Genomic DNA, 44,557 nt, shown 5'->3' on the forward strand with positions numbered 1-44,557 from the left:
CCTACTTGTACAAATTAAAAAATTTTAATTGATCATAAAATGAACATAATGAGTGCGAAGCGATAATTATTGTGAAAAATAACATTATTGTCAGCATGGGATTCGTATTGATCACCGATGAAACTCTGCATGCGATTGAGAAAATTACGAATCTTGAAAATTATGGCGGCCAAGCATTATTGCAACCTTTCAAAGACACGGATAAACTTCTTAAATGGCTAATCATACTTTATCGCAATAGTAGATTATCCGATAAAATAAAGAAAATATTCTTTGACAACTCGTTGGAAATAAGCCATCATTATCGCTTTGGAATCAAACTACATAAAGATTTGAATGCGGCCCTTGAATGGGCAAAAATAGGGCTTGAACTCGGGAGAGGAGGATCTTGCAATTCAATATTTGATGTCTGCTGGGACATCGGTACGAGCGGATCATACAACATGATGATTGATGCAATATCGAAGACAGCTGTCAGAGGTGATAGCACATCTATCGCTCAACTTGGTATTGCATATTTTAAAGGAAAAGGAGTTAGAAAAGATTTGGGAATTGCCGCGTCCCTCCTTAGACAGGCAAGAAAACAAGGGCTTGAATGGGCAAATTGGAATCTTTTCGACGTTCTATGGGAGATTGGAACACAGGAGTCATATACAGAGATGATCAATATTGCACTACCATTGGCTGAAAAAGGCAACGCTCAGCTTCAGGTTCGTATCGGTCGTGCATACAAAGAAGGGCGCGGAGTAGAGAAGGATTTAACTAAAGCTGCTGAATGGTTGGAGAAAGCGGCTGATCAAGGATTGGAGTGGGCCAATAATGAATTGGCCCAGGTAGAGGGAATGATCAACAGAGCAGATTGAACTGAGATATACGATCATTCTTTCAGAAACTTCCTATATAATAGCCTCTCGAAGTTATAGAATTTCTTAGCAATGCGCCCAGGAGCAGATTTTTCATCAAACTCAGGTTCTCCACTAATGTAAACAGTCTGCGCAGTTTCACTGGAAGACAATTGCCAATTGCGCTGTTTAGCCACGCGGGAAATATCATTGTTCCAGAAATCTACTGCGTTGAATACCTTACCTTCGCCAAGATTGTCTTCGAAAGTCAGATTGCCGAATATCTGACGGTCATCTTGGGCTGATGAATGAAGATAGTGCTCAAATGGTACGGATAGGTCATCAGAACGGCTGTACAAAAGATCGAGATCGCTGCCAAACAGATCCTTTATATCTTTGGCAAATTGGACTGCAGCATCCTGAGCGATCTTCGTCATGATATATGATGGATAATCTATCTCATAATCATCGAAAATCGGTTTCTCTGCATCAAAATCATAACCAATCGTCGATGGCGCCATATCCATCATCAAATGTTCCCTCATGACACCCGTGATTGCTGGTTTATGATTGTAGAATAGATTGATAGAGAATCCATATTTGGATTCCCTTTGATCCGCAACATCCGAATTAGTATGAATATAATAAGAATTTACCGGGAATCCCAGGAAATGAGACAAAGATGCCTCTGTACGTCCTCCATACCCCACATCGAATATCGCATCCCCCTTGTAAACACGCTTGGAAAACAACTTTCTGTATCTGGAATCCTTGAAGTCGAAGTCCATCTGACTGGAATAGTTGTCGATAAGGAACTTTATGAACTCTTCATAGGAACGTTTATCGGAGAATTTATTATCAGGATTTTCATAGATTTCCATTATCTCCGATTTTATTTTTTCAGAATAGAATCATCGAAAATCGGAGACAGCGCATCGACCAAAGAATTTGGAGATACATTGAGAATATTCATTTTGTAATAAATTGAATATAGATCGGAAGGCGACCCCATATCCGCTGTGAGAAGGGCTTTTCTGGATACATGTAGATAGTCGATACCTGTGTCAGGATTGGAGTTGTAGACTTCGAAAAATCTTTTCGGCAGATATCCATCTCTCGCCACAAAGTGAATTGTACGTTTCACCCCGGAGCGTTTCTCTGATTCGCAGATCCATTTCGAAATGGCAAGCATATGCATTCCGAGGGCACAATAACCCAGATAGAACGGGTTCTGATTGAAATCTGTACCTTTTTTCACGCTCACATAGGGATTATCGAATATCTTGTTCGCCACTACTGCCCAGAAACATCTAGTCCCGAAATACGATTTGAAACCTTGGATGGAATCATAAAAGGCAGTTTTCGGATACATACAATTCCTATACAGATCTCCAGAATAGATTCCAGGATTGGAATTCGTAAGCATATCGGTCGTTTTACAAAGCTGGAACGCTTTTATTCCCAGTTTAGATGGCGATGTGACATCAGACTGCCAATTGTCACCGATATGACATATGGTAGAAGGAATGTTTATGCCCATATCCTCAATGAATGAGGAGAAGAGGTGCCCAGTGAACTTAGTAACACCTTTCGAACTTGAAAGATACAGGTTATATCCATAATATCCGCATTTTTCGAGAATAGCATTGACGGTATCTTCATCCAGATACATATCGGAGATGAAGACCACTTCTTTTCCTAGTTCCTTGGCCAGACTGAACAATTCCTTTCCAGTTTTCCGAGGGTAGCAATATCTGATCTCAAGCTTTTTTCCAATGCCTTGATCTCATTCAGAACTTCACTGGGTATTGAGAAATATTCTCCCAATTTTGCATAAATATCGTCGATAGTGATGTCTTCATTCTGACTGCCAGAATTGATAAGATCCTCCCTCGCCATAACTTCGGCGTCCACCCTCATCTTCGAGAACAACACTTGAGATGAGCAGGATGTCATAGTGCGATACGGCCCATCCAACAAAACAAAGAGATCTGTCGGATAAAAGAACGGGCGCATGACCAATGTATCGAAAATATCAAAACTGACTACTTTACACCAGTCTAACGCGATGTATCTTTTGATATCATCGTACCACGTGCTGCTAGGAGCCAAATCAGTCAGTTGAGTATAGAGGAAGTAATCAGATGGCTCTTGCACAGACACCTCATCCATATGAAAATCCGAGAGAATCTCTTTGCGAATTTTGGCTCTGTCGACAAGGGGCGCACTGATCTTATCGAATTTCTCCCACCATATCCGACCATATAAACTGAGCCATTCATTGTAATAATTCTCGTATTTTGAAAACAATCCTTTTTTCTCAAGTTGTTTTCTGAAGAAGGAAAAAACCTCCTTCACATTAGCCAGATCACGACTCAATTTACTCCATTTCAAAGTGCTAGCAGTGCTACTGTCGTTACCTTTATAGTAACAATAGTAAGAATTATGCACGTTCACAACTCTTGTCGCATTGGTATATACAGCAGAAGAGAACGCGATGTCTTCGGTCATGACGACCTTTCCAACCCTGTTAGAGAACTCTGTCAAATCAGGAAGTATCTTCTTCCATAATTCTGCAGAATAAAGTTTGTTCCAGCAGGTATGCCACCCATAGAAATGGCCACTCTGGCACATGAAAGCATCAAGAATTTCATCTCCAACGAGATGAATATCCTGGCATCTGATTGGATCCAAGGAATGATATTTCTTGGAACCATCTGGATATAACAGAACAAAGTCGCCGAGAACTACGTCGGCCGATTCCAATTCGGCTTTATCGACCAGTAACCTAACCCAGTCTACCGAGATACAATCGTCAGAGTCGACAAACAACAAATATTTTCCAGATGCATTTTGCACACCTGTTATGCGCGCTTGGAATAAGCCGCTATTCTTTTTGTGATGTACGATTTTTATCCTATTGTCTGACTTTTTGAGTTCTTCGATTATCTCGCATGATCTATCGGAAGAGCCATCGTCGACGAATATTATCTCGAGGTTCTTATACGTCTGAGACATGATGCTATTAGCGCAGCGTTCAACATACTTCTCTACTTGATACACAGGCACAATTACGCTAACAAGCACATCAGCCACGATAACCAACCTGGGTATGCAATATTGGACAGCCCAATAAATATTTGCTTCGAGAGAGAATCCAGCTGTTGATGGAACCCAAGATCCATTGAAAATTTCTCGGCAAAATTAGCTTTTTTCGACGTCTGGAACAGCTGTTCATTATTGTTCCGCGTTACCGGAAAGCCTTTGATTCCGCCAAAGCGGCTGCCATAATTTACTGGCTGAATTTAGAACCCGGCCAGGATAGATTACCTGGAGAGTTTAAGAACACTGGGGCTCCATAAAAATACTACATGGGGGAATCTGACTCAAACGTTAAACCACATGAGTGCATAATCTCAGATATGGCAATCCTGGTAACTGGCGGAGACGGTTACATCGGATCTCAATGTGTTCTGGCTCTGATTGATTCCGGATACGATGTTGTAATAATGGATAATCGTTCTACTGGCCATTCTGAAATCTCTGAACGTCTGATGAAATTCCAAAGCAGAGGAAGAATCATCGAGGACGTGGACGGCAGCCTGCTGAACCCAAAAGAAATTGAACAGTGTTTTAGGAAAAATAATATTGATGCTGTTATTCATTTTGCTGCCTCATCGCAGGTCGAAGAGTCAGTGAGAAATCCTGAAAAATATTATGTTAACAATGTCATAGGAACGATTAATCTTCTCAACACGATGATCAGGAACGGAATAAAGAAGATTGTTTATTCGTCATCGGCAGCAACATTCGGAAACCCCCAATACATTCCTATCGATGAGAAACATCCGCAGCACCCAATCAATCCGTACGGTCGCACAAAACTATTTGTTGAGAATATTCTCTCCGATTATGATACAGCCTACGGGCTCAAATCTGTTGTTCTGAGATACTTTAACGTTGCGGGCGCAGATTCCAGAGGACGCAGCGGCGAATGGCATGACCCAGAGACTCATCTGATTCCAAACATCATCAGATCTTCATTCGAAGACGGAAAGGAATTCCGTCTGTTCGGAACTGATTATGATACCCGCGACGGTACTTGCATTCGCGATTATGTAAACGTAGAAGATCTCGCAGACGCCCACGTTCTGGCACTTAGATATCTTGCAAAGAATGGAAGAACGGATTGCTTCAATCTAGGCACCGCAAATGGAAGCACAGTAAGGGAAATCTTCTCGGAATGCGAGAGAATAATCGGAAAGAAGATACCCTTGAAAGAAACGGCACGGCGCCCAGGAGATCCCGACATCCTTATTGCAGACAGTACGAAGGCGAGAAGCATCCTCGGATGGAAACCGAAACGCACACTGACAGACAGCATCTGTACCGCTTATGAGTGGGAGAAGAAAAGGCGCAACCTCTGATTATCTGGCACATATATGCCCGAATTATCATAAGCAAGCGTCCGCATATCACTCCTTCATGGAATCTAACCTGCTACGTGCCCACCAGTCTCCCATCTTGGAGGATTTCCCATACCATTCCGCCGCCTTTATACGATCCCTTCTGACACCTGTCCCATTGAAATAGAGATTTCCCATCCGATTGCATGCGTCGATGCTTCCTGCATCTCCTACAGAGATCATCTTTGCAAGAGCATCTTCGAACATCTTGCGGTCGTCCGAGAGACCGGAAGCGTAGAGGTCGATGATGTTCCCCAATGCTGCGATGTTACCGTAATTGGACGCCTTGACGAACATTTCCCTGGCTTTCACTATGTCTGCATCGGTCCCTTTCCCGTCCCGATACATCTCCCCGAGACGGTTGATACTCCAGGAATCCAGAACGGCAGCGGCCGACAAATACCATTTGAGAGCCTCAGGATAATTTTTCTCGACTCCGACACCGGAATAATAGAAGTTTCCCATCTCCGCATAGCGTCGGTATTCCCATTCTCTGCCAGGAACCTCATCCTCTCGATCAGCGGCTTCCAATCGTCTGTTCCTGCAGCAAGGGATAAGTTAATCTCGTTCCCTGCACCCGGAGCGATACCCTGAGCGGCTGCTGATTCATAGCATTTCCCGATGAGATTAAGATCGGCCTTACTGCATAACCTCATCCTGTCTGCAATCTGTATGCAGTTCCATCCGAGAGATGAGAGGGAGAAGAGCGAGAACCATTTCTTAGATCCCTCCAAGTTTACCTCCGTTCCCACACCGTCCCTCATCATCACAGCGGTCTGGTACATGCAGTTCCCGTTTCCCAGTTCCGCCCCTTTCAGGTAAAGCGCGAAAGCTTTGGCATCGTTTTTCGGAATGACCCTCCCACGGAAATACAGGTCGGAAAGAAGCGTTATCGAAGGCATGAACCCTCTGTTACAGGCTTCGGTCAGATACATCTCCATCTTCTTGAGATCTTTTGAAGTTCCCGCACCGTCACGGTACATGAATGCGACCTGCTGCATAGCCGGCAGATAGCCTTGATCAGCAGACTTGGAGAACCAAGAGAATGCTTCCCTGCGGTCATCGTTGGAAAGTGCCAGTTTAAGGATTATATCTCCGCATCTGAATTGATCTAAGGGATCCCCCTGCTCTCCTATCGTGATAGCGGCCCTCTTGAGTTCGATGCGGAAACTGTCCTGCGGACCGGCAGAGGAAATCCTCAGTTTGGCGTCGTTATTCCCCATGTCGGCCGCCGACTGATAGAACGGCACAGCTTCGTTTCTTTTCCCTTCGTGCTCGAGTATGTCGCCATACTCGACCTGAGCCTGTGAATGACCCTGTTCGGCAGCTTTCCTGATCCATTCGCGGTAGAGCTCCTCGCTTTTGCCGAACGTGCCGTTGCCGTCCCTGTACATCATGGCCAGTCTGTACTGGGATTCCGCATCTCCGGATTGCGCAGAATCGAAGATAATGTCTGGAGACTCGGACATCATGAACTCGTACTGGGCGCAGACATCTCTGGCCTTCCCATCCTTGAAGATCTTCCCGCCTTCGATCCAGACAACGCGGGTGCACATCTCTGCCATATCTCTGATCGAATGTGACACGAATAGAACAGTCTTCCCGCTCTTTGCAAGCTTCTTGAAATGCTGCTGTGTTTTGATACGGAAAACTGCGTCACCGACACTGAGTATTTCGTCCACCAGCATGATGTCTGAATCCACATTGACCATTATCGCGAATGCCAGCCTGCTGTACATGCCTGAAGAATATGTTCTCACTGGATTGTCGATGTATTTCCTTATCCCGGAATAATCGATTATGCTGTCGACTTTGGAATCCATCTCCTTCCGGGTGAATCCGTACAGTTCGCCTTTCAGGTAGATGTTCTCTCTCCCTGACATATCCTGATTGAATCCCATACCGAGCTCCAGTATGGAAGCGACTTTCCCTGCCCTTTTGATGGTCCCGGAATCGGGCTCCATTATCTTGGCGATCATCGAAAGCAAGGTGCTCTTCCCAGCTCCGTTCCTGCCGATGATCCCCAGGACCTCCCCTTTGCCTACATCGAGGGAAATGTCATCGATGACCTTGTTCTCTACAGTCTTAGTCGGAGTTTTATTCAGCAGTCCGGGTTTCTTATCGGCATCGGCAACCTCGATCTTGAAACTCTTGCATACATTCCTCAGTTCGATAGCGTTCTTGGGATCCATTTCAAAGCCTCTCGGCGAATCCGCGCTTGAGCCGGCGGAATACGGCATATCCGACAGCCAGAGCGGTGAAGGCTATCAGGAAGCAGGCCAGCAACACCCCTGCATCAGGCGATTCCCCGAAATACACAGCGCTGTGCAATGCCTCGATATAATAAGTGAAGGGATTGATCCAGATGATGGTGCTCAGGATGCCTGTGGCCTGGTCTGCCGAGAAATACATGGGCGTCAGGAAGAAGAACACCATGCTGATGGAATTCAGAATGTACTGCACATCGCGGCAGTATACATTAGCGGCAGAGAACAGCATCGTGTATCCTGTGGTGAAGATCAGTTCCAGCAGAAGGATCAGCGGCATGAATAGGAGCGATACGGGATCCAGGCTGTACCCGGTCGCTATTATCAAGATGAAACTCGTGATATATCCTATCAGCATGATGATGAATGAGCTGATGATCTGAGCAAGGATCAATATCTCCCTCGGGAAGTACATTTTCTTCACCATCCCCGAGTTCCCTGTGACGGCAGCAGCCCCCGCGGTAAGATTCTGGGTCATAAATGTGAAGGGGAACATGGCCGATAAGACATAAACTATGAAATCCGGAATCTCTGACCTGCGGATTTCCGTGAAAACCACGTAGTAGACGCAGATCATCATGAGCGGGACGACGAAATTCCATGCAAATCCCAAAGCAGAATTCCTATAACGCCCGAAAAGGTTGTTATAAATCAGCGAATGGAGGACCGTACGCGATCCGTACAGTTCATGCAGGTGTATCATTGCACCGTGCACGAGTTTGTTTCTTCCTTCAGTCATTTATCTCATCGCGTGAGCGCACGGAAATCAAGAGCGCGGATTTCAATGAAAATGCGGACCGGATTATCCAATCTCGGCCCTTGGCACATCATTGAAACATGCGCTTGGAGAATACTCCTTTGATTCTTGATTTGATATCGGTGATAGGGTCGACATTGCAGGGGTCTACGCCTCTGATGGCCGCCAAATACAGAGAGATGTGATCTCCGACCATAATGCCGAAGATCATCCTCTCCAGCAGACATTCCCCGCAGGTCTCGATATATACTGGCCTGAGCCCTCTGCTCGACAGTACATCGGTGGTTGCGTGAACCATCTTGTCGATCTCCTCGAGGGAGTTATCGTTGATCACGATAGGAATGAAGTTCCTCCGCTGACGGTCATCATACCAGCCGACAATCTCGTTGTGGTTGAACTCCGGAAGGACTCCGGAGAACGCTACCATCTTGGAATTCTCGTTGAGCTGGTTCTTCATGCGGACGGCAACGGCCTCCATATCAGGAGTTCCGTAGATCACCGGCACTTTCCCATCCACGGCGTTGGCAACATTCCATGCCTCGGAATTCTCATCTTCGATCCCTGATTGATATTCCCGAAGGCGGGGGATCATGTCCCTTATCTGCTGCCTGAGGGCAGGTCCGCCGCATCCTCGATGACTGCGGCCAAGGTGCCGATGAACCATCCTATGGCACTGCGAGGCTGCATATCATCGCCTCCGATCATGACGAGGGGATTGCCGTTTTTCTTGGTACAGGCAAGAAGTTTGCCTCCTTGGGTGACAGAGACAACATCCAACCCTGCTTCGAAAGCCTGATCATACATGTAGAGGGTCTCGACCGTGTTCCCGGAATAACTGCAGGCCACGAAGAGCGTATCTTTATCCACCCACTTCGGGAGAGCCATGGTCTTAGCGATGTAGACGGTGATGCCGGATTCATAGTACATGGAATCAGCAAAGATCCTCCCTCCGATGGCTGAGGCCCCCATACCGCAGATTAGGATATGCTTGTACTTCTTCGCGATACCCGTCTTTGATTCTACCGCCTGGGACAGGTCGTCGACGAAACCCGATACCTCGGACGACATCTTGTTGAGGGAATCGGTGCGGAACTGCATTTTGCGCGTCATACACTCTCCCGCTGTTTTGAGAAGATTAACATCTGCATGTTAATAACCATATCTAACACTCTAACACATAATGATTATCTAACACCCATAAGTTATATTCGTACTGGCACACCGTCAATTCCGACGTTTAGAAAAGGATAGCCTCTCGATTGCTTTATAAAGTGCCAGCACAGGGATGTCGGTCCGTCTGATGATGAGCGGGCGGGTTTTCGTATGCTGAGTGTTGACGGCCCATCTCATGCCTGAAAGCTTATCTGGGTCATTCCCATGCTCTTCGGCCATTAGAACATCCAGCCACCCGTCGATGGCTTCAGGATCCAGTTTGGGGATGCGGCATCCGAACACGCTCTTCCAGAATCTGACACATTCCATTGCGCCGGATTCGATCTGAGGATATACATCACGCCTCTTTCTCTCGTTATCCGGTGCTTTCTTGCAGAAAACAGGCTTCCCCTCTTCCGAAATGTCGGCCAGCGGCAGTTCTCCGCTTCCCATGAAGAACTCTGTGAGATTCACGTATGAGGAGGACAGCCGCTGTTCCGCACGGTCGCAGAATGTGACATGCTCGGGCCCTCCTTTCCCAGTCACAGCATAGTAGCATCCCTTCACGGCCTTGTGTGCCAAATATGCCTGTATATCCCTCTGGGATGTGTATTTCATCGTGGTGGCATCTATCACCATGATCTTGTCCGCGCCCTCGGCCATATCCTCGATCTAACAGCCGAACCTCTTGTGTCCGGCATCGGCGACCCTCTCGATTTCATCTCTGTTTTCCGAAACGAATGCCTTCCACTGCCGAGGGCCAGGAATCTGCATCCCCTCAGGTATCCCGGTCTCATTCAGATAATGCATCATGGATACTGCCGTATCTCTGTTTGAAAAGTCCCGGAACCCGAAGATTTTGGCAATCATCCTCGATGTATGAAGATATCCGTGGTCCCTGCTCCCGTACAGTTCTTCCCAGGCCTTCATCGCGAGATAAGAATCACGGGACAGGAAGAACATTTTCTGCGAATCGCCGGCATTATCCTCTATGAACCGCGCGAAGGCTGTACATATGATTCCCCCGAACCGGCGTGAGACACAGTGCCAGTACGATTCGTTCTTCTCTCCTTGGAACAGCATGTCCATCGCTGCGATCGCGGAAGCGGAGTATCCGGGGTATTTCCTGAAGTATTTCGCCTCCTTCGGATGTGACAGAAAATATCTCTCCGACATAGGAGACCAGCGGTATGCTTCCATTCCCAGCGATATAGGCACTGAGAAATCATCGTCTTTGGAATCCCCTATGACCGTGACCTTTTCGGGATCAATATCCAGATATCCCAGTACCTCTGCATACAGCCCGTTGCGTTTGGACTTCTTCTCCTTGCAGGAGACGAACATCCTCTCCCATCCGGCATAGCCGCAATGATCCAATATCTTCCCGATCGCTTCCGGAGGAAGATACATGTTGGAGACAAGGACTATCCTCTTCCCTAGATTCCTCATCCTCTCGTACAATTCTTTCGCAGCCGGGTCGGAGAAAGATAATGCTATCTCCTCCTCAATCTCTGTGTCCTTCATCGGCCTGTATCTTTCGTCGATACAGTCATAGATTCCGTCCAAGTCTGTCTCGCGGTCGATTTTCCTTGCCTCATGCTCGGCATCGATTCTTGCTTCGGCAAACCCCGATATCGAAAATTCGTTCTCAAGGTACAGGAAGAGATCCCTCGGCCTCATGAAAGGCCTAGTTATCAGCGTATCGAAAATATCGAAGGCTATAGCCTCCGCGTCTTCGATGGCCCCGAGGGCGGGCTCCGCGTCCATTTCAGAATCGCTCCGACTGAGCGAGATCCCTGAGGAAACTGTAATAAGGAGTCTCCTTGAACTTAGAAACCCACTGAAGAAGTTGCTTCTTAGTGATGTATCCGCGGTTCAGCGCCACCTGCTCAGGACATCCTACGAGCGCACGGCCGGTCCTCTCAGTGTCATGCACATAATTGCCGGCTTCCAACATGGTATCGCAGGTCCCGGTATCGGCCCAGGCAACACTGTCCGGCAGGACGATCGTTTTGAGCTTCCCGGCTTTCATGTACATCCGGTTGATGTCGGTGATCTCAAGCTCTCCTCTGGCCGATGGACTGACCATTTTAGCGTATTTTACGACGTCTTTATCATAGAAATAGAGGCCGGTCACAGCCATATTGGACTTAGGCTCAGCCGGCTTTTCTTCGAGGGACAGGACTTTCCCGTCTTTATCAAATTCCGCTACCCCGAACCTCTCAGGGTCCTCCACTTTCTTGCAGAATATCGTAGCGCCGTCGTTGGACATCGCCTCGGCCAGGAGCTCGTCCATCTCGTCCCCGCAGAAGATGTTGTCGCCGAGGGCGAGGGCAACATTCCCTCCTCCTATGAACTTCTCACCCAGGATGAAAGCGTCAGCGATGCCGCGCCTCGTCTTCTGGACCGCGAACTTTATCTCGATCCCAAACTGGGACCCATCGCCGAGGAGCCGTTTGAAATATGCCCTGTCGTCCTTACTGACGATCATCAGAATCTCGGTGATCCCCGCGCTCATCAGCGCGGACAGCGGATAGTAGACCATCGGTTTATCGTAGATCGGCAGGAGAATCTTCGAGATGTGCTGGCTGGCCGGATAGAGACGGGTGCCCCTGCCGGCCGCCATTATTATTCCCTTCATAACCGACGAATCCCCACGTTCATTTGTTATAAAAAGGTGCCAGTCTGAAAAATACTGTTCCCGCCAGAAATACGTCAATCAACGTACATAGTGCACGCAGACATGCGGATTCTCCCTCGACCGAAGCAAATGCTTTTATCAGACGAGCGAATCCGAGTGTTCAACCCGTGGCTATGGGGCTGTGGGGTAGCTTGGTATCCTTGTAGGTTCGGGACCTATTGACCCCGGTTCAAATCCGGGCAGCCCCACTCGATCGCAGTTTTCATCCGTCACGGCGGTGTTTTCCGGGCACGCACGCCCCGTCCGCTCTGGATCATGGTGGCTGGCTCATATGTCGGACGGGCCTATCGGACCGTCTATGACGCCTGCGCTGCCTATCGAGCGCATCAGCACCGTCCTGGCCGCATCCTCGCTGGCCGGGCCGCCGTTGGAGGCCGTGTAATGCATGAGGACCCTGCAGGGGATCCCCCTCTCGAACAGGTCCTCGGCATTCTTCAGGATGCAGCAGTCGGTGTCGAACCCGGCTATGTAAACCGTTCCCGCCCCGCGCTCCTGCAGGAGTGCCAGCAGCCTGCCCCCGACCGCTGTGTAAAGGTGCTTCTCGATGACCGCATCTGCCCTCTCCTCCACGAAATCCAGGAGGTCGGTGTCGGGCGGGGAGGACATGCCGGTCCAGCCCATGAGCTCCCGGTACGGGGACCCAGGAACGTTGACGAACCTTGTGGCCACGACCGTCCCGAACGGACAGTCCAGCAGGTCCCTGATGCGCTGAACGGCGTGCTCCGTCCTCGCTGAGACGAATCCCCGCTGGACATCGATCAGCAGCAGCACCGGGCCGCTCAATCGGCGGCCTCCGGGGGATGGGCGTCGCACCAGAGGCGCGCCCTCCTGCAGATGTACCCGACGATCATCAGGAACACTATGCCGATCATGACAGGCCTCACGATGTACCAGAGGGAGTCATAGTTGCTGAAGACCATGGTCAGGGCGGTAGCTCCCCCGGGCGGATGGATGGTGTCGGTGCATACCATCGCGATGATGGCGATGGAGACGGCCGCGGCGATGGAGTACCATTCGACGCCCAGGAGTATCACGCACACGGCGCCGATGAACGCGGAGAAGAGATGGCCGAAGAAGACGTTCTTGGGCTTGGACAGCGGGCCGTCGGGGACCGCGAAGACCAGGACGGCGGTGGCGCCGAACGACGTCACGAGATAGGGGTCGTTGTACTCGAGGTCGGCCCAGGCGGTGACCGCGATGCCGACGAACGCCCCGATGAAGGTGATCAGGAGCTTCCTCGGGTCCGATTCGGTCGGATGGAAGTATCCGGACAGTTTGCTCATGGGCCGGCTGACCTGCGCGCACCTATAAATACGGACGGTTTCCGCCGGGAAACGTTCCCCTCCCCGTATGTGCCTGCCACGCGCCTTCCGCCTGCCGCATGCGAACGTTTATGTATCCCGGAAAACGGAGGGGAGGACGATGACATATATCGTGATTCTCAACGGCAGCCCCCGTCCCCGGGGTAACACCGCTTCGATGATCGACGCCTTCGAGAAGGAGGCCGCGAAGCTCGGGATCGAGGTGCACAGGTACAACATGTTCAGCCTGAACATCCGCGACTGCAAGGAATGCAACGCCTGCTACCGCGCCGGCGGCAAGCCCTGCATCCAGAAGGACGACTTCAACCCCATCGCCGAGGATATCAGGCACGCCGACGGCGTGGTCTTCTCCTCCCCGGTCTTCTGGTTCTCCATGACCGCCAACCTCAAGCTCATCATGGACAGGATGTACTGCTACAGCGGGCTCGGCTTCGATGTCGGCGAGAAGAAGGTCGGCATCATCGCCGCGGCCGGAGATGACGAGGCCGATACCTTCGATTGCCTGGTGGACCCCATCGAGAAATCCTGCGATCTCCTGAACTGGAACGTCGTTGGGAAGGTCCTCGCCGGGAACGTGATGGAGGCGTCCGACGCGGACAAGGCCGGATGGCCCGCCAAGGCCGCCGAGCTGGCGCACGCGTTCGTATGAACGCGCCCGAAGACTAAAATAAAGAGAGGCCCGTTCGGCAGCAGGAAGGAGCAGGAGAACCATGAAGGTATTGCTGGTAAACGGCAGCCCCCATGAGCACGGGTGCACGTACACCGCGCTGAAGGAGGCCGCCGGCGCTTTGGAGGAGAACGGGATAGAGACGGAGATCATGTGGATCGGGAAGGGCGCCGTGCACGGATGCTCCGCCTGCGGGCACTGCAGGAGGAGCGGGGACGTATGCATCCGGGATGATTCCGTCAACGATGTCCTCGGGAGACTGGACACGATCGACGGTTTCGTGTTCGGGGCGCGGTCTACTATTCCGGGCCAGACGGGCAGCTCACGGCTTGGATGGACAGGCTGTTCTATGCCGGCGCGGGAGGATGGCCGGCAAGGCGGCGGCATCCGTCGTGTCCTGCCGCAGAGGAGGAGCCAGCGCCGCCTTCGAGCGTCTCAACCAGTATTACCTCATGAGCAGCATGATCGTCCCGGGGGCGAGCTATTGGAACCAGGTCCACGGGAACACCCCCGATGAGGTCCGTCAGGACCTCGAGGGGATGCAGAACATGCGCATCCTCGGCGGGAACATCGCCTGGATCCTCAAATGCATCGACGCCGGCAGGAAGGCGGGCGTGGCGATGCCGTCCTTCGGGCCCAAGGTGTTCACGAACTTCATCCGCTGAGCCGGACGTGCACGGCCGGGTAACAGGGGCCGGACGCATCACCGGTCATGTCCCAGCGATCTTATCCATTCGCGGCCGCGGACGTATTTGGACATCCGCTCCTCATCGAACAGATAGTCCTCGGTGAGCCTGTAGACCAGGCGCTTCATCATCCTGTCGTCCGCTATCGCCTCATCGAGCGATTCGAACTCCAGCTCGCAGACCGGGGCGGACCTGGCGCCGGTGCGCGGGTCCACATACACGACGCTGTCGAAGTCGGCGGTGTATCTCCTGACGTCCGACTCCGCCGTGAACTCGCACCTCGTTATCTCCGCGATCAGCCTCGGCACCGGATCGATGTCCTCGGTCCCGAGGTAGTTCCGGGCGTGGTCCTCCAGAGCCTTCATCCTGTCGAACCCCGGGGAATTGATCACCCTGGTCTCGACCTCGCGGCGGGAGAGCCCCATCCCGTTCCTGATGCTGGGTATCTTCACCGTGACATAGCCGGTCATGCCCTCGTCGCGGAAGCGCAGGACGATGCCCCTGTCCGCGAACGTGTCCCCTGGATCGGCATAATAGGTATCGGTGTGCTTCCTCACCGATGCGCCGCCGCATCTGAAACCTTCCTTGGCGATGACCGAGCGCAGCCTCTGCAGGGCCGGGCCCGGGTCGTCCGAGAACACGAACGGCCCCGAATCCGCATAGAGCTTTACCTCGTTCTCCGTCCTGACGTCCGTCATGGGATCGTCAGTATGAACGATCCGCAGGGCTATAAAAGCGTGCTGCAGGAGCCTGCGGTTCAGTTCTTCCCGCGGAACGACTTGTCGGTGCCCTCGATATAGGAGCAGATGATCTTACGCTCGGCGGTCCTGAGGGCCACGTTGAGAGTGGACTTGGAGCATCCCAGGATGCCGGAGAGCTCATCGAGGTCCATCTTCCTGGGCACGGCGTAGTAGCCGCGGGCATAGGCCTCGCTGAGGTACTTCTCCTCCTTGGGGGTGAGGGTCATCTCGTCACCGAACTTCCCTCCGGCGAGGAACTTGATCCTGTACCCGTAGTCGCGGAGAGCGGACATAAGGCCGTGGACGGTTGAGGAATCAGGGCCGACGATGGTCCACTCCACCAGGTTGTTCTCCAGCGGCACCGAGGACATGAGGAAGCACTTGTTCTTGCTGATCAGCGAGCAGATGAAGCAGCTGTGGTTGGTGATCATCGCCGTGTAATGGGTGGAGCTGATCCTCTCTATGCTGCACTCGCCCAGGTCAGTCTTGGTGACGCCCTCTTCCAAAGCGTCCTTGTCCTGGGTTATGACCCTCATCATGGAGATGCCTTCGCCGGCGCTCGTGGATGAGCATTTGATGACCTGTATCGATACATCCGCTCCTCCGGGATGGGGATCAGCCTGCGGCACGGGTGCTCCTCATAGGGCATGCTGCGGTCGATCATCAGTCTGCAGTAGTACATCGGATTACCACCCATCCAAGCGGAGTTGGATTATATTAAACATGCCTAGAATGTAACAAAACTATATTTGAAACCCATCCAACTGATCTGGCCTGTTCGGAAGATAGAAAAACTTAACCGCGAAAATGGAAGGGGGTTGGAGAAAAGGTTTAATATGAGGTCCCGAGGGGCCCCTCAGCTGCCGGGCCTCAGGCCGAGAGCTTGGAAGCGGCTGCGTCCACGTACGCCTTCCAGGCCTTCTCGAGATCGGGCCTCTGCACGGTCTCTATGACGTACTGGGCGAACTCCTCGCCGGTGGCGCCGGTGGACCTGCCGGTCATGACCAGCTTCTTCTCGAACTGCACGCAGACATCGAGCGCCATGTCGAGCTTCCTGGCCTTCTCGGTCTCGCCGATGTGCTCGAGCATCATCGCGACGGCCTTGATCATCGAGCAGGGGTCGGCGTACTTGGCGCGGCCCTCGGTGACCATCCTGGGCGCGGACCCGTGGATGGCCTCGAACATGGCGTACCTCTTGCCGACGTTGGCCGACCCGGCGGTGCCCACGCCGCCCTGGATCTGCGCCGCCTCGTCGGTGATGATGTCCCCGTACAGGTTGGGGAGCACGAACACACGGAAGTTGGACCTGCGGGCGGGATCGAGGAGCTTGGCAGTGGTGATGTCGATGAACCAGTCGTCCCACCTGACCTCGGGATAGTCCTTGGCGACCTTCTCGGCGATGGACAGGAATTTCCCGTCCGTGGTCTTGATGATGTTGGCCTTCGTGATGACGGAGACGTAGTTGGCGCCGGACTTCTTCGCATAGTCGAACCCGGCCCTGAGGATCCTCTCGGTCCCCTGGGTGGTGGCCACGCAGTAGTCGATGGCCAGGTCGTCGGTGACGTTGATACCGTTGGAGCCGACGGCGTAGGACCCTTCGGTGTTCTCCCTGAAGAACCTCCAGTCGATGCCGAGCTCCGGGACCTTGACAGGGCGGATGTTGGCGAACAGGTCGAGCTGCTTCCTCATGGCGACGTGGCGGATTCGATGTTGGGCCAAGGGTCGCCCTTCTTGGGGGTGGTGGTCGGGCCCTTGAGGATGACATGGCACTGCTTCAGCTGCTCCATGACGTCATCGGGGATCGCCTTCATGGTCTCCACACGGTGCTCGATGGTGAGGCCGTCGATGTCCCTGATCTCGACCTTCCCGGCCGCGATCCTGTCGGCCAGGAGGAACTCGAGGACCTTCTCCGCGTCCTTGCAGATATAGGGGCCGATGCCGTCCCCTCCGCATACTCCGATGATGAGCTTGTCCAGCTTGGAGTAGTCCGTCCAATCCGGTTCGTTCTTCAGCCTCTCGACCCTCTCAAGCTGCTGCCTGAGGAGGGCGCCGTACTGTTCCTGGGCCTTCCTGATTGCCTGCTCGTCGACCATTTCGATCGATAGGGCATCTGGCGCGCGCGTAAACTATGCGCGCACCGGGACAGGACCATCGGGGCGGATGCGGGCATCCGGCGCATGCCTGGCACATTGCAGAGGCCGGACTGTCCCGGGATAGGTTCCCGCTATTCACTCATTCGCCGCCCAGAGCCCGGATGAGCGTGCGCCATCCGAGCACGGCGCATTTCACGCGCGCCGGCATGCGCGAGACATCCTCCAGGCAGCCGGCCTCGCCCAGATCCCTTATCTCGTCCGGGCCGGCCTCTCCCTTGATCATGCGCATGAAGATGCCCGCGAGGCGGGCGGCATCCTCCCTGCTGCGCCCGATGACCAGATCGCACATCATGTCGGCGGACGCCTGGGACACCGCGCATCCGCTGCCTGAGAATGCGGCATCCTCTATCCTGCCGTCCTCTCCGACCTTCAGCTGCAGGACGATGTCGTCCCCGCAGCTGGGGTTCACCCCTTCCAGTTCCGCGGTGGGCCCCTCGATCCTCCGCTTGTTCCCCGGATGGAGGTTGTGGTCGGTCAGGACCTCGCCGTAGAAAGTATCGGTCGGCATAGCCCATCTCCCTCCTGATCTTCGAGAGCGAGGCGGCCAGCCTGTCGATCTCCTCCTTCGTGTTGTAGAAGGCGAAGCTCGCCCTCACGGTGGCCGAGACCGGCGTGCCGTCAGCGTTCTTGATGAAGGCCATGAGCGGCTGGGCGCAGTGATGGCCGGCGCGCACGGCGATGCCGTCCGCATCGAGGATGGACGCCACATCGTGCGGGTGCACGCCGTCCAGGGTGAAGGTGACGATCCCGATGTGCTCTGCCGGATCGTCCGAGCCTATGATGCGCACACCCCTGATGCCCTTCAGCTTCTCCATCGCGTAGGAGGTCAGCATCTCCTCCCTCTGCCGGATGTCCTCCATCCCGACGGACCTGATGTACTCTATGGCCGCCTCCAGCCCCACGGCCCCTCCCACGTTCACCGTCCCGGCCTCGAACTTGTGCGGGACCTCCGCGTACGTCGCGCTGTCGCGGCGGACATACTCGATCATCTCCCCTCCGGTCATGAACGGGGGCATCTTCTCCAGGTACCCGATCTTCCCATAGAGCACGCCGATGCCCATGGGGGCGTACATCTTGTGGCCGGAGAACGCCAGGAAGTCGACGTCCAGCTCCTGCACGTCCACCGGGATGTGCGGGACGCTCTGCGCCCCGTCGCAGACGAACACGCTGCCGTTCTCATGGGCGATGCGCGCGAACGTCTTGATGTCGTACAGCCTGCCGAGGACGTCGAGACCTGTGCCATGGAGACTATCCTCGTCCTCGGCGTGAGGGCGGAACGGAACGCCTCCTCTGTGACGCTCCCGTCCTGCCCGCACTCGATGTACCTGAGCACCGCGCCCGTGCGCTTGGCGGCCTGCTGCCAGGGCAGGATGTTGCTGTGATGCTCGAACACCGTCACCAGCACCTCGTCCCCCGGCCTGAGGAGGAGCTCGCTCAGGCTGTAGGCGGCGAGGTTCAGCGCCTCGGTCGCGTTCCTGGTGAAGATTATCTCCTCCGGCCTGGAGGCGTTGATAAACCCTGCGACGGTCCTCCTGGCGTGCTCGTGGGCCTCGGTGGCCTCCTCGCTCAGTTCATATACCCCTCTGTACGGGTTCGCGTTCGCGGTGCGGTAGAACCGGTCGACCGCGTCCATCACGCACTGCGCCCTCTGCGCCGTGGCGGCATTGTCCAGATAGGCCACGGTGCTGTCCCTGAGCAGCGGGAAGCCCTTCCTGAGCTCCGCCGCCCTCTCCTCATCGATCATTCATCTCCCTCCTCCGCGCCGGCATCGAAGAAACGCTCGGCCTCCAGGCGTATCCCGGCATCCGGAATCGCGCGGCACAGCTTCCTGAGGCGGGCGTCCGCGACCGCCCTGTAGGCGCTCTGCGCGTCTATCCCCCTCGACCCCATGTAGAAGAGGACCTCGTCGTCGAGCCTCCCGATGGTTGCCCCATGATCGCCCTCGACGTCCTCCTCGGCGCACAGTATCAGCGGGACGGTCCTGTTCTCCGCCCCATCGTCGAACATCAGTATATCCTCCTTCTCGCTCCCCTTGGAGCCGACGCATCCGCTGCGGAAATCGATGGTCCCGCGGAAGGTCTTCCTGGACCTATCGCACAGGGAACCGTCGGCGTCCATGCGGGACTCGGACCTCTTCCCGCGATGCACCGCCTCGTAGTTCATGTCCAGCACCGTGTCCCCGCCTATCATGTACCCGCGTCCGCCCCTAGGCGGCTGGAGTCGCCGGCAAGATCGATGCTGCAGCCGGCGTATATCTCCCTGCCTCCCAGGATCACAGCAGCGATGTCGGCGGAGGCGCTGTCCCCCAGCCTCCCGCCGATGTCGCTGATCAGGCGGAAACCGCTTCCCAGGAGGTCCACCAGCACCAGGCGCACCCTCGCTCCGGGGGCGGCGTCGATGAGGGTCTGCACCGCCGCCTGCCCTTCCGCGCCGGGAGCGGACGACAGGACCATAACAGCCGTCAGATCCGCATCCTCCTCCGCGCGCAGGACAGCGCGGAATGCCTGACTCCTGCCTCCGGCGAAATCCGCGCGGATGATGACCGGTTCCGCGTTCTTCCCGCCTGCGGCCGCCGAGACCCGGTAGGCAGGGTCCCCGGCGGCATCCACCAGCCGGAACATGTCCGGGCCGCACCCGGTCCTAATCTCCCTGCAGCCCTCCGCGTCCGTCCTGGAGACGGATACTGCAGACCCAGCCGGGACCGATATCTCCGGCGCGGCGGCCTCCGGCATATCTGCTGATACATCGGCATAGTTCACGCCGAGCCATTTCCATGTGGGGGACGGCAGCCTGTCGATCCTCATATCCATCTTCCCTTCTCCGATCATCAGATCCCTCCCTTCATCTCGAGGTTGATCAGATTGTTCATCTCCGCCGCGTATTCCAGCGGGAGCTCCTTGGACACGTCCCCGGCGAACCCGGTGACGATCATCGCGCGGGCGTCCTCCTCGGATATGCCCCTCGACATGAGGTAGAACACCGCATCGTCGCTGATCTTGCCTATGCGCGCCTCATGGCCCACATCGGCATCGTTGGTCCTGATGTCCATCGCCGGGATGGTGTCGGACCTCGAGATGCCGTCGACCATCAGGGACTGGCAGGAGACGGACGCCTTGCTGCCCTTGGCCTGCGGGTTTATGACGACCGCGCTCCTGAACACGCTGACGCCCCCGTCCTTGGAGATCGATTTGGTGCTGATGTGCGACGAGGTGCAGGGGGCGTTGTGGACGACCTTCGCTCCGGTGTCCAGCTCCTGCCCCTTCCCGGCGAAGGTTATGCCGGTGAACTCGCAGCTCGCCCCCCTGCCGTTCAGGATGCTCATCGGGTACAGGTACGAGGTGTGCGACCCGAACGACCCGGAGACCCACTCGATCTTGCCTCCCTCCTCCACCCTGGCTCTCTTGGTATTGAGGTTGTACATGTTCTTCGACCAGTTCTCTATCGTGGAGTAGCGCAGGGTCGCGTTCTTCCCGACGTAGAGCTCGACGCATCCGGCATGCAGGTTGGCGACGTTGTACTTCGGCGCCGAGCAGCCTTCGATGAAGTGCAGGTACGCCCCTTCGCCGACGATGATGAGCGTGTGCTCGAACTGCCCCGCGCCCTTCGCGTTCAGCCGGAAGTACGACTGCAGCGGGAAATCGAGGTGCACGCCGGGCGGAACGTAGACGAACGACCCGCCGGACCACACGGCCCCGTGGAGGGCGGCGAACTTGTGGTCCCCCGGCGGCACGAGCTTCATGAAGTGCTCGCGTATCATGTCAGCATACTCGCCGCGCATGGCGCTCTCGATGTCCGTGTAGACGACGCCCTGCCTGGCCGCCTCGTCCTTCACGTTGTGATAGACGAGTTCGGAGTCGTACTGCGCTCCCACTCCCGCGAGCGACCTGCGCTCGGCCTCCGGGATGCCGAGCTTCTCGAAGGTGTCCTTGATGTCCTTCGGGACGTCCTTCCAATCGCCCTGCATCTTCGTGTTGGGGCGGACATATGTGGCGATCCTGCCGATGTCCAGCCCTTCGATCGAGGGCCCCCAGTCCGGCACGGGGATCCGGTTGTAGATGTCCAGGCACTTCAGCCTGAACTCGCGCATCCACTGCGGGTCCTTTTTCTCGTCCGAGATCCTGCTGACGATCTCGGGCGTGAGGCCCTCTTCCATCCTGAAGGAGTCCTTCTCGTCGTTCCTGAAATCGTAGATGCTCTGCCCGCTGTCGGCATCGCGGAGCTTCTCCCTGATGCTGTCCCTGCCTTCGCTCATGCTCGTACTCCGCGAATCCGTTCCTGTTGATCTCGTCTATCATGGACGGCCCGCCGGCGGCCGCGAGCTTCCCGCGGACCATGACGTGGACCCTGTCGATGTCCAGGGACTCCAGAATCCTGGTGCTGTGGGTGATGATGAGCAGGGACCCGCCGACGGTCTCCCTGTACTGCCTGATCCCCGCCGATACCGTGCGGACGGCATCCACATCCAGCCCGGAATCGGTCTCGTCCAGGACCGCCAGGTCAGGCTTCAGCATCAGCAGCTGCAGCACCTCGGCCTTCTTCTTCTCCCCTCCGGAGAAGCCCACGTTGAGCTCCCTGTCGAGGTAGGAGATGTCCATGTTCAGAAGCTGCATGCTCTTCTTGGCCGCGTCCCTGAACTCGAAGTACTTCATCCTCTTCCCGGTCTTCTGCTGGAGGGACGTCCTCAGGAACTCCCCGAGCGTGATTCCTGGGACCTCCACCGGCGCCTGGAACGAGAGGAACATGCCCTCTTTCGCGCGCTTATCGGCGGTCTCGCCCGTGATGTCCCGGCCCTTGAAGAATATCTTTCCGCCGGTGACCCGGTAGCGCGGGTCCCCCATCAGGGTGCAACCGAGCGTGGACTTCCCGGCCCCGTTAGGGCCCATGAGGACATGGACCTCGCCTTTCCCGATATCCAGGTCGATCCCGTGCAGGATCTCCCTGCCGTCGGCCTCGGCCGTCAGCCCTTCCACCTGCAGGAGGCCGCCGGTCTCCTGCTCTCCGTCTCCGTCTTCTCTGCTCATGTTTTCCTTCGCCTTCACTTCATGGTCTTCTGCAGCGCCGTCATCAGCTTCTCGACGGCCTCGTCATTGCCCCGGAGCATCCCGCACGAGACGCAGGTGCGGATGTAGCCCGACAGCAGCTCCCTGTTGAACGAGTTCAGGGCGGCGTTGACCGCCGAGGTCTGGACTATTATGTCCGGGCAGGGGGCGTTCTTCTCCAGCATCCCGCGTATGCCGCGGATCTGCCCTTCTATACGATTCAAACGATGGATGAGTTTGTCATATTCTTCTTTGGAATGTTCCCTGGACTTCATGCAGTCCCCGCATTCCGAGAAGTTAACAATCGTTTCCACGACCTGCCCGATAATGATGTCCGATTTATACCCTTCGGGGGTATATCTGCCATGGTTTTCTGGACCGTTTGTTAACGTTTATGGAGAACATATGTTAATCATTGATTTAACACTCGTTAACATAATCGGGGATAACAATTGATTAATCAATATACAAAATCAGTTTTTGTAAAATATATATGTTAACTTTTCGGCCGTTTCTGCCTTTATCCCCTTTCCCTCACTTTTTAATCCCGTGCGTGCATTGAGCCGGCCGATCATGCTGTTCAGAGCCGAATCGGTCACCAAGTCTTTCGGGCCCAACAAGGTGCTCACCGACGCCAATATCCAGATAAACGAGCACGATGCGATAGGGCTCATCGGCATCAACGGCGCGGGGAAGTCCACCTTCATCAAGATCCTCCTCGGCATAGAGCAGCCGGACACGGGCGAGGTCATCCGCAGGACCCACCGCATCGGATACCTGGAACAGTTCGCAGAGTCGTCGCACGTCACCGTCCGCGAGGTCCTCGGCAGGCCCTACGGTCACATCGAGAACATCAAGAGCAGGATGGGCGAGATCGACCGGAAGATGGCCGAGGGAGGGGACATCGACTGGAATGCCCTCGCCACCGAGTACGCGGACCTGGAGCAGAAGCTGGCGAGCTGCGACGTGGCCGACGAGCACAAGCTCGAGGAGGCGCTCTCTAAGGTGGGCCTCGACCCCGGTGAGATGATGGGCCGCTACATGGACACGCTGTCCGGGGGAGAGCGCACCAAGGTCATGCTCGCCAGGATCGTGGTCCAGGCATCGGACTGCGACATCCTGGTCATGGACGAGCCCACCTCCCACCTGGACATCGACACCATCGAGTGGCTGGAGGACTACATGATCGCCAGCCAGCTGGCGTTCCTGGTGGTCTCCCACGACCGTTACTTCCTGGACAAGATGACCTCCCGCATGGTGGAGATCGAGAACGGCAAGACCCGGGAGTACAAGGGGAACTACTCCGACTTCATCATGAAGAAGATGATCGACATCAACCGCCAGGAGAAGGAGTACCTCCGCTATACCCAGAACAAGAAGCAGCAGGAGAAGATCGCCGCCCAGATGCACCACGACATGTGGTACTCCGCGACCTACAGACCCGCGAGAAGATGATCGACAAGATGGAGGTCAAGGAGAAGCCTGTGGAATCCCGGGAGATCACCGTCAGGATCGAGGCCGCCCACAAGTCCGGGAAGAACGTCTTCACCATGAAGGACTGCTCCATAAGCTACGGCGGGAAGGACGTTCTCAAGCATGTGAACCTGGAGGTCCACAAAGGGGACAGGATCGGAGTTTTCGGGGCCAACGGCCAGGGCAAATCGACGCTGGTTAAGGCGATGATCGGCGAGATCCCCTGCGAAGGAGACCTCTGGATCGCCCCAGGCGCCAAGATCGGGTACTATTCCCAGCACCATGATGACCTCGACCTCCGGCTGACCGCCGAGGAGCAGGTGCTGCAGATCATCGGGAAGGACCGCAGGGCGGACGCCCGCAACCTGCTGGCACGTTTCTTCCTGTACGGCGAGGAGGTCAGCCGCCCCATGTCCACCCTCTCCGGCGGGCAGAGGTGCAGGGTGGCGCTGACCATCCTGCTGCTCAAGGAGACCAACGTCCTGGTCCTCGACGAGCCCACTAACTACCTGGACATCCCGGCCAGGCACGCCATAGAGGAGGCCCTGAAGGAGTACGGCGGCACCATCATCGCAGTCACCCATGACCGTTACTTCCTGGACTCGGTATGCACCAAGGTCATAGAGGTCAAGGACGGGCACGCGGAGATGCACACCGGCACCTACTCGCAGCTCAAAGGCAGGCCGAACATCACCGAGATCGTCATGGACGCCGACGAGTACAGGGTGCTGGCACCTTTCACCAACTGGTCCACCGGCATGAAGTACAAGAAAGGGGACAGGGTGCTGGTGGCCCCCAACGAGATCGATAACTACCAGTGGGCGATCGACCAGGGCAAGATCAAAAAGACCGGCGGGCGCCAGAGGAAGAAGGTCGCCGTCAAGACCGACGCCGGGGATGGGAAGAAATGACCCGCATAGGCTACATGGGCATCCCGTTCTCGTTCACCGAGGGGATGACCCAGAGCATGGCAGCGGAGCTGGGCATCGACGCCGAGGAGGTCCCGCTGGAGACCGCCCGCGGGGTCGTCGGGGCCCTGCGCGAAGGAAGCATCGACCTGGGGGTCCTGGCCGTCCGCAACTCCACGTTCGGGCCGGTCATCGAGACGGAGAAGGCCCTGGAGGGCTTCCCGCACAAAGTGCTCATGAGGAGGAGCATGCCCGTCCGCCAATGCATCTTCGTCAGAAGCCCCGGTGCCAAGGTGAGCATGGTCGCGTCCCACGTGCAGGCGCTGGGTCAATGCAGGGGGACATTGGACAGGCTCTACCCCGGGGCCGCCCGGAAGGAGATCTCCGATACTGCGGTGGCCGCCGAGATGGTATCGGACGGAAGGCTCCCGGCCGACTGCGCCGTGGTCTGCCGCAAGGAGGCCGGCCTCCATTACGGCCTGCACCTGGTCATGGAGAACGCCGAGGACCGGAAGGACAACGCCACCGAGTTCATCCTCATCAGCGCAGAGTGAAAGCACCGTCCCGGAAAGAGGAATACCGGGATCGGCGGCGTTCGACCTTCATCCCTATCGACTGCATCATCTCCGGGAACCCGGGGTATGAGACGTTCCAGCAGGCATCGTCGTCCATGGAGACGGGCCCGTCGGCGACCAAGGACGCCACCGCGGCGGCCATGAGCATGCGGTGGTCGCCGCAGTGCTCGATCCTCGCGCCGTGCAGCCTCTCCACGCCGTTGATCACGCATCCGTCCGATGTCCCGGTGATGTCGGCGCCCAGGGACCTCAGCATCCTCTCGGTGAGGGCGATCCTGTCGCTCTCCTTGAACCTCAGCTGGGGAGCGCCGTAGAGCCTGCTCCTGCCTTTGGCGGTGCTCAGCAGCACCGCGACCACGGGGAAGAGGTCCGGCATATCGCCCATGTCGATCTCCGCTCCTTCGAGGTTCCCGGTGCTGGCACATGTTATGGAATCTCCCGATTCCTCCACCCTGCACCCGGCCTCCTTCAGCACATCGACTATCCTCTTGTCCCCCTGGGGGTCCTTCGGGTCCATCCCGCGGACAGTGACCTTCCCGGCGAGCCCTCCTGCGACGAGCGGGAAGGCCGCCGAGGAGAAATCGGCAGGCACGCGGTAATCCGCCGGCCTGTAATGCTGCGGCTCGGCATGGTAGACGCGGCACCCTTCTTCCGCGGACTCGCCGACCTCCACGCCGAACCTGCGCATCATCTCCGTCGTGATATCGATGTACGGCCTCGAGACGAGGTGCCCGGTGATGCGGACGTCGGTCGGGCGCCCCGTCAGGGGCGCTGACATGATCAGCGAGGTGACGAACTGGGAGGAGACCCCGCCGTCGATGGTCAATACGGGCGATGCGATCGGCCCCCTTACCCTGACGGGAGGCTTCCCGCCCTCCGAGGAGCATGACACCCCTGCGGCGGATAGGCAGTCCAGGAGGGGCCCCATCGGCCTCTTCCTGATGGAACTGTCGCCGTCCAGCACCGTCTCGGACCCGAAGACGGATGCGATCCCGGTCATGATCCTGAGGGTCGTACCGGAGTTCCCGACGTCGATGGGCCCGTCCGGCGCATGCAGCTCCTCGGTGAAGATGTCCAGGTATCCGTCCTCCTCCAGGACCTCGGCGCCCATGCGCCTGACCGCCCCGATGGTGGAGCGGGTGTCGAACGACAGGAGCGGGGAGGATACTCTGCACCTGCCCTCCGACAGCGCGGACATGATTATCGCCCTGTGGGTATGGCTCTTCGACGGCGGAGGTGATACTTCTCCCTCCGCGCGCCCTCCCGAGAACACTATGTCTCCCATGTTACCTCGTCTCCGCGAGCAGGGTACGGTAGGGGAGACGGGCGGAGATCCCCTTCCCCTCCCCTTTCCTGCACAATGCGGCCACGGCCGGCCCGGTACCGGATATCCCGGCCGCCAAGGCCCCGGCCTCCAGAAGATCATCGATTATTTCCTGGCTCTCGCCGGTTATCTCGGCGATCAGCCTCCCGTTCATGGTCATGGCCGCCAGGGGGTCGCGCAGGCAGACCTCCTTGATCATCTCCATGTCGGCCGCCCTCGCCTCGTATGATTCGCGGGGCACGCGGACCTTGACCCGCTCCGGGACGAACACGATTGCGTCCATGGGGTCGACCGGCTCCTTCCTGAGGATGGTATCAGTGCGGTTGTCGGTCACGATGAAACCTCCGAGCTCGCAGCCGACGGCGTCATCGAAAGATCCGGTGACGGTAACGCGGGCCTCTTTGGCGCATTGGACTCCCAGTTCGATGATGTCCATGATGTCCGCTTCGGCCCCGTGGGCACTGTACACCGCCTTGATGACGGCATTGCAGACGGAACTGGAGCTCTTCAGACCGCGGGACGGCGGGATGTCCGATGATACCGACAGATGATAGCCAACGGAAGGGTCCGCTCCGATAGACTCGAGGGCCCTGCGGACGCATATCCGCGCAAGGCCGGTATCGGTCTGCTCTCCGACGACCTCGACTTCCTGGGCCGTGCCCTCTTCGCGATAGACGGCATGCGTCGCAAGGTCGATGCCGATGACCGCTCCCGTCCCGCTGACGATCCCGTTCATCACCGAGATGCACCCGTGCGAGGTGCCTGTGCCTATCATTGGGCGGCGCGCTCCATGGCCTGTATGTCCGCATCCTTCCCGAACCATCTGCGGAAGGATGCCGCACCCTGCCCGACCAGCATGTCGATGCCGGAGACAACGGTGCATCCCTTCTTCTCGGCGGCCGAGACCAGTGCGGTCTTCCTGTTGTACACCATGTCCATGACGGCCGTGCCGGGCCCGATCTCGGACAGATCGAACATGTAGTCCCCGTCCTCCTTCATCCCTATCGGGGTGCATTGGATGATGGCGTCGAAGCCCCTGACGGAGCGATCCGAGGCGGGCTCCGCCCCAAGGTCCCGGCATATCGCAGATACGTGCTCCGGGTTCCTCCCGAGGACGGCCACCGAGCATCCCTGGCTCATGGCCGCATAGACTCCTGCCCGGGCGGCCCCGCCGGTTCCGAACACGAGCACCTTGGAGCACGATCTCAGTTCCCTTCCGGCCTTCCGGAAGGCATGCACCACGCCTTCCCAGTCGGTGTTGGCCCCCAGGATCCTGCCGTCCCTGTTGGCGAGGGTGTTCACGGCGCCGATCTCCTTCGCGGGCCCCTCCAGGGAATCCGCCTGGGACATGGCCGCGACCTTGTGCGGGACGGTGACGTTCATCCCCCTGATGCGGTACTCGCGCATGACGTCCGCCAGGTGCTCCGTGTCCGGGGAGTCGAACTTCAGATAGATCCCGCTGATGCCGGCGGCCCGCATGGCCGCCTCCTGCATCGCGGGCGAGCGCGAATGACCCAGAGGGTGCCCGGCGATGCCGAGCACCTCGCATCCGTCGCCGAGCTCCCTCATCCTGTCTGCAGACAACTGCCCCGGGGCAGTGGGGCTCCCGACGTAGCCGAAGGTGAAGAGGTTCCCGAGGACAGAGCTCCTGATGCGGGTCACCGTGCCGGTCTCGCCCATGCCCAGCAGGACATGCGGGCGGGATACCCTCTTTGACGCAAGGCAGATGGTGTGCAGATCTGAGAACGAATGCACGGCGCAGGCATACTTCGAGACCTCCTGGGTCCCTCCGTTCAGCGAATCGACCAGAACATCCTCTGAGGGAGTCCCTTCGAAATCGTGGACCGAGCGGATCCTCCTGAACGGGATCTCGGCATCGGAGTCCCCGGCGTCCACCAGCCCGCGGAAGCCTGCCGGCACCTCGGAGACACTGTGCCCCGCCAGGGTGACGACGCAGTCCTCCCCCAGCCATTGGGGCATCCCGCGGAAGACGTCCAGGCGGACCTCGTGCAGGTCCGCTTCAGCCTTCGCGGCCGGCACGGACCCGTAGGCCGCGCAGACGCGCATCGCTCACTTCTCCGTGATGGTCTCTTCGACCTTCATCCCGAAGTGGCGTCCCCCGGTCTCGACGTGCGCGAGGACCCTGTCGCCCTTCTTGAGCTCGGTGACCGGCACCGCTCCCTCGGGAGTGACCAGCTTGATGGTCTCGGCGTTCTGGAGTATGACGTTGTACGTCCTGCTCCCGTCCGAGGCGCTGACTATGAGCAGGGGCCTGACCTCCACCTTGCAGCGCCCGACCGAGCCGACCCTGGCGTTCCCGCTGCGGCCTACGATGAGGACCGGGTCCCCGGCGGATATCTCCGACAGGTACCTGGTGCCCTCTCCGGGGACCATGCAGTACTCGTGCACGGCCCCGGCGTTCACGCGGAACGGGCGGGTCGCGACGTACCCGTTGTCCTCGCTCTCGCTCTGCACCAGGAAGAGGCAGTTGGAGTATGACCCGATGAGCATCCCCTCCCCGGGGTGCATGAGGCTGCAGGTGTCGACGCATACCCTGTCGCCCATCTCGATGGGCTTCACGTCCTCGACGGTGACCTCGCTGAGCTCCACGGGGGCGGGAGTCCCGACCAGGTCCCTGAACCTGCCGATCTCCGCCGGATCGGAGGTGTCGATGACAATGCCGTCCGTCCCGTTCTCCATGGTCTTGAGGTAGAGCTCGGCATCCTCCTTGGTCTTCGCGACGGCATAGATCTTCGTCCCGGAGCCGCGGAACCTGGCGATCATGTTCTCCAGGGGGATGACCGACCAATCGCCGGTCTCCACGATGACCCCTTTCTTCGACCCTGCGAGGGCGAGCACCTTCTCCTGGTCCTCGGGGGAATCGATGCGCGCGATCTCCCAGGCCGGGTCGACGGACCTGCCGTCCTTGGTCATGACGGCGTCCTCCATCTTCCCGAGCTTCCGGAACTCCGGGTCCTCGTCCCGGAGGATGTATGAGACGATCCCGGCCTCGAGGCCGTTCGTCACGAGAGCCTTCCTGTCGTCCTTCACGGCCGGGAGGTCGGCCCTGACGAAGATCTTCTTGGCCTCTTCCATGCCCCGGCCCCCTCAGGCCTTCCCGGCGCGGCGCTTTTCCTCAGAGCAGTCGTCGGTGAGGAACCTGGCCGCTTCCTCGGCGCTGTAGTTCTCCAGCACGATCTTCGAGATGCGCGGGTGATGCCCTCGACGTTCTTGTTCTGGAAGACGTTCCTTCCCATGGACACGCCGCGGCCGCCGGCCTCGATGGAGTCCGCGACCATGTTGAGGACATCCATGTCGGTGCTCATCTTGGGCCCGCCGGCGATGAGGACGGGCGCGAGGGCGCCGCGGACGACCTCATGGAAGGAATCGATGTCTCCGGTGTAGTTGACCTTGACGAGATCGGCGCGAGCTCGGTGGAGGCGCGGGCTACATGGGCGATCTGGTGGGGGTCGAAGGAGTTGACGTCGTGGCCTCTGGCGTAGGACATGATCACGAGCGGCATGCCCCACTCGGTGCACTTCCTTGAGATCTCGCCGGCCTCGCGGACCATCTCGGACTCGTACTCGTCTCCGTAGTTGATCTGTATGGATACCGCGTCCGCCCCGTACTTTATGGCCTCCTCCACAGTGGTGACGGTCACCTTGTGGTTGGCCTGCGCTGGGTTGACATCGGTGGACGCCGAGAGGTGGATGATGAGCCCGACATCCTTCCCCGATCCCCTGTAGGAGTAGCGGATGAGCCCCTTGTGCATGATGACGGCGGTCGCGCCGCCGTTGGTGACAGCATCGACCGTGGCCTTCATGTCGTAGAGGCCCTCCATAGGGCCGTTCGATATCCCGTGGTCCATCGGGATTATGACGGCGCGGCCGGTCTTCCTGTCCATGATCCTCTCCATGCGGATTCCTTTTCCATCCATGTCTGGTTCCTCCTTTCTTTATCGAGGGCGGCCCCGGCCCTCCGCCGGGAACTGCCGTGCTACTTAATGGCACGGCTGAATCCTATCATGAATTTAAAAGTTCTCCATTGGCGGATGAGATATGCACATTTAAGTACATCTTGCTGTAGCGGATTGTTAAGTATCTTATTATAACTTAAACACCGAACATGACAACCTGCTAGCCATACAATTAATAGATATGTTATTGCCGTTATTTTTTATATTAGAATGTATAATGGGCGGAAACATATGTCGGACAATACCAAAGAGAGGATAGTCCAGGCGTTCAAGGAACTTCTCGAGGAGAAGGAGTACAGCAAGATCACCATCTCTGATATCACCGAGAAGTGCAACATATCGCGTCAGACGTTCTACTACCACTTCAAGAACGTCTTCGATATGATCATCTGGATCTTCGAGCAGGACACGAAGAACGACCCCCACAACACCGGCAGCTATGTGCCGTGGAGATTCCTCGTCAAGGAGTCTTTCGACTACTGCAAGCGCAACAAGGACGTCATAACCCAAGTCCTCGAATCCTCCGAGAAGGAGAAGCTCGAGAACTACTTCATCGAATTCAGCATCAGGAAGATCACCGAGCCATCATGATCAAGACCGACGGCCGCATGGACTCCAGGGATGCCGTGTTCCTCGCCAGGGTGTATTCCTACGCCTACACCGGGATCATCATCCAGTGGATAAAGGACGGCATGCCCGACGACGGCTACGACCTCGCCGAGAAGATCGATGCCATCGTCACCGCTTCCATGAACCCCTCCATCGATGTGCTCATGGAGAGGACCGCATCCACTGCTAAGCAGAGCGAGAAGCAGCAGTGATGTGCCAGACGCTGCCGGAGGCCGTTCCGCGGCATCCTCCCGAGGATGCCGGCGGAGGCTCCGGCGGCCAGCCTTCCTTAGAACAGTTTTATAATTTTAAATCCGATGAGGCACGAAGGGAAGGGGTGCCGGATTGGAAGAAGTCGTTCTGCTTGAGAACATGACCATCCTCCTGCTGCTGGGAGGAATCTGCTCGGTCATCTTCAAGAAACTGAAGATGCCGGCGATCATCGGCTACCTCGTAACAGGCATCATCCTCGCCAATTATTGGTCGGGGCGTTCTCAGGACACGGACGACATCGTAGGGTTCCTCTCCGATCTCGGACTCGTCTTCATGATGTTCGGCATAGGGATGGAGCTCAACCTCCAGAAGCTGAAGAAGACGGGATCGTTCGCTATCATGGTGGTGATGATCCAGGTGCCGCTGATGCTGATGGGCGGCTATCTGGGAGGCTCCCTGCTGGGACTCGACTCGCTGCAGTCCATCGTGTTCGGCGCCATCATATCCGGTTCGTCCACCGCCGTCGTCACCGTGGTCCTCAAGGACCAGGTGAGGCTCACGAAGGAGGAGGTGGAGACGGTGGTCCTCATCACCGTCGTGGAGGATGTGGCACAGGTCATCATCCTTTCGGCCATCACCCCCATGATGAGCGGCAGCGACATGGAGATCAGCGCCATCATCTGGATGTTCCTGAAAATCATCGCCTTCATGGTGGCTGCAGTGGCCATAGGGCTGCTGGTGGTGCCCAGGTTCATCAACTGGGTCGATGCCAAGACCAGCGACAGGAACTCCTCCGAGGTCGTGCTCATCGTATCGCTGGGACTCTGTTTTGCCATGGCATGGATGGCCACTCAGGTAGGGCTGTCCATGGCCATCGGGGCCTTCCTCATGGGAGTCATAGTATCCCAGTCTAAACCGGTGACGAAGGTCTCCACGATGGTGGAGCCGATGAAGGAAGTCTTCATGATGATGTTCTTCATCTCGATCGGGCTGGAGATCAAGCCCTCCTACCTGATCGATAACATCGGCCTCATCATCGCCATCTACCTCATCTACTTCTGCCTGAAGACGGCCTCCGTCCTGGTGGCATACTACCTGGGCAACAAGCCGATGAGGAAATCCTTCTACGCCTCGATCTCGCTGGTCGCCATGGGCGAGTTCGCCTTCATCATCGGCAAGGAAGCGCTGGATGCAGGCATCCTCTCGAGCGACTTCTATGCGGCCGTCATCGGTGCGGCGCTGGTGTCCATGATCCTCCTGCCGCCTATCAACAGCAAGGCCGACGAGATCTACGATGCCGTCTCCAACCACACCCCCACGCGCATCAAGATGGGGATGCAGGAGGTCGACAAGCTGAGGAACTCCTTCTTCAACAAGATCGAGAACGCCTCGAAGAACACCCAGAAGAACTTCCGCGTCAGGCTGACCTATGCTTACGTGGACATCGTCGTTATCGTCCTGATCGAGATAATATTCTTCCTGGCGACGCCGACGCTGTCCCAGTTCATCGCGGACAACACCCTGATGGAGAGCTACAGCGCGACAGAAGCGGTCATGGTGATCAACTTCCTGATGCTCATCCCGTTCCTGTACAAGATGATCTTCAACTTCAAGTTCATCGAGCGTGTGCTGCTGGATGCCGAGAGGAGGGCATCTGCCGGGAACCTGGCCAAGCGCCGCTCCCTGAACTACCGCCTCACCAAGTTCGTCGTCGAGCTGAACGGATGGATCACCGTCATCATGCTGGACTTCGTGATCATCCTGATCGTCCCGAACAGCGTCAGCTTCTTCGGCCACCTTGTGGTGGCGGCGATCTCTTCCCTGATCCTAGTCCTGGTGTACCTTTACTCGTACTTCAAGAGGAACTGAAAAAAGATCGGGCCTGCAGGAGGCCCACCGCCGGGTCAGTCCCGGCGGATATCTATGCGGCTGCCGCGGCTCTTGTCGTAGCTCACGCGCACCTGCATCGGGATGCTGTCGCTGAGCTCTTCGACGTGGGAGATGACCCCCACCGATTTCCCGCCGTCCGAGGCGATCCCCTCGAGGACCTTGATGACCTGCCTCAGCGCGTCACCGTCGAGCGACCCGAAGCCCTCATCGATGAACAGGGTGCTTATCTCGGTCCCGCCGGACCTCTCGGCCACGGAATCGGAAAGACCCAGCGCGAGGGACAGGGCGGCCATGAAGGATTCCCCGCCCGACAGGGTGCTGACCGGGCGGACCGCGTTCGCATCGCTGTCGTAGACATAGATGTCGAGAGCATGGGATGACCTGTTATCCTCTCCGCCTTCGCTCCTGCGGAGCAGGTAGCGGCCGCCCGTCATGACCGCCAGCCTGCGGGACGCTTCCTCGAGGATGCCGTCCATGTAGACCTGCTGGGCGTAGATCTCGAATGATATCCTCTGAGTCCCTTTCATCCTCCCGTCCGCGACGTCGGCAAGCTCCTTTATCTCATCCTGCCGGCGCCCTTCCCTCTCGTACTCGTCGAACGCATCGGAGGCCTCCTTCAGGAGCTTGCTGTTCGATTCCATGCGGTTCCTGACGGACGCCTCTTTCTTCACTGCCTCATCGTGGATTTCTTTCGCCCTGTCCGCCGCTTCGGTAAGCTGCGGGATGTTCTCCGGGCGGGCCCTGCCGGCGATCGCCCTGTTATCGGATTCGATGGCGCCCCTGACGGTATCGAGATCGGAGCGGTATGCCTCGATATCCTCTCTCAGGCTGCTCAGGACGGTATCGTCGAGCAGCGCCGAGTATTCCTCGATGCTGCTGAACCCTGCATGTGCCAGCGCATCCGCGAAATCCTTCTCCGCTTTATCAGCGGCCTTCTCGAGGTCCTCTACGCGCGTTTTCCTGTCATCTCTGATGCGTATATCCTCGGACAGATTGGACCTGGCCGTGTTCAGAGCGTCTGTCGCGTCAGCCAGCGCCTTCTTCAGGCCGTCGGCGCGGGCCCTCATCTCCTCGGCGCCCTTCTTAGCCGCCGCACCGGTGGCGAAGTCTTTGTCCAGTTTCGTTCCGTTGACGATCTCGCGGTTCCGGCTGAGCTCGGAACGTATGTCTCCGATCCTCTGGTCCGATGCCCTCTGGCTGGCATTGAGATCGGTCAGGCTCTCGCGGCAGGCGGCGATGTCCTTCTGGGCCTTCTCCACTGCCTCGGCCTTCTCATGGGCCGCATTGAAGTCCTCGGCGACGGCATCGCGCTCGGATTCCATGGAAGCGATCTGCTTCTCGACGGCCCCCGTCCCTTCGGCGGCATCGAGCCCGCAGTCCGCCTTCAGCTCGGTGGACTGCGCGCGGATGCGTACCTTGATATCATCGCATCTTTCGGCGAATCTATGGCGTTCGGCGGCGGCCTTCTCGAAGTCCGCATCGGCATTGGCCTTGCTCTCCCTGAGCCTGTCGACCTCCTCCTTGTCCGGCACACCCTCGGGAACAGGAGCAGGGGACGGATGGACGGCCGAGCCGCATACGGGGCAGGGGCATCCGGGCCTCAGCCTGCCGGCCAGGATCCCTGCCTGTCCCATGTAGAACAGGTCTTCCTTCTCCTTGCATTCGTCAGATATCCTGGCACGGGAGACGGCCTTCCTCTTCAGCGCTTCTTCGGCCTCGGAGAGCTTCCCCTCCATTTTCTCCAGTTCCGCGCTGTCGGCCCTGATGTTCCTCAGGATCTTCAGCGCGTCATCCATGCTCCTGAGGGCGTCCATCAGCTCCGCGGCCTTGGCCGCAGAACCCTCTCCGCTGTCGATTATGGCCTTGCATTCCTTCTCGGTCTCGGACGCTTCCTCAATCTTCGCAGAGATCTGCCCGGCGAACTTCTCCTCATCCTCCTGCTTCTTACCAAGTTCCTCCAGGCGGCGGCTGGCCGCATCCACCCTGTCATAGTCGCCTGCCATGGAGTCGAGCCTGCCTGCTCTGATCCTGAGGGCCTCCTCGCCTTCTGCCGCCGACTCGGCCTCCTTCAGGACCTTCTCCGCCCTCTGGACGGCGGCCTCCTTCCCGACGATCCCGTCGGATATCCTCTGGAGCCTGTCCTTCTCCTCGTACACAGCGGTCCTCGCATTGGATGCGGCCTGTTCCTCTGGGCGCAGGGATATGGCCTTCTCCCTCCTGCCGGCGGCGGCCGACTTGGCCTCGATCTCCGGGGCCCTCTCTTCCAGGGACCTCAGTCTGGCACTGTCGTTCTCCAGGCGGACGAACGCCTCTTCCAGGGACTTGGCGGCGTTCAGCTCCGCATCGGCCGCCTTCGACGATTCCATCGTGCGCTCAGAATCTGACACAGCGGTCTCCAAGATGCGGGCGTCCGCGCGGGCGAGGTCGGCGGCGCGGTCTTTCCACCCCTTGGGATCGAGAATCCGCCCTTCGGCGATCGAGGACTCGAGAGCGGGCGCCCCTGACTGGTCCATGATGCCCGAGAGCTTGGCCCTGACCTTCTCCAGGAGGCCCCCGGCGTTCCCGCTGTTCTCGTCGGCGATGCTCTTCAGGGCCTCAGTCAGACTGAGGTACTTCTCGGTGCCGAAGACACTCGAGAGGATCGAGCTGCGTTCCTCGGTCTTCGCCGTCAGCATGAGCATGAACTTCCCCTGTGCCAGCATCACGGTCTGCCTCCATTGGTCGCGTCCAGCCCGATGATGTTTTTTATCTCGGCGTTCACGTCGGCGACTTTGGAGATCTCCTTCTTCCCCGGAAGGCAGAGGGCCGCGGTGGGGCTTTCCAGGATGACCCCTTCGCCTCTTTTCTTCGGGCGCTCGTAGTAAGGCGTCCTCCGCACCTTGTATTCCTGCCCCTGGTGCTCGAAGACCAGTTCCACGAACGGCACGGCGTCCTCCGGCGCGAAGGTGCTCTTGAGCCTCCTGTCATTGCGGTCGGAACCGCTGGTCTGACCGTAGAGAGCATAGGTGACGGCATCGAAGATGGCGGTCTTCCCGGCGCCGGTGTTGCCTTCGATCAGGTACAGCCCTTCCAGGGACGAGAAGTCGATCCTGGTCCTGGAGGCGTACGACTCGAAGGCTCCCATCTCCAGGGATATAAGCCTCATTCCCCGGCCTCCGCGCGCTCGGCGGCCGCCAGCAGCACCTTGCGCTGCTCCGGCGTGAGCTTCCTGCCGGTGACCTTCTCGAAGAACTCCGCGAACAGGTCCGCAGGGGGCTTGGACTCCATCTCGCGTGCTTTCATGGCGTTCTCCGCGGAGACGGCAGCTCCCGGGGAATCGTAATGAACATGCATGAGCAGGGGGATCGCCGCTCTCAGCCTCTCCTGGATGTTGCCGATGCTGGAGCTCATCACCACATTGGCGTAGACGAAGCAGCCGGCGACCTCGTCCCTATGTGCCAGTATATCATCCACGGTGCCCGATACGCATTTCACGTCGTGCAGGGGCCTCAGCGGGATGTGTCTTACTGAGACCTCGCCCTTGGCCCCGATCTCCACAGAGTCGACGCCTTTGAAATCGTCCGCCTCCGATTCCGAGTATTTGAGCGGGGATCCGCAGTAGCGGACGGTGTCCCTGCCCATGCGCTGGGGACGGTGTATGTGCCCGGCGGCGACGTAATCGAAAGGATCCAGAACCCTGTACGGGACGCATTCCGCACCGCCGAGGGTGTCGAGCCTCACCTCCTCGGAATCCGAAGTCTGCAGGGGCGTGTCCCCGCCGACGATGAACTGGTGGCACACGAGCACATTCCTGGCGGCCGGGTCGACGCCGGACTCGCTGAAGACCCTGCGGAACGCCTTCTCGGAGGTGTCGATGGACGGGTCGCCGTAGTACAGCCTGACCGTGGAGGTGCGGATGTACGGCAGGAGCCAGATGTTCACTTCGCCCAGACTGTCGGTGAAGACGCACCTCTCGGCTTTCCCGGTCGAATGGAACGGCCCGCATATGTGTATCCCCTTCCGCATCAGGGAACGGTAGATGCCCAGCCTCTCGGACGAGTCGTGATTCCCCGGTATGATGAACATCTCGAAGCCCTCGGAGGCCTCGTTCATGAAATCGTTGAAGATACTGACCGCATCCTCCGGGGGCCGGGAGGTATCGAACACATCCCCCGCTATGACGATGGCATCCGCCTTCTCGCTGCGGGCGGCCTCCACGATCTGATGCAGGATGTAACGCTGGTCCTCCGCCAGGGAGATGCCGTAAAGCTGCTTGCCTATGTGGAGGTCCGATGCGTGGATCAGTTTCATTGTCTCAGCTACCCCCATGCATGCCGAGTATTTAATTAATACTTTCTAAACGTAATAAAAATAATAGGTCGGACGGCCGCAGGCCGGGACCCCCGGTGCGGACGTACACGGGTACTGAGATGCAGCATCCCCTGCTCAGAGGATGCAGACCATGCAGTTCTGCCGCTTGCAGGCCTCGTTGCAGATCTTCCATTTGAGGGCCCACATCTTGATCTCGTGCACGGCGTCCATCAGCTCCCTGCCGGCCTCGGTCATCCGGTACTCGCTCTTGACCGGGAACAAGGAGGCGTCCACCCTGTTCTCCACCAGCCCCTCCTCCGTGAGCTCCTTGAGGCGCTCCGAGAGGACCTTGGGGGTGACACTCTTCATCGATCTCATCAGGTCCGAGAACCTCTTCCATTCCGTGCCCCCGCCGCTGCGCTTGTACAATTCGAGCAGAATAAGCACGGTCCACTTCTTGGAAAGGTACTCCATGGTCTTGTACACGGTGCACGACTGGTCCATGGTATACTCTCAGAAACCCTTGGGAATATATACGTTGCTATCATTTGGATAATTGCTACACTAAAGATAGCATACGGAGAGAATCGCTATGAAATGCAGGCAGTGCGAAGAGACTATCGCGGGAACAGGTTGCACGAGGAACGGGGTCTGCGGGAAGACCGCAGCAGTGGCGGAGGCGCAGGACCGCCTCATCCAGTCGCTCATCATTCTCTCCAAGGGGACCGTCGACGGCAAGGTCGGCCCCGAGGCCATCGAGGACATCGATTCCAGGGCTGTCGACGGCCTGTTCATGACCCTCAGCAACACCAACTTCGACCTGGAGGCCATCGAGAATGCATTCAAAGCGAACAAGAAGTTCATCGGCGACCTGGGCCTCGAGTGCGGGCTCTGCGCGGCCTCCCCCGAGGAGATCGGGATCGACTCCTACGACAAGAACGCGGACCTCAGGTCCCTGAAAGAGCTCCTGCTCGCCGGGATCAAGGGAATGGCCGCATACTACCACCATGCGAAGGTGCTCGGCTACACCGACCCTGAGGTCCCCGCTTTCATCCGCAAAGCGCTCGCCTCGCTCAGGGCGGACCTTACCGCCGATGCGCTCGTCGCCCTCAACATGGAGTGCGGAAGCGTCGGCGTCAAGTGCCTGGCACTCCTCGACAAGGCGAACACCGAGACCTACGGGACCCCGTCCCCCTGCACCGTGAACACCGGCGTCGGCAAGAACCCCGGCATCCTGATCACCGGGCACGACCTCAAGGACCTGAAGATGCTCCTCGAGCAGACCCAGGGCACCGGCGTCGATGTCTACACCCACGGCGAGATGCTCCCCGCCAACGCCTACCCCGAGCTGAGGAAGTACCCCAATCTCCGCGGCAACTACGGAGGCGCGTGGTACAAGCAGAAGACCGAGTTCGCGAGCTTCAACGGTCCCATACTCGCCACCACCAACTGCGTCCTCATACCCCCTGAGGAATACAAGGGCAGGCTGTTCACCACCGGCGTCGCCGGAGTACCCGGGGTCAGGCACATCGATGCCGACGCGGACGGGAACAAGGACTTCTCCGAGCTCATCGAGATGGCTAAGAAGTGCAGCCCGCCCCAGGAGATCGACAACGTGAACCTGACCGTCGGCTTCGGCCACGCGGCCGTGCTGGGTCTCGCCGACAAGATCATCGATGCCGTCAAGGCCGGAGCGATCAAGCGCTTCGTGGTCATGGCGGGATGCGACGGCAGGGAGAAGCCCAGGTCCTACTACACCGACTTCGCCCAGAGCCTCCCGAAGGACACCGTCATACTCACCGCAGGATGCGCCAAGTACCGCTACAACAAACTGGACCTCGGCGACATCGGCGGCATACCCCGTGTCATCGACGCCGGTCAGTGCAACGACTGCTACTCGCTCGTGGTCATCGCCCAGGCGCTCGCGAAGGCCTTCGGCACCGATGTCAACGGGCTCCCGCTCTCGTTCAACATCTCCTGGTACGAGCAGAAGGCCTGCCTCGTCCTCCTCGCCCTGCTCTCGCTGGGCGTCAAGGACATCATGCTCGGCCCCAGGCTGCCTGTGTTCCTCACCCCCAGGATCACCAAGGTCCTCGTCGACACCTTCGGCATCAAGGCCAACGGCGAGGTCGCCGGCGACATGCAGATCCTCCACATCCAGTGAGCGGTCTGCAGGGCCTCCCCTCCCTGCGGGGGGAGGTTCCCCAACCTCCTTCTTTTATATCATCATTCAAGAAGCGTATGCTTCAGATAACAATCATTCGAAACTTTTATTACTGCATCTCCGATTCGCTTTTCGATGGAGAGCAGGTCCGAGATCGTCGACAGGATCAGGGCGGGTTATGACAGAACGGCTCCGGCGGTATCCGATTTCGCCGAGGAGCACCGCGCGAGGGAAGAATCCTCCCTGTACTACTGCAGGCTGAGAGAGCTCTGCAGGGGGAAGCACCTCAGGACCCTGGAGATCGGCGTCGGCGGCGGATTCCTGTCCATATTCCTGGCCCGGCTGGGCTGCAGAATGACCGCCGTGGACAATTCCGACGGCATCCTGGCACAGGCCCGCCGCAACTTCGCTGACGCAGGCGTCGATGTCGAGCTCATGAAGATAAAGGACGCCCAGGAACTGGACTTCCCTGAGGGAACGTTCGACCTCATCGTGTCCCGCAAGGTCACCTGGCATTTCACGGAGCCCAGGAAAGCATATGCCAGCTGGATGAAGGCGCTCCGCCCGGGAGGGACCATGATGATCTTCGACGGGAACTATTATCTCAAGTTCAACGACCCGGACTACATGCTCGCGGAGCAGCAGAACGCCGATTACCTCTACAGGTGCAACGGGAACACCGTCAACACCGATGACGACGGCTTCCGCCGGAAGCTGTACATGAGCAGCCAGAGGAGGCCCGCCTGGGACATCTCGGTGCTGCTTGGTCTCGGGGCCCCCGAGGTCTCCGCAGACGTCTGGGAGAGCATCAAGTTCACCAGAGAGGACGGCACCGTCGAGTGGCTGCCTTATACTTATTTCATAACCGCCCGGAAAGGCTCCCGCTGAACGATCGGACAGACAGACGTTTCGGCGGGACCGCCGCATCCGGAATATCGGCAGATTATTTTTCAGGAAAAAATCGAGCGATGCTCCGGAAGAGGCCGGGCGTCAAGGGCGGCGGGTGTCCCCGCCCGCCCGGCCGGAAGGCCTCAGAGGGTCTCGAACGGGTCCTGTCCGTTCTTCAGGTCCTTGTAGAGGTCGTAGAGCTCATCGGAGGTGAGGCTGCGGTGCAGGCCGACAGCGGCCTTCCTGACCATCTCCAGGAGCTTGACGGCATCCTCTTTGGATATGTCGATGCCCCTCTTGGAGAGGTCGTTGATGAGGGTGTGGGTCCCGGAGTGCTTTCCGATGACGATCTTCCTCTCAAGTCCCATGATAGCGGGGTCGTAGGGCTCGTAGTTGTGGGCATCCTTGATGATGCCGTCGGCGTGTATACCGGCCTCGTGCGCGAAGCAGTTGCTGCCGAGGAACGGCTTGCCGGGGGTTATCTCCCTGCCGGAGGCGCGCGAAACGAACTCGGCCAGCGGCTTCAGCTTGATGGGGACGATTCCGGTCTGCTTGCCGAGCAGGAGCTGGCAGGACATGACGGCCTCCTCGAGCGGAGCGTTCCCGCTGCGCTCGCCGATGCCCATGGAAGTGACGCTGAGGAACCTTGCACCGGCCTGGACACCGGCGACGGCGTTGGCGGTGGCCATCCCGAAGTCGTTGTGGGTGTGCATCTCGACCTCCATCCCGGTGGCCTCGCGGATCTTCTTGATCCTCTCGTAGCAGTTGCTGGGAATCTCCCTTCCGATGGTGTCGCAGTAGCGGAACCTGTCCGCACCGGCGTCCTTGGCGGTCTTGACGAACTGGATGAGGAAATCCATATCGGCGCGGGAGGCGTCCTCGCCGTTGCAGGACACGTAAAGGCCGTGCTCCTTGGCGAACTCGACGGACTCGGTGATCTTGTCCAGGACCCACTGCCTGTCCTTCTTCAGCTTGTGCTGGATGTGGATATCGGAAGCGGACATGGAGATGGCGACGGAATCGACGTCGCAGTCGATGCTGGTCTCGATATCATGCACATCGGCCCTGTTCCATCCGAGTATGGATGCGTTGAGCCCCATGTGGGCGATATGCCTGACCGCGACCTTCTCGTCAGCTCCCATGGTCGGGATACCGGACTCGATCTGCTGGACGCCCGCATCGTCGAGAAGCTGGGCGATCCTGTACTTCTCCAGGTTGGAGAAGACGATGCCTGCGGTCTGCTCTCCGTCCCTGAGGGTGGTGTCGCAGACGACGACATCGTCTTTGGAGAGGAGCCTCTTGACCTCGTTGTATGATTTCATGGCATCAACCTTGTATTGATGTTACCTTGACAGGTACCCCATCCGCCTGCTGTATAACACCAATGCCTATCTTCGCTTTATTCTTAAATATATTGCAGAGGCCAGCTGATAGTGTGTAAAAACAGACACAGATGAGAAACACGGCACACAACATGTCGCAAAACGTTTTCAAAATCTGAATTGAGGAGGGGGAGACCCCTCCCCGCCCTCAGGCGGATTCCGGCTTCGCCGCATCCTTCATGCGGACATGCAGCGCCCGAAGGCCCCTGCGGTCTGCAGGAGAGCGAACACAGCGGCGATGATGGATCCAGCAGCCGCGAAGTACGCTCCGTCGGCTGCAGATGCCCCGTCGGGGTTCCAGAAGAGGAACGCGGCAGATAGGACGAACGCGACTGCCGATGCGACGAAGGCGGCGGAGACCGCCGCCTTGGAAGAGCGTCCGGGGATGACGAAGTTCCAGATCTCGGCAGCAAGGGCGATGATCCCCAGCACGAGGACGGCCGCAGGGAAGAAGGCCTGTATGCCGTCCGGCCCGTCGGCGGTGAGCAGCATCGTCCCGCTGTACAGGTGGTGCTCATACCCGTGGAGGAGCATGTCGGACCCGCTGAACGTGATCCACGATGCCAGGAAAGAGCAGACCATGATGGCGATACCCGCGACCACGAACGGAGTCAGCAGCTTCGGGTAGGGGTTGCCCTCCTTCTCGAACCTGACGCCGGGCCTCATGGAGGGATGAGCCTGGGTGTTCCACCACTGGATGAAGATCCAGCAGGGCACATAGAGGAAGGTGACGGCGATGCGACGATATCGTATCCGAACCCCATGCCCTTGTACACATAGTACAGGAGCCCGGGGATCATGAAGAAGATCTCGAAGAGGCACATGAACCAGGCACCTGCCAGCGCCCACTTGGCGCGCGGTAGATCCTCTTGACGTCCTTGAACCTGGGGTCGCGCCTGGACTTTATGAACGCCATCATGCACATGGCGAGAGCGATGGCGAATCCGAGCGCGGAGACGGCGAGGATCTGCGAGGAGGTGATCTGTGCCAGTATGACCACGAATCCGATGAACGCCTCGAAGTACATGGCGTACATCGGGACGCCGTAGATGTTGGTGCGCGAGAATATGTGCGGGAAGTTCCCCTCGCGGGCCATGATCTGTATGGTCCTGGCAGTTCCCAGGAACGCAGTCTGGATGATCATGACCATGCCTGCGATGAGCAGGACGACGGCGACGGCACCGCCGGTGTCGCCGAAGCCGTACTTGGCCACGGGGATGAGCGTGGAGGCCCCGTTCTCGTGGATCTCGGAATATCCGAGAGCGCCGTACATGCAGAAAGAGATGATGAAGTACATCGCGAGGCACATGAGGCCGCAGGAGAAGAGCGCCTTCGGCACATCCCTGCTGGGCTCCTTGTACTCTGCACCGTAAGTGGCGGCGGACTCCCACCCGACGGCAGACCACTGGGCGACAGTGAAGCATCCCAGGATCATCAGCATGTCATTGCCGTTCCATTTCCATCCGTCAGGCACCATCTCGTCGGTTATGGTCCCGAGGTGGAAGTCGCCGGTGAACATGGGCGCGATGCAGATAACCAGAATGGGGACGATGGTGATGGCCGCGAGGATGAGCTGGGTCTTCGCGCCTCCCTCGAGCCCCTCCTCCCGGAGATGATGATGAAGCCGTAGATCAGAACACCCAGGAGAAGGTAGAACAGCGTGCTAGAGACGCCGTCGAACCCCAGGTCGAAATAATCGTTGATGTAGACCCCGGTCATGATGGTGAAGATAGGGATCACAGGAACCCATGTGTCGAAATACGCCCATGCTCCGAGCGAACCGACCAGGCGGCCCCAGTTGATCTTGCTGCTCTTGTACTTCTCATCATCCTCGAACACGTACTGGATCGACCCTCCGATGCCGGCGACCCCGAACGTGGCGCAGAGCTCGCCGAGCGGGATGTTCAGCAGGAAACCCGAGAGGACAGAGAGCACCCAGAGAATGATGCTCATTGCCCAGAGCGTCTCCGACAGGTCCGCAAGCGACGGCACGATGAGGATCGGGATGCCCATGGCGATGATGAGCCCCTGTTTCCAGTCGATGCTGCGAACGAGCGTATTGCCGGACGATGC

42 protein-coding genes, 1 tRNA gene and 8 pseudogenes are annotated in these 44,557 nt (G+C 57.8%); 13 read left to right on the forward strand and 38 right to left on the reverse strand.

The window, feature by feature from the left end; genetic code table 11:
• Positions 1-95: 95 nt before the first annotated feature.
• The gene (locus AUQ37_RS02760; protein WP_058747313.1) at positions 96-863 is read left to right on the forward strand and encodes a tetratricopeptide repeat protein; all 768 of its coding nucleotides are present in this window, start codon (positions 96-98) and stop codon (positions 861-863) included.
• Between the two features lie 14 nt (positions 864-877).
• On the opposite strand, the gene AUQ37_RS02765 is transcribed toward AUQ37_RS02760, so the two are convergent.
• From AUQ37_RS02765 to AUQ37_RS02775, 3 genes are read right to left on the reverse strand one after another with little or no spacing between them, the layout of a single operon-like run.
• Complete coding sequence (locus AUQ37_RS02765) at positions 878-1,723, reverse strand: hypothetical protein (protein WP_058747314.1); 846 nt, start codon at positions 1,721-1,723, stop codon at positions 878-880.
• Between the two features lie 11 nt (positions 1,724-1,734).
• Complete coding sequence (locus AUQ37_RS02770) at positions 1,735-2,532, reverse strand: hypothetical protein (protein WP_058747315.1); 798 nt, start codon at positions 2,530-2,532, stop codon at positions 1,735-1,737.
• An 8-nt stretch (positions 2,533-2,540) separates the two neighbouring features.
• Complete coding sequence (locus tag AUQ37_RS02775; protein WP_157844259.1) at positions 2,541-3,938, reverse strand: glycosyltransferase family 2 protein; 1,398 nt, start codon at positions 3,936-3,938, stop codon at positions 2,541-2,543.
• A 326-nt stretch (positions 3,939-4,264) separates the two neighbouring features.
• Here AUQ37_RS02775 and galE point away from each other — a divergent pair, with 326 nt between their 5' ends.
• Positions 4,265-5,269 carry a UDP-glucose 4-epimerase GalE gene (gene galE / locus AUQ37_RS02780; protein WP_058747317.1) on the forward strand — a complete coding sequence of 335 codons (1,005 nt, stop codon included), beginning with the start codon at positions 4,265-4,267 and terminating at the stop codon, positions 5,267-5,269.
• Between the two features lie 48 nt (positions 5,270-5,317).
• Here the strand turns inward: galE and AUQ37_RS02785 are convergent, their stop codons facing one another.
• The 9 genes and pseudogenes from AUQ37_RS02785 to rfbA form a co-directional block, all read right to left on the reverse strand.
• Entirely contained in the window at positions 5,318-5,620 is a 303-nt protein-coding gene (locus AUQ37_RS02785; protein ID WP_058747318.1) for a tetratricopeptide repeat protein, read from the reverse strand.
• A gap of 6 nt (positions 5,621-5,626) precedes the next feature.
• A pseudogene (locus AUQ37_RS13420) lies at positions 5,627-5,773 on the reverse strand (hypothetical protein); the annotation flags it as partial.
• 341 nt (positions 5,774-6,114) lie between these two features.
• Positions 6,115-7,548, reverse strand: a pseudogene (locus AUQ37_RS12010) (ATP-binding cassette domain-containing protein); the annotation flags it as partial.
• Positions 7,502-8,314, reverse strand: coding sequence for an ABC transporter permease (locus AUQ37_RS02795; protein WP_082662371.1), 813 nt, complete (start codon positions 8,312-8,314; stop codon positions 7,502-7,504). The gene AUQ37_RS02795 and the pseudogene AUQ37_RS12010, both read right to left, overlap by 47 nt.
• Before the next feature lie 88 nt (positions 8,315-8,402).
• Entirely contained in the window at positions 8,403-8,924 is a 522-nt protein-coding gene (locus AUQ37_RS12015) for an SIS domain-containing protein (RefSeq protein WP_235584852.1), read from the reverse strand.
• A 5-nt stretch (positions 8,925-8,929) separates the two neighbouring features.
• Positions 8,930-9,442 (reverse strand): hypothetical protein, encoded by a 513-nt coding sequence (locus AUQ37_RS12020; RefSeq protein ID WP_235584853.1) that lies wholly within the window; start codon positions 9,440-9,442, stop codon positions 8,930-8,932.
• 114 nt (positions 9,443-9,556) lie between these two features.
• Complete coding sequence (locus AUQ37_RS02805; protein WP_157844260.1) at positions 9,557-10,123, reverse strand: hypothetical protein; 567 nt, start codon at positions 10,121-10,123, stop codon at positions 9,557-9,559.
• Between the two features lie 33 nt (positions 10,124-10,156).
• Positions 10,157-11,251: a hypothetical protein gene (locus tag AUQ37_RS02810; protein WP_058747322.1), complete on the reverse strand. Its 1,095-nt coding sequence runs from the start codon at positions 11,249-11,251 to the stop codon at positions 10,157-10,159.
• Between the two features lies 1 nt (position 11,252).
• Complete coding sequence (gene rfbA, locus AUQ37_RS02815; protein WP_058747323.1) at positions 11,253-12,125, reverse strand: glucose-1-phosphate thymidylyltransferase RfbA; 873 nt, start codon at positions 12,123-12,125, stop codon at positions 11,253-11,255.
• A 175-nt stretch (positions 12,126-12,300) separates the two neighbouring features.
• On the opposite strand from rfbA, the gene AUQ37_RS02820 reads away from it, so the two are divergent.
• Positions 12,301-12,373: transfer RNA gene (locus AUQ37_RS02820), tRNA-Pro, on the forward strand.
• A 79-nt stretch (positions 12,374-12,452) separates the two neighbouring features.
• On the opposite strand, the gene AUQ37_RS02825 is transcribed toward AUQ37_RS02820, so the two are convergent.
• Together AUQ37_RS02825 and AUQ37_RS02830 are read right to left on the reverse strand one after the other, a co-directional pair.
• Complete coding sequence (locus tag AUQ37_RS02825) at positions 12,453-12,968, reverse strand: isochorismatase family protein (protein WP_157844261.1); 516 nt, start codon at positions 12,966-12,968, stop codon at positions 12,453-12,455.
• Positions 12,965-13,468: an HPP family protein gene (locus AUQ37_RS02830; protein ID WP_058747325.1), complete on the reverse strand. Its 504-nt coding sequence runs from the start codon at positions 13,466-13,468 to the stop codon at positions 12,965-12,967. The genes AUQ37_RS02825 and AUQ37_RS02830 overlap by 4 nt, the downstream gene beginning before the upstream one ends.
• A gap of 139 nt (positions 13,469-13,607) precedes the next feature.
• On the opposite strand from AUQ37_RS02830, the gene AUQ37_RS02835 reads away from it, so the two are divergent.
• Positions 13,608-14,156, forward strand: a complete 549-nt coding sequence (locus AUQ37_RS02835; RefSeq protein ID WP_058747326.1) for a flavodoxin family protein — start codon at positions 13,608-13,610, stop codon at positions 14,154-14,156.
• Between the two features lie 61 nt (positions 14,157-14,217).
• Positions 14,218-14,839 (forward strand): annotated as a pseudogene (locus AUQ37_RS13425) (flavodoxin family protein).
• Between the two features lie 38 nt (positions 14,840-14,877).
• Here the strand turns inward: AUQ37_RS13425 and AUQ37_RS02845 are convergent.
• The 10 genes and pseudogenes from AUQ37_RS02845 to AUQ37_RS02895 all read right to left on the reverse strand — a co-directional run bounded on the left by AUQ37_RS02845 (position 14,878) and on the right by AUQ37_RS02895 (position 23,106).
• The gene (locus AUQ37_RS02845) at positions 14,878-15,558 is read right to left on the reverse strand and encodes a CYTH domain-containing protein (RefSeq protein ID WP_058747327.1); all 681 of its coding nucleotides are present in this window, start codon (positions 15,556-15,558) and stop codon (positions 14,878-14,880) included.
• A gap of 59 nt (positions 15,559-15,617) precedes the next feature.
• Positions 15,618-16,229, reverse strand: a complete 612-nt coding sequence (locus AUQ37_RS02850; RefSeq protein ID WP_058747328.1) for a helix-turn-helix domain-containing protein — start codon at positions 16,227-16,229, stop codon at positions 15,618-15,620.
• A 241-nt stretch (positions 16,230-16,470) separates the two neighbouring features.
• A pseudogene (locus AUQ37_RS02855) lies at positions 16,471-17,693 on the reverse strand (isocitrate/isopropylmalate family dehydrogenase).
• A gap of 139 nt (positions 17,694-17,832) precedes the next feature.
• Positions 17,833-18,261 carry a Fe-S cluster assembly sulfur transfer protein SufU gene (gene sufU, locus AUQ37_RS02860; RefSeq protein ID WP_058747348.1) on the reverse strand — a complete coding sequence of 143 codons (429 nt, stop codon included), beginning with the start codon at positions 18,259-18,261 and terminating at the stop codon, positions 17,833-17,835.
• Positions 18,254-19,497: pseudogene (locus AUQ37_RS13430) on the reverse strand (aminotransferase class V-fold PLP-dependent enzyme); the annotation flags it as partial. The gene sufU and the pseudogene AUQ37_RS13430, both read right to left, overlap by 8 nt.
• On the reverse strand, positions 19,494-19,943 hold the full coding sequence (locus AUQ37_RS02870; RefSeq protein ID WP_058747329.1) for a SufD family Fe-S cluster assembly protein: 450 nt from the start codon (positions 19,941-19,943) through the stop codon (positions 19,494-19,496). The gene AUQ37_RS02870 and the pseudogene AUQ37_RS13430, both read right to left, overlap by 4 nt.
• Positions 19,940-20,581, reverse strand: a complete 642-nt coding sequence (locus AUQ37_RS02875) for a hypothetical protein (protein WP_058747330.1) — start codon at positions 20,579-20,581, stop codon at positions 19,940-19,942. Before AUQ37_RS02875 ends, AUQ37_RS02870 begins: the two co-directional genes overlap by 4 nt.
• Complete coding sequence (gene sufB / locus AUQ37_RS02880; protein WP_082662374.1) at positions 20,581-22,005, reverse strand: Fe-S cluster assembly protein SufB; 1,425 nt, start codon at positions 22,003-22,005, stop codon at positions 20,581-20,583. Before sufB ends, AUQ37_RS02875 begins: the two co-directional genes overlap by 1 nt.
• Before the next feature lie 67 nt (positions 22,006-22,072).
• Positions 22,073-22,774 (reverse strand): annotated as a pseudogene (gene sufC, locus AUQ37_RS13435) (Fe-S cluster assembly ATPase SufC); the annotation flags it as partial.
• A gap of 14 nt (positions 22,775-22,788) precedes the next feature.
• Positions 22,789-23,106, reverse strand: coding sequence for a metal-sensing transcriptional repressor (locus AUQ37_RS02895; protein ID WP_201013672.1), 318 nt, complete (start codon positions 23,104-23,106; stop codon positions 22,789-22,791).
• Positions 23,107-23,365: 259 nt separating this feature from the next.
• Here AUQ37_RS02895 and AUQ37_RS10700 point away from each other — a divergent pair, with 259 nt between their 5' ends.
• The 3 genes from AUQ37_RS10700 to AUQ37_RS02905 are packed head-to-tail and all read left to right on the forward strand — an operon-like array spanning position 23,366 to position 25,727.
• Positions 23,366-24,247, forward strand: coding sequence for an ATP-binding cassette domain-containing protein (locus AUQ37_RS10700; protein ID WP_201013673.1), 882 nt, complete (start codon positions 23,366-23,368; stop codon positions 24,245-24,247).
• Complete coding sequence (locus AUQ37_RS10705) at positions 24,211-25,176, forward strand: ATP-binding cassette domain-containing protein (RefSeq protein ID WP_201013674.1); 966 nt, start codon at positions 24,211-24,213, stop codon at positions 25,174-25,176. Before AUQ37_RS10700 ends, AUQ37_RS10705 begins: the two co-directional genes overlap by 37 nt.
• Positions 25,173-25,727, forward strand: a complete 555-nt coding sequence (locus tag AUQ37_RS02905; RefSeq protein ID WP_058747334.1) for a prephenate dehydratase domain-containing protein — start codon at positions 25,173-25,175, stop codon at positions 25,725-25,727. Before AUQ37_RS10705 ends, AUQ37_RS02905 begins: the two co-directional genes overlap by 4 nt.
• On the opposite strand, the gene aroA is transcribed toward AUQ37_RS02905, so the two are convergent.
• The 5 genes and pseudogenes from aroA to AUQ37_RS02930 form a co-directional block, all read right to left on the reverse strand.
• On the reverse strand, positions 25,714-27,033 hold the full coding sequence (aroA, locus tag AUQ37_RS02910; RefSeq protein WP_058747335.1) for a 3-phosphoshikimate 1-carboxyvinyltransferase: 1,320 nt from the start codon (positions 27,031-27,033) through the stop codon (positions 25,714-25,716). The two genes, AUQ37_RS02905 and aroA, sit on opposite strands and share 14 nt — an antisense overlap.
• A 1-nt stretch (position 27,034) precedes the next feature.
• Positions 27,035-27,847, reverse strand: a complete 813-nt coding sequence (locus AUQ37_RS02915) for a shikimate kinase (protein WP_058747336.1) — start codon at positions 27,845-27,847, stop codon at positions 27,035-27,037.
• A complete protein-coding gene (gene aroE / locus AUQ37_RS02920; RefSeq protein ID WP_058747337.1) occupies positions 27,844-29,139 on the reverse strand; it encodes a shikimate dehydrogenase in 1,296 nt (431 codons plus the stop codon). Before aroE ends, AUQ37_RS02915 begins: the two co-directional genes overlap by 4 nt.
• Positions 29,140-29,142: 3 nt before the next feature.
• On the reverse strand, positions 29,143-30,168 hold the full coding sequence (locus tag AUQ37_RS02925; protein ID WP_058747338.1) for a 3-dehydroquinate synthase II: 1,026 nt from the start codon (positions 30,166-30,168) through the stop codon (positions 29,143-29,145).
• Positions 30,169-30,180: 12 nt separating this feature from the next.
• A pseudogene (locus AUQ37_RS02930) lies at positions 30,181-31,009 on the reverse strand (2-amino-3,7-dideoxy-D-threo-hept-6-ulosonate synthase).
• 270 nt (positions 31,010-31,279) lie between these two features.
• Here AUQ37_RS02930 and AUQ37_RS02935 point away from each other — a divergent pair.
• From AUQ37_RS02935 to AUQ37_RS02945, 3 genes are all read left to right on the forward strand, one after another.
• Positions 31,280-31,639 (forward strand): TetR family transcriptional regulator, encoded by a 360-nt coding sequence (locus AUQ37_RS02935; RefSeq protein WP_058747339.1) that lies wholly within the window; start codon positions 31,280-31,282, stop codon positions 31,637-31,639.
• The gene (locus AUQ37_RS02940; RefSeq protein WP_058747340.1) at positions 31,636-31,869 is read left to right on the forward strand and encodes a TetR-like C-terminal domain-containing protein; all 234 of its coding nucleotides are present in this window, start codon (positions 31,636-31,638) and stop codon (positions 31,867-31,869) included. The genes AUQ37_RS02935 and AUQ37_RS02940 overlap by 4 nt, the downstream gene beginning before the upstream one ends.
• Positions 31,870-32,002: 133 nt before the next feature.
• A complete protein-coding gene (locus AUQ37_RS02945) occupies positions 32,003-33,739 on the forward strand; it encodes a cation:proton antiporter (RefSeq protein WP_082662376.1) in 1,737 nt (578 codons plus the stop codon).
• A 35-nt stretch (positions 33,740-33,774) separates the two neighbouring features.
• On the opposite strand, the gene AUQ37_RS02950 is transcribed toward AUQ37_RS02945, so the two are convergent.
• The 4 genes from AUQ37_RS02950 to AUQ37_RS02965 form a co-directional block, all read right to left on the reverse strand.
• Complete coding sequence (locus tag AUQ37_RS02950) at positions 33,775-36,462, reverse strand: SbcC/MukB-like Walker B domain-containing protein (protein WP_058747341.1); 2,688 nt, start codon at positions 36,460-36,462, stop codon at positions 33,775-33,777.
• Complete coding sequence (locus AUQ37_RS02955) at positions 36,462-36,905, reverse strand: AAA family ATPase (RefSeq protein WP_082662377.1); 444 nt, start codon at positions 36,903-36,905, stop codon at positions 36,462-36,464. Before AUQ37_RS02955 ends, AUQ37_RS02950 begins: the two co-directional genes overlap by 1 nt.
• A complete protein-coding gene (locus AUQ37_RS02960) occupies positions 36,902-38,050 on the reverse strand; it encodes an exonuclease SbcCD subunit D (RefSeq protein WP_058747343.1) in 1,149 nt (382 codons plus the stop codon). Before AUQ37_RS02960 ends, AUQ37_RS02955 begins: the two co-directional genes overlap by 4 nt.
• Positions 38,051-38,185: 135 nt before the next feature.
• A complete protein-coding gene (locus AUQ37_RS02965) occupies positions 38,186-38,554 on the reverse strand; it encodes a helix-turn-helix domain-containing protein (RefSeq protein ID WP_058747344.1) in 369 nt (122 codons plus the stop codon).
• 88 nt (positions 38,555-38,642) lie between these two features.
• Between AUQ37_RS02965 and hcp the strand changes: the two genes are divergently transcribed.
• Both hcp and AUQ37_RS02975 read left to right on the forward strand, forming a co-directional pair.
• Positions 38,643-40,214, forward strand: a complete 1,572-nt coding sequence (gene hcp / locus AUQ37_RS02970; protein WP_058747345.1) for a hydroxylamine reductase — start codon at positions 38,643-38,645, stop codon at positions 40,212-40,214.
• 135 nt (positions 40,215-40,349) lie between these two features.
• Entirely contained in the window at positions 40,350-41,102 is a 753-nt protein-coding gene (locus AUQ37_RS02975; RefSeq protein WP_058747346.1) for a class I SAM-dependent methyltransferase, read from the forward strand.
• Positions 41,103-41,245: 143 nt separating this feature from the next.
• On the opposite strand, the gene nifV is transcribed toward AUQ37_RS02975, so the two are convergent.
• From nifV to AUQ37_RS10725, 5 genes and pseudogenes are all read right to left on the reverse strand, one after another.
• Positions 41,246-42,424, reverse strand: a complete 1,179-nt coding sequence (nifV, locus tag AUQ37_RS02980; RefSeq protein WP_058747347.1) for a homocitrate synthase — start codon at positions 42,422-42,424, stop codon at positions 41,246-41,248.
• Between the two features lie 237 nt (positions 42,425-42,661).
• Positions 42,662-43,201 (reverse strand): hypothetical protein, encoded by a 540-nt coding sequence (locus AUQ37_RS10710; protein ID WP_201013675.1) that lies wholly within the window; start codon positions 43,199-43,201, stop codon positions 42,662-42,664.
• Positions 43,147-43,308: a hypothetical protein gene (locus AUQ37_RS10715; protein ID WP_201013676.1), complete on the reverse strand. Its 162-nt coding sequence runs from the start codon at positions 43,306-43,308 to the stop codon at positions 43,147-43,149. The genes AUQ37_RS10710 and AUQ37_RS10715 overlap by 55 nt, the downstream gene beginning before the upstream one ends.
• Entirely contained in the window at positions 43,281-44,054 is a 774-nt protein-coding gene (locus AUQ37_RS10720) for an APC family permease (protein ID WP_320408844.1), read from the reverse strand. Before AUQ37_RS10720 ends, AUQ37_RS10715 begins: the two co-directional genes overlap by 28 nt.
• Positions 43,970-44,557: pseudogene (locus AUQ37_RS10725) on the reverse strand (hypothetical protein); the annotation flags it as partial. The pseudogene AUQ37_RS10725 and the gene AUQ37_RS10720, both read right to left, overlap by 85 nt.

This window comes from Candidatus Methanomethylophilus sp. 1R26 (assembly GCF_001481295.1).
Lineage (GTDB): Archaea > Thermoplasmatota > Thermoplasmata > Methanomassiliicoccales > Methanomethylophilaceae > Methanomethylophilus.

Coding starts and splice junctions, on each gene's coding strand:
- AUQ37_RS02760 (WP_058747313.1), top strand. CDS start 96: ATGGGATTCGTATTGATCACCGATGAAACTCTGCATGCGATTGAGAAA.
- AUQ37_RS02765 (WP_058747314.1), bottom strand. CDS start 1,723: ATGGAAATCTATGAAAATCCTGATAATAAATTCTCCGATAAACGTTCC.
- galE (WP_058747317.1), top strand. CDS start 4,265: ATGGCAATCCTGGTAACTGGCGGAGACGGTTACATCGGATCTCAATGT.
- AUQ37_RS02795 (WP_082662371.1), bottom strand. CDS start 8,314: ATGACTGAAGGAAGAAACAAACTCGTGCACGGTGCAATGATACACCTG.
- AUQ37_RS12015 (WP_235584852.1), bottom strand. CDS start 8,924: ATGATCCCCCGCCTTCGGGAATATCAATCAGGGATCGAAGATGAGAAT.
- AUQ37_RS12020 (WP_235584853.1), bottom strand. CDS start 9,442: ATGACGCGCAAAATGCAGTTCCGCACCGATTCCCTCAACAAGATGTCG.
- AUQ37_RS02805 (WP_157844260.1), bottom strand. CDS start 10,123: ATGGTGATAGATGCCACCACGATGAAATACACATCCCAGAGGGATATA.
- AUQ37_RS02810 (WP_058747322.1), bottom strand. CDS start 11,251: ATGGACGCGGAGCCCGCCCTCGGGGCCATCGAAGACGCGGAGGCTATA.
- rfbA (WP_058747323.1), bottom strand. CDS start 12,125: ATGAAGGGAATAATAATGGCGGCCGGCAGGGGCACCCGTCTCTATCCG.
- AUQ37_RS02830 (WP_058747325.1), bottom strand. CDS start 13,468: ATGAGCAAACTGTCCGGATACTTCCATCCGACCGAATCGGACCCGAGG.
- AUQ37_RS02835 (WP_058747326.1), top strand. CDS start 13,608: ATGACATATATCGTGATTCTCAACGGCAGCCCCCGTCCCCGGGGTAAC.
- AUQ37_RS02845 (WP_058747327.1), bottom strand. CDS start 15,558: ATGACGGACGTCAGGACGGAGAACGAGGTAAAGCTCTATGCGGATTCG.
- sufU (WP_058747348.1), bottom strand. CDS start 18,261: ATGCCGACCGATACTTTCTACGGCGAGGTCCTGACCGACCACAACCTC.
- AUQ37_RS02870 (WP_058747329.1), bottom strand. CDS start 19,943: ATGATAGGCGGGGACACGGTGCTGGACATGAACTACGAGGCGGTGCAT.
- AUQ37_RS02875 (WP_058747330.1), bottom strand. CDS start 20,581: ATGATCGGAGAAGGGAAGATGGATATGAGGATCGACAGGCTGCCGTCC.
- sufB (WP_082662374.1), bottom strand. CDS start 22,005: ATGAGCGAAGGCAGGGACAGCATCAGGGAGAAGCTCCGCGATGCCGAC.
- AUQ37_RS10700 (WP_201013673.1), top strand. CDS start 23,366: ATGCTGTTCAGAGCCGAATCGGTCACCAAGTCTTTCGGGCCCAACAAG.
- AUQ37_RS02905 (WP_058747334.1), top strand. CDS start 25,173: ATGACCCGCATAGGCTACATGGGCATCCCGTTCTCGTTCACCGAGGGG.
- aroA (WP_058747335.1), bottom strand. CDS start 27,033: ATGGGAGACATAGTGTTCTCGGGAGGGCGCGCGGAGGGAGAAGTATCA.
- AUQ37_RS02915 (WP_058747336.1), bottom strand. CDS start 27,847: ATGATAGGCACAGGCACCTCGCACGGGTGCATCTCGGTGATGAACGGG.
- aroE (WP_058747337.1), bottom strand. CDS start 29,139: ATGCGCGTCTGCGCGGCCTACGGGTCCGTGCCGGCCGCGAAGGCTGAA.
- AUQ37_RS02925 (WP_058747338.1), bottom strand. CDS start 30,168: ATGGAAGAGGCCAAGAAGATCTTCGTCAGGGCCGACCTCCCGGCCGTG.
- AUQ37_RS02935 (WP_058747339.1), top strand. CDS start 31,280: ATGTCGGACAATACCAAAGAGAGGATAGTCCAGGCGTTCAAGGAACTT.
- AUQ37_RS02940 (WP_058747340.1), top strand. CDS start 31,636: ATGATCAAGACCGACGGCCGCATGGACTCCAGGGATGCCGTGTTCCTC.
- AUQ37_RS02950 (WP_058747341.1), bottom strand. CDS start 36,462: ATGCTGGCACAGGGGAAGTTCATGCTCATGCTGACGGCGAAGACCGAG.
- AUQ37_RS02955 (WP_082662377.1), bottom strand. CDS start 36,905: ATGAGGCTTATATCCCTGGAGATGGGAGCCTTCGAGTCGTACGCCTCC.
- AUQ37_RS02960 (WP_058747343.1), bottom strand. CDS start 38,050: ATGAAACTGATCCACGCATCGGACCTCCACATAGGCAAGCAGCTTTAC.
- AUQ37_RS02965 (WP_058747344.1), bottom strand. CDS start 38,554: ATGGACCAGTCGTGCACCGTGTACAAGACCATGGAGTACCTTTCCAAG.
- hcp (WP_058747345.1), top strand. CDS start 38,643: ATGAAATGCAGGCAGTGCGAAGAGACTATCGCGGGAACAGGTTGCACG.
- AUQ37_RS02975 (WP_058747346.1), top strand. CDS start 40,350: ATGGAGAGCAGGTCCGAGATCGTCGACAGGATCAGGGCGGGTTATGAC.
- nifV (WP_058747347.1), bottom strand. CDS start 42,424: ATGAAATCATACAACGAGGTCAAGAGGCTCCTCTCCAAAGACGATGTC.
- AUQ37_RS10715 (WP_201013676.1), bottom strand. CDS start 43,308: ATGTGCCTCTTCGAGATCTTCTTCATGATCCCCGGGCTCCTGTACTAT.